At 60.1% G+C, this 57,098-nt stretch carries 56 protein-coding genes and 1 pseudogene (1 of these 57 running past the window's edge); 38 read left to right on the forward strand and 19 right to left on the reverse strand.

Features of this window, described 5'->3' with window-relative positions:
* From PW947_RS07810 to PW947_RS07845, 8 genes and pseudogenes are all read left to right on the forward strand, one after another.
* Positions 1 to 407, forward strand: a pseudogene (locus PW947_RS07810) (hypothetical protein); the annotation flags it as partial.
* Between the two features lie 42 nt (positions 408 to 449).
* Positions 450 to 869, forward strand: a complete 420-nt coding sequence (locus tag PW947_RS07815) for a VOC family protein (RefSeq protein WP_299630633.1) — start codon at positions 450 to 452, stop codon at positions 867 to 869.
* Positions 870 to 948: 79 nt separating this feature from the next.
* On the forward strand, positions 949 to 1,764 hold the full coding sequence (locus PW947_RS07820) for an SDR family NAD(P)-dependent oxidoreductase (protein ID WP_299630635.1): 816 nt from the start codon (positions 949 to 951) through the stop codon (positions 1,762 to 1,764).
* Between the two features lie 50 nt (positions 1,765 to 1,814).
* Positions 1,815 to 2,846, forward strand: coding sequence for an aromatic ring-hydroxylating dioxygenase subunit alpha (locus PW947_RS07825; RefSeq protein ID WP_299630637.1), 1,032 nt, complete (start codon positions 1,815 to 1,817; stop codon positions 2,844 to 2,846).
* The gene (locus PW947_RS07830) at positions 2,843 to 3,802 is read left to right on the forward strand and encodes a PDR/VanB family oxidoreductase (RefSeq protein ID WP_299630638.1); all 960 of its coding nucleotides are present in this window, start codon (positions 2,843 to 2,845) and stop codon (positions 3,800 to 3,802) included. Before PW947_RS07825 ends, PW947_RS07830 begins: the two co-directional genes overlap by 4 nt.
* 71 nt (positions 3,803 to 3,873) lie before the next feature.
* A complete protein-coding gene (locus PW947_RS07835) occupies positions 3,874 to 4,680 on the forward strand; it encodes a gamma-glutamyl-gamma-aminobutyrate hydrolase family protein (RefSeq protein ID WP_299630640.1) in 807 nt (268 codons plus the stop codon).
* 69 nt (positions 4,681 to 4,749) lie between these two features.
* Positions 4,750 to 6,249 carry an aldehyde dehydrogenase gene (locus PW947_RS07840; RefSeq protein WP_299630641.1) on the forward strand — a complete coding sequence of 500 codons (1,500 nt, stop codon included), beginning with the start codon at positions 4,750 to 4,752 and terminating at the stop codon, positions 6,247 to 6,249.
* 21 nt (positions 6,250 to 6,270) lie between these two features.
* On the forward strand, positions 6,271 to 7,407 hold the full coding sequence (locus PW947_RS07845) for a porin (RefSeq protein ID WP_299630643.1): 1,137 nt from the start codon (positions 6,271 to 6,273) through the stop codon (positions 7,405 to 7,407).
* Between the two features lie 27 nt (positions 7,408 to 7,434).
* Here the strand turns inward: PW947_RS07845 and PW947_RS07850 are convergent, their stop codons facing one another.
* The 5 genes from PW947_RS07850 to PW947_RS07870 form a co-directional block, all read right to left on the reverse strand.
* Positions 7,435 to 9,087, reverse strand: a complete 1,653-nt coding sequence (locus PW947_RS07850; RefSeq protein ID WP_299630644.1) for a cyclic nucleotide-binding domain-containing thioredoxin-disulfide reductase — start codon at positions 9,085 to 9,087, stop codon at positions 7,435 to 7,437.
* Positions 9,088 to 9,259: 172 nt separating this feature from the next.
* Complete coding sequence (locus tag PW947_RS07855; RefSeq protein WP_299630916.1) at positions 9,260 to 10,156, reverse strand: oxidoreductase; 897 nt, start codon at positions 10,154 to 10,156, stop codon at positions 9,260 to 9,262.
* A 111-nt stretch (positions 10,157 to 10,267) separates the two neighbouring features.
* Positions 10,268 to 11,095 carry a DMT family transporter gene (locus tag PW947_RS07860; RefSeq protein WP_299630646.1) on the reverse strand — a complete coding sequence of 276 codons (828 nt, stop codon included), beginning with the start codon at positions 11,093 to 11,095 and terminating at the stop codon, positions 10,268 to 10,270.
* 74 nt (positions 11,096 to 11,169) lie between these two features.
* Positions 11,170 to 12,075 (reverse strand): transcriptional regulator GcvA, encoded by a 906-nt coding sequence (gene gcvA / locus PW947_RS07865; protein WP_299630647.1) that lies wholly within the window; start codon positions 12,073 to 12,075, stop codon positions 11,170 to 11,172.
* A gap of 49 nt (positions 12,076 to 12,124) precedes the next feature.
* Positions 12,125 to 13,021, reverse strand: a complete 897-nt coding sequence (locus PW947_RS07870) for a LysR substrate-binding domain-containing protein (protein ID WP_299630648.1) — start codon at positions 13,019 to 13,021, stop codon at positions 12,125 to 12,127.
* Between the two features lie 165 nt (positions 13,022 to 13,186).
* Between PW947_RS07870 and PW947_RS07875 the strand changes: the two genes are divergently transcribed.
* Genes PW947_RS07875 through PW947_RS07885 form a run of 3 tightly spaced genes read left to right on the forward strand, consistent with a single transcriptional unit; the run spans position 13,187 to position 14,951 of the window.
* Positions 13,187 to 13,732, forward strand: a complete 546-nt coding sequence (locus PW947_RS07875) for a sugar ABC transporter (protein WP_299630649.1) — start codon at positions 13,187 to 13,189, stop codon at positions 13,730 to 13,732.
* A 7-nt stretch (positions 13,733 to 13,739) separates the two neighbouring features.
* Positions 13,740 to 14,066: a hypothetical protein gene (locus PW947_RS07880; RefSeq protein ID WP_299630651.1), complete on the forward strand. Its 327-nt coding sequence runs from the start codon at positions 13,740 to 13,742 to the stop codon at positions 14,064 to 14,066.
* 21 nt (positions 14,067 to 14,087) lie between these two features.
* Positions 14,088 to 14,951 (forward strand): MBL fold metallo-hydrolase, encoded by an 864-nt coding sequence (locus PW947_RS07885; protein ID WP_299630652.1) that lies wholly within the window; start codon positions 14,088 to 14,090, stop codon positions 14,949 to 14,951.
* Between the two features lie 51 nt (positions 14,952 to 15,002).
* On the opposite strand, the gene PW947_RS07890 is transcribed toward PW947_RS07885, so the two are convergent.
* On the reverse strand, positions 15,003 to 15,758 hold the full coding sequence (locus PW947_RS07890; protein WP_299630654.1) for a DeoR/GlpR family DNA-binding transcription regulator: 756 nt from the start codon (positions 15,756 to 15,758) through the stop codon (positions 15,003 to 15,005).
* A gap of 79 nt (positions 15,759 to 15,837) precedes the next feature.
* Between PW947_RS07890 and PW947_RS07895 the strand changes: the two genes are divergently transcribed.
* The 4 genes from PW947_RS07895 to dld all read left to right on the forward strand — a co-directional run bounded on the left by PW947_RS07895 (position 15,838) and on the right by dld (position 20,623).
* Entirely contained in the window at positions 15,838 to 16,416 is a 579-nt protein-coding gene (locus PW947_RS07895; protein ID WP_299630656.1) for an NUDIX domain-containing protein, read from the forward strand.
* 93 nt (positions 16,417 to 16,509) lie between these two features.
* Positions 16,510 to 17,277, forward strand: coding sequence for a transcriptional regulator GlcC (glcC, locus tag PW947_RS07900; protein ID WP_299630658.1), 768 nt, complete (start codon positions 16,510 to 16,512; stop codon positions 17,275 to 17,277).
* Between the two features lie 207 nt (positions 17,278 to 17,484).
* The gene (locus tag PW947_RS07905) at positions 17,485 to 18,852 is read left to right on the forward strand and encodes an MFS transporter (RefSeq protein WP_299630659.1); all 1,368 of its coding nucleotides are present in this window, start codon (positions 17,485 to 17,487) and stop codon (positions 18,850 to 18,852) included.
* A gap of 34 nt (positions 18,853 to 18,886) precedes the next feature.
* Positions 18,887 to 20,623, forward strand: a complete 1,737-nt coding sequence (gene dld / locus PW947_RS07910; protein ID WP_299630660.1) for a D-lactate dehydrogenase — start codon at positions 18,887 to 18,889, stop codon at positions 20,621 to 20,623.
* A gap of 10 nt (positions 20,624 to 20,633) precedes the next feature.
* On the opposite strand, the gene PW947_RS07915 is transcribed toward dld, so the two are convergent.
* The 3 genes from PW947_RS07915 to PW947_RS07925 form a co-directional block, all read right to left on the reverse strand.
* Positions 20,634 to 21,107, reverse strand: coding sequence for a VOC family protein (locus PW947_RS07915; protein ID WP_299630662.1), 474 nt, complete (start codon positions 21,105 to 21,107; stop codon positions 20,634 to 20,636).
* 106 nt (positions 21,108 to 21,213) lie between these two features.
* A complete protein-coding gene (locus tag PW947_RS07920; protein ID WP_299630664.1) occupies positions 21,214 to 21,393 on the reverse strand; it encodes a hypothetical protein in 180 nt (59 codons plus the stop codon).
* Between the two features lie 24 nt (positions 21,394 to 21,417).
* Entirely contained in the window at positions 21,418 to 22,200 is a 783-nt protein-coding gene (locus PW947_RS07925) for an SDR family oxidoreductase (RefSeq protein ID WP_299630666.1), read from the reverse strand.
* Between the two features lie 162 nt (positions 22,201 to 22,362).
* On the opposite strand from PW947_RS07925, the gene PW947_RS07930 reads away from it, so the two are divergent.
* The gene (locus tag PW947_RS07930) at positions 22,363 to 23,262 is read left to right on the forward strand and encodes a LysR family transcriptional regulator (protein ID WP_299630668.1); all 900 of its coding nucleotides are present in this window, start codon (positions 22,363 to 22,365) and stop codon (positions 23,260 to 23,262) included.
* 33 nt (positions 23,263 to 23,295) lie between these two features.
* Here PW947_RS07930 and PW947_RS07935 read toward each other — a convergent pair whose 3' ends face one another.
* From PW947_RS07935 to PW947_RS07950, 4 genes are all read right to left on the reverse strand, one after another.
* Entirely contained in the window at positions 23,296 to 24,525 is a 1,230-nt protein-coding gene (locus tag PW947_RS07935) for a hypothetical protein (RefSeq protein WP_299630669.1), read from the reverse strand.
* Positions 24,526 to 24,767: 242 nt separating this feature from the next.
* Positions 24,768 to 25,433, reverse strand: a complete 666-nt coding sequence (locus PW947_RS07940; protein WP_299630671.1) for a hypothetical protein — start codon at positions 25,431 to 25,433, stop codon at positions 24,768 to 24,770.
* A gap of 76 nt (positions 25,434 to 25,509) precedes the next feature.
* Complete coding sequence (locus PW947_RS07945; RefSeq protein ID WP_299630672.1) at positions 25,510 to 26,874, reverse strand: MFS transporter; 1,365 nt, start codon at positions 26,872 to 26,874, stop codon at positions 25,510 to 25,512.
* Between the two features lie 164 nt (positions 26,875 to 27,038).
* Positions 27,039 to 27,854, reverse strand: a complete 816-nt coding sequence (locus PW947_RS07950) for an IclR family transcriptional regulator (protein WP_299630673.1) — start codon at positions 27,852 to 27,854, stop codon at positions 27,039 to 27,041.
* A gap of 245 nt (positions 27,855 to 28,099) precedes the next feature.
* Between PW947_RS07950 and PW947_RS07955 the strand changes: the two genes are divergently transcribed.
* The 4 genes from PW947_RS07955 (at position 28,100) to PW947_RS07970 (ending at position 32,204) form a co-directional block, all read left to right on the forward strand.
* Entirely contained in the window at positions 28,100 to 28,747 is a 648-nt protein-coding gene (locus PW947_RS07955; RefSeq protein WP_299630917.1) for a helix-turn-helix transcriptional regulator, read from the forward strand.
* 101 nt (positions 28,748 to 28,848) lie between these two features.
* The gene (locus PW947_RS07960; RefSeq protein ID WP_299630674.1) at positions 28,849 to 29,832 is read left to right on the forward strand and encodes a threo-3-hydroxy-L-aspartate ammonia-lyase; all 984 of its coding nucleotides are present in this window, start codon (positions 28,849 to 28,851) and stop codon (positions 29,830 to 29,832) included.
* 214 nt (positions 29,833 to 30,046) lie between these two features.
* Positions 30,047 to 31,159 (forward strand): porin, encoded by a 1,113-nt coding sequence (locus tag PW947_RS07965; protein ID WP_299630675.1) that lies wholly within the window; start codon positions 30,047 to 30,049, stop codon positions 31,157 to 31,159.
* A gap of 1 nt (position 31,160) precedes the next feature.
* Positions 31,161 to 32,204, forward strand: a complete 1,044-nt coding sequence (locus PW947_RS07970) for a nucleoside hydrolase (RefSeq protein ID WP_299630676.1) — start codon at positions 31,161 to 31,163, stop codon at positions 32,202 to 32,204.
* A gap of 45 nt (positions 32,205 to 32,249) precedes the next feature.
* Here PW947_RS07970 and PW947_RS07975 read toward each other — a convergent pair whose 3' ends face one another.
* Entirely contained in the window at positions 32,250 to 33,161 is a 912-nt protein-coding gene (locus PW947_RS07975; RefSeq protein ID WP_299630677.1) for a LysR family transcriptional regulator, read from the reverse strand.
* A 108-nt stretch (positions 33,162 to 33,269) separates the two neighbouring features.
* Between PW947_RS07975 and PW947_RS07980 the strand changes: the two genes are divergently transcribed.
* Positions 33,270 to 34,619, forward strand: coding sequence for an NCS2 family permease (locus tag PW947_RS07980; protein WP_299630679.1), 1,350 nt, complete (start codon positions 33,270 to 33,272; stop codon positions 34,617 to 34,619).
* A gap of 61 nt (positions 34,620 to 34,680) precedes the next feature.
* Positions 34,681 to 35,781 (forward strand): adenosine deaminase, encoded by a 1,101-nt coding sequence (add, locus tag PW947_RS07985; RefSeq protein ID WP_299630680.1) that lies wholly within the window; start codon positions 34,681 to 34,683, stop codon positions 35,779 to 35,781.
* 57 nt (positions 35,782 to 35,838) lie between these two features.
* Here add and PW947_RS07990 read toward each other — a convergent pair whose 3' ends face one another.
* Entirely contained in the window at positions 35,839 to 36,744 is a 906-nt protein-coding gene (locus PW947_RS07990; protein WP_299630681.1) for a LysR family transcriptional regulator, read from the reverse strand.
* A 588-nt stretch (positions 36,745 to 37,332) separates the two neighbouring features.
* Here PW947_RS07990 and PW947_RS07995 point away from each other — a divergent pair.
* The 14 genes from PW947_RS07995 to PW947_RS08060 all read left to right on the forward strand — a co-directional run bounded on the left by PW947_RS07995 (position 37,333) and on the right by PW947_RS08060 (position 51,817).
* Entirely contained in the window at positions 37,333 to 38,343 is a 1,011-nt protein-coding gene (locus tag PW947_RS07995; RefSeq protein WP_299630683.1) for a helix-turn-helix domain-containing protein, read from the forward strand.
* A 199-nt stretch (positions 38,344 to 38,542) separates the two neighbouring features.
* Entirely contained in the window at positions 38,543 to 39,622 is a 1,080-nt protein-coding gene (locus tag PW947_RS08000) for a sugar transferase (protein WP_299630685.1), read from the forward strand.
* Positions 39,623 to 39,714: 92 nt separating this feature from the next.
* Positions 39,715 to 40,890 carry a polysaccharide biosynthesis/export family protein gene (locus tag PW947_RS08005; RefSeq protein WP_299630686.1) on the forward strand — a complete coding sequence of 392 codons (1,176 nt, stop codon included), beginning with the start codon at positions 39,715 to 39,717 and terminating at the stop codon, positions 40,888 to 40,890.
* On the forward strand, positions 40,887 to 41,321 hold the full coding sequence (locus PW947_RS08010; protein WP_299630688.1) for a low molecular weight protein-tyrosine-phosphatase: 435 nt from the start codon (positions 40,887 to 40,889) through the stop codon (positions 41,319 to 41,321). Before PW947_RS08005 ends, PW947_RS08010 begins: the two co-directional genes overlap by 4 nt.
* Before the next feature lie 50 nt (positions 41,322 to 41,371).
* The gene (locus tag PW947_RS08015; protein ID WP_299630690.1) at positions 41,372 to 43,612 is read left to right on the forward strand and encodes a polysaccharide biosynthesis tyrosine autokinase; all 2,241 of its coding nucleotides are present in this window, start codon (positions 41,372 to 41,374) and stop codon (positions 43,610 to 43,612) included.
* Positions 43,613 to 43,629: 17 nt separating this feature from the next.
* Entirely contained in the window at positions 43,630 to 44,862 is a 1,233-nt protein-coding gene (locus PW947_RS08020; protein WP_299630692.1) for an oligosaccharide flippase family protein, read from the forward strand.
* Positions 44,863 to 44,893: 31 nt separating this feature from the next.
* Complete coding sequence (locus PW947_RS08025) at positions 44,894 to 46,093, forward strand: capsular biosynthesis protein (protein WP_299630919.1); 1,200 nt, start codon at positions 44,894 to 44,896, stop codon at positions 46,091 to 46,093.
* 3 nt (positions 46,094 to 46,096) lie between these two features.
* The gene (locus PW947_RS08030; protein ID WP_299630693.1) at positions 46,097 to 46,618 is read left to right on the forward strand and encodes a serine acetyltransferase; all 522 of its coding nucleotides are present in this window, start codon (positions 46,097 to 46,099) and stop codon (positions 46,616 to 46,618) included.
* A 4-nt stretch (positions 46,619 to 46,622) separates the two neighbouring features.
* Positions 46,623 to 47,567, forward strand: a complete 945-nt coding sequence (locus tag PW947_RS08035) for a glycosyltransferase (RefSeq protein WP_299630694.1) — start codon at positions 46,623 to 46,625, stop codon at positions 47,565 to 47,567.
* 19 nt (positions 47,568 to 47,586) lie between these two features.
* The gene (locus tag PW947_RS08040; RefSeq protein WP_299630695.1) at positions 47,587 to 48,702 is read left to right on the forward strand and encodes a glycosyltransferase; all 1,116 of its coding nucleotides are present in this window, start codon (positions 47,587 to 47,589) and stop codon (positions 48,700 to 48,702) included.
* 27 nt (positions 48,703 to 48,729) lie between these two features.
* Complete coding sequence (gene kdsA, locus PW947_RS08045; protein WP_299630696.1) at positions 48,730 to 49,575, forward strand: 3-deoxy-8-phosphooctulonate synthase; 846 nt, start codon at positions 48,730 to 48,732, stop codon at positions 49,573 to 49,575.
* The gene (locus PW947_RS08050) at positions 49,572 to 50,123 is read left to right on the forward strand and encodes an HAD hydrolase family protein (RefSeq protein ID WP_299630698.1); all 552 of its coding nucleotides are present in this window, start codon (positions 49,572 to 49,574) and stop codon (positions 50,121 to 50,123) included. The genes kdsA and PW947_RS08050 overlap by 4 nt, the downstream gene beginning before the upstream one ends.
* Complete coding sequence (gene kdsB, locus PW947_RS08055) at positions 50,110 to 50,895, forward strand: 3-deoxy-manno-octulosonate cytidylyltransferase (RefSeq protein ID WP_299630700.1); 786 nt, start codon at positions 50,110 to 50,112, stop codon at positions 50,893 to 50,895. The genes PW947_RS08050 and kdsB overlap by 14 nt, the downstream gene beginning before the upstream one ends.
* A complete protein-coding gene (locus PW947_RS08060) occupies positions 50,882 to 51,817 on the forward strand; it encodes a KpsF/GutQ family sugar-phosphate isomerase (protein WP_299630702.1) in 936 nt (311 codons plus the stop codon). Before kdsB ends, PW947_RS08060 begins: the two co-directional genes overlap by 14 nt.
* A gap of 66 nt (positions 51,818 to 51,883) precedes the next feature.
* On the opposite strand, the gene PW947_RS08065 is transcribed toward PW947_RS08060, so the two are convergent.
* Complete coding sequence (locus tag PW947_RS08065; protein WP_299630703.1) at positions 51,884 to 52,462, reverse strand: phosphatase PAP2 family protein; 579 nt, start codon at positions 52,460 to 52,462, stop codon at positions 51,884 to 51,886.
* A 45-nt stretch (positions 52,463 to 52,507) separates the two neighbouring features.
* A complete protein-coding gene (gene galU, locus PW947_RS08070; RefSeq protein ID WP_299630704.1) occupies positions 52,508 to 53,389 on the reverse strand; it encodes a UTP--glucose-1-phosphate uridylyltransferase GalU in 882 nt (293 codons plus the stop codon).
* A 450-nt stretch (positions 53,390 to 53,839) separates the two neighbouring features.
* Between galU and PW947_RS08075 the strand changes: the two genes are divergently transcribed.
* A complete protein-coding gene (locus tag PW947_RS08075) occupies positions 53,840 to 54,073 on the forward strand; it encodes a flagellar transcriptional regulator FlhD (protein WP_299630705.1) in 234 nt (77 codons plus the stop codon).
* Between the two features lie 52 nt (positions 54,074 to 54,125).
* Complete coding sequence (gene galE, locus PW947_RS08080) at positions 54,126 to 55,151, forward strand: UDP-glucose 4-epimerase GalE (protein ID WP_299630707.1); 1,026 nt, start codon at positions 54,126 to 54,128, stop codon at positions 55,149 to 55,151.
* A gap of 92 nt (positions 55,152 to 55,243) precedes the next feature.
* Here the strand turns inward: galE and PW947_RS08085 are convergent, their stop codons facing one another.
* Together PW947_RS08085 and araD1 are read right to left on the reverse strand one after the other, a co-directional pair.
* Positions 55,244 to 56,239, reverse strand: coding sequence for a helix-turn-helix domain-containing protein (locus PW947_RS08085; protein WP_299630709.1), 996 nt, complete (start codon positions 56,237 to 56,239; stop codon positions 55,244 to 55,246).
* Between the two features lie 823 nt (positions 56,240 to 57,062).
* Positions 57,063 to 57,098, reverse strand: partial view of an AraD1 family protein gene (araD1, locus tag PW947_RS08090; RefSeq protein ID WP_299630710.1) — the 3' portion only. The gene runs 957 nt beyond the window's last position; only the last 36 of its 993 coding nucleotides appear in the window; its start codon lies beyond the right edge, outside the window; it ends in the stop codon at positions 57,063 to 57,065.

Raw genomic sequence — 57,098 nt, forward strand, 5'->3', positions numbered from 1 at the left:
ACAGCAGCACGGCGGTGTCCGTCGAACTGCATCCGGGCGGCCCGGGTCTCGTGTTTCCGAATGCGGACGGTCTGCTCGTTCACACCAATCACTTCGTGTCGTCTCCCGCGCGCGACGGCGATACCGAGCCGCGCCAGTACCCGGACACGCTGGTGCGCTACGACCTGCTGACGCGGCGGCTGTCGAATCGCGCGGATCTCAGCGCCGCTCACGTGCTTGGCGCGATGAACTCTCACCTCGGCACGACCGCCGCCGTGTGTTGCCACCCGGACCGCACGCAGCCCGAAAGCGGCCAGTACGCGACGCTTGCAACCATTGTGATCGACGTGGCGCACGGCACGCTCGACGCGTTGCGCGGCGGTCCGTGCGCGCATCTCCATTCGCAGCTTATGGCCGCCGCCGCATAACTCGCGCGGATTACTCAACTACATCGTTAAAGGACTCAAACAATGCTCAAGCTCAAACGCGTCGACAACATGGACATCCTGACGCCGAACGTCCAGCGTCTGGTCGATTTCTATCACGGCACGCTTGGCCTCGGCTTCTTCCTGCCGTATCAGGCGGACGAGCACTGGGCGGCGATCGAAATGGGCAACGTCACGCTCTACATTTTCCGTACGGAAGATGCCACCCCCGTCGAACGTCGTACCGCCGTGAACCTGAAGGACAAGCCGGGTTTCGACTCGTTCGCGTTCGAAGTCGAGAACCTCGACGACGCGATGGCGTTCCTCGACGGCAAGGTGCAATGGGTCACGGAAGAACCGATCGAATGGCAGCACCCGAACGGCACGCATTACCGCTATCGGCCGATGTTCGACCCGGACGGCAACATGTTCTACGTCACCGAGCCGCATAAGGTCGCTGCCTGATTTCGCGTTGACATCGCGCCGAATCCACGCTGAATCCGCAATTCGCTGCACCCGTATCAGGTACTACTGGAGTTTAGTCATGACCCAAACAATCCCTCGCAACGCTGCATGCCGCGCACCGGAAACGGTGCTCGACCTGTCGCCGGATGCGCGACGTTTGAGCGGGCGCGTCGCGCTCGTGACGGGCGGCGCACGCGGCGCGGGTCGTGCCCATGCGCGCCTGCTCGCGGCGCGTGGCGCGGCTGTGGCGATCGTCGATCTCGACGACGCCGTCGCACAGGAAACCGCCGCCGAGATCGAGCGGTCAGGCGGACGCGCGATCGCGTTCGCGGCCGATATCACGCAGCGCCCGCTTGCGGAGCGCGTGATTCACGACGTCGCCGAATGCCTCGGCGGTCTGGACATCGTCGTGCATAACGCGGGAATGATGTATTCGCTGACCGGCCTCGAAGCCACCGACGACGCCGATTTCGACCGTCTGCTGTCGATTAACGTGCATGCGCCGCTGTTTCTCACACGCGCTGCATTGCCGTATCTGCGCAAGAGCCGCGCGCCGCGCGTCATCTTTATCAATTCGCAGTGGGGGCAGGTGCCCGACGGGCATTCCTACGGCTACATGGTCGGCAAAGCCGCGCAACTGGGCCTGATGAAAACGATGGCGAAGGAGTTCGTTAGCGAAGGCATTCTCGTCAACGCAGTGACGCCGGGCGCGATTCTCACGCGGATGGTGCCCGACGCGTACATCGCGGGCGAGCAGAAGGCGATTCCGCTGGGACGTCTCGCGCATCCGGAAGAGATCGCGAGCACGGTGGGCTTTCTCGCGTCCGACGAAGCCGCGTTTATCGCCGGTCAGTCGATTCCGGTCAACGGCGGCGCACTGGTCGTCGGCATCTGACGGCTTTTACGCAGACCGCATCGAACAACACACAAGCATTCGAGGTATCTATGTCCACGCAACTTCCTCTTCGTAATCTGGCTGAACAGGCGATGCGTCGCCAGTGGTTTCCGGTCGCGCGCTCGATCGATCTGGACACGCCGCAAAGCGCGACGCTGCTCGGCCAGCGGCTCGTCGTCTATCGCACCGAATCCGGCAAGGCGGTCGTGCAGGATGCGCGCTGTCCGCATCGCGGCGCGGATTTCTCACTCGGCAAGGTGCACGGCGAGAACATCGCGTGTCCGTATCACGGCTGGCAGTTCTCGGCGGAAAACGGCAAATGCTCGCATGTTCCTTCGCTGGAGGATCAATGCAAGATTCCGCCGCAAGCCAAAATCCGCACGTATCCGGTGATCGAGCGCTTTGCGCATGTGTGGACCGCGCTCGAAACGCCGGTGAACGGAATGTACGACCCGGCGCAATGGCGCGATCTCGAACTCGACTGGCTGGCCGCGACGCCGCTTGAATCGCCGACCGGGGTAGCTGTCGCAATCGAAAACTTCCGCGACGTCGCGCATTTTCCGTTCGTGCACGAAGTCTCGATGGGCCCGACGAAGCATATCGTCGAGCCGCTGAGCGTGCGTCGCGAAGGGCTGGACGTGTGGATGGAGCGCCCGCTCGATGCCGGTGACGGCGACTGGGCCAACGACGGCGATTGCATGATGTTCTATCACTGCGCCGCGCCGGGTCTCGCTTCGATCACCTACAACTACGAGAAGCTCGGCAAGCGGATTGTCGTGGGCTTTCCGTCGCCGGTTGCTTACGACCACGTCCGCATTTTCTGGGGCGTTGCGAACGAACGCAGTTATCGCGGCGCCGATCTCGAAGAATGTCTGCGCATCGAAGAACTGGTGTACCGCGAAGACATGCCCATCGCCGCAGGCATCCAGCCGCGCGAAATCGACTGGGACGGTACGTATATCGAGCATTCGGTGCCTGCCGATCTGTTCACGCTGAACTATCGTCGCGCGTTCCGGGAATTCATGGAGCGCGCGAAGACCACTGCGCCCGCGTTTCCGGTCGACGTAGTGGCGGTCGTATGAGCGCCGGCGGTGCGGAACGCGACGTGCAGATCACGGGAATGCGGCTCGAAGCCGCGGGGGTGATCTCGCTGGAGTTGCAGGCGCCGGATCGTTCGGCGTTGCCGCGCTGGCACGCCGGCGCGCATATCGACCTGGTCTTGCCGTCGGGTTTGACGCGCCAGTACTCGTTGTGCGGCGATATCGACGACACGCTGCGCCTGCGGATTGCCGTGCTGCTCGAATCGAACGGGCGAGGCGGTTCGCGTGAAGTGCATGGCGGTCTGCGTCTCGGTCAGAGCGTGACGATTCGTGGGCCGCGCAATGCGTTCGAACTGCAACCCGCGGACTCGTTCGTATTCGTTGCGGGCGGCATCGGCATTACGCCGATTCTGCCGATGATCCGCACCGCGCAGCGCGCGAACGCAACGTGGACGCTGATCTACGGCGGACGTTCGCGGGCATCGATGGCGTTTATTCCGGAACTGGAACGCATCGGTGGCGACAACGTGCGGATCATGCCCGCGGACGAGACCGGTCTCATCGATCTGGACGACGTGGTGACGCGCGCCAAAGCGGGCGCGCAGGTCTATAGCTGCGGCCCGGCCGCATTGCTCGATGCGCTGACCGAACGGTTCGCTGCAAACGATCTCACCGACAGCCTGCATATCGAACGATTCAGCGCAGCCTCGCCGAAGACGGCGCAGCAAGCGGGTGCATTCCGCGTGATGCTCGCGCGCAGTGGCGGCGCGGTGGACGTCGCCGCCGATGTGTCGGTGATGACGGCGCTGCGCGAAGCGGGGCATTGCGTGCCGTCGTCGTGCGAACAGGGTATCTGCGGAATGTGCGAGACGCGGGTGATCGACGGCGTGCCGGATCATCGCGACATGCTGCTGACCGAAGGTGAACGTCAGCGCGGCGACGTGATGATGGTCTGCGTATCGCGCGCATTGACACCCACGATCACGCTCGATCTCTAGCGTCTTTTAACGAAGGCGGCGCGCACGATGCCGTCGTCTTCTCGACATTGAATACGGATGAATAGTCAGCGATGCGAACACAAATCGTCGTAGGCGTCAGCGCGGACCGGATGAAGATCGGGCTTCACGCGTCGCATGCAGTGGGTGAGAAGTATCTCGATCCGGTCGTGGACGGCGCGCATGCGCTTGCCGTTGTCGTGCCTGCGCTTGGCGACCGTCAATCGGCGGACGCGATCTTTCAGTGTGTGGATGGCCTGCTGTTCACGGGCAGCTATTCGAATGTCGAGCCGCATCGATACGGCGGCGCTGCGAGCGCGCCCGGCACGCTGCACGACCCGTATCGCGATGCGACGACCTTGCCGCTGATGCGCGCCGCGATCGAACGGGGCGTGCCGATGCTCGCGATCTGCCGCGGATTCCAGGAGATGAACGTGGTGTTCGGCGGAACGCTGCATCAGGCGGTGCACGACGTCGAAGGCTATGCGGATCATCGCGAAAACAAGGTGGATCCGATCGACGTTCAATACGCGCCCGCGCATGCATTGCGTATCGAGCGCGATGGCGTGCTGCATCGATGCAGCGGTGTGCTCGAAGCGATGGTGAATTCGTTGCATGGGCAAGGCATCGACCGTCTCGGTGACGGCTTGCAGATCGAAGCACGCGCGCCCGATGGCCTGATCGAAGCGATCAGTGTGAAGGGCGGCCGCAGCTTCGCGCTCGGCCTGCAATGGCACCCGGAATGGCGGCACGCGGATAACCCGCTGTCTACGGCGATTTTCCGCGCGTTCGGCGATGCGTGCCGCGAACGGCGACGTCTGAAAGACGAACGGCTGGGCAGCGCGGCGCTCGATGCCGCGTCACTCGTCACGGGCGCCTGACGCGATGGAACTGCGCGTCTTGCTGCGATTCAACACGGAACTGCTGGGCCCGTTCTGGGCATGGACATCATGGAAGCGAAAAGCAAAGACCTGAACGACTGGCTGCAACGACGCGCGACCTTGCGCATCGAAGGCCGCGCATTTATCGACGGTGCATATCGTGACGCGGCAAGCGGAAAACGTTTCGATTGCATCAGCCCGATCGACGGCGCGTCGCTCGCGCAAATCGCCGAATGCGGCGAAGCCGATGTGAACGCGGCAGTGGCCTGCGCGCGCCGCGCATTCGATCGGGGCGTATGGCGCGGCTTGAATCCACGTCAACGCAAAGCGGTAATGCTGCGCTGGGGCGCGCTGATGCGTGCGCATCAGGACGAACTCGCGTTGCTCGAAACACTCGACGCGGGCAAGCCGATTGCCGATACGACGACCGTGGATGTGCCCGGCGCCGCGTATTGCGTCGAATGGTTTGCCGAAGCGATCGACAAGGCCGGAGGGGAAGTCGCTGCGGCAGATCATCATCTGGTGGGACTCGTCACGCGTGAAGCAATTGGTATCGTCGCGGCAGTCGTGCCGTGGAATTTCCCGCTACTGATGGCGGCATGGAAGTTTGCCCCGGCGCTCGCGGCAGGCAACAGCGTCGTGCTGAAGCCGTCGGAGAAGTCGCCGCTGACGGCAATACGCATCGCGCAACTCGCGCTCGAATCGGGTATTCCAGCGGGCGTGTTCAACGTGCTGCCAGGCGCAGGCGAGGCGGGCAAGCTGCTCGCATTGCATCACGATGTGGACTGTCTGGCCTTTACCGGCTCGACCAACGTCGGCAAGCAAATCATGCAGTACGCGGGTCAGTCGAACCTGAAGCGCGTGTGGCTGGAACTCGGCGGTAAATCGCCGAATATCGTGCTGGCCGATTGTGCCGATCTGGGCCGCGCGGCGCAGGCCGCCGCAAGCGCGATCTTCTACAACATGGGCGAGATGTGCACCGCCGGTTCGCGTCTGCTCGTGCATCGCGACATCAAGGATGCGTTTCTCGACAAACTGCTCGTCGCCGCGCGCAAATACTCCCCAGGCAATCCGCTCGACCCGACAACGTCGATGGGTGCGATCGTCGATCAGGCGCAGATGGAACGCGTGCTCGGCTATATCGACGCCGGTCGCGACGAAGCGAGATTACTGACCGGCGGTGCACGCGTGAAGCGCGAATCGGGCGGCTTTTATATCGAGCCGACCATCTTCGATGTTCCCGACGCACAGGCGCGCATTGCGCGCGAAGAGATCTTCGGCCCGGTGCTGTCCGTGATCACGTTCGACACCATCGATGAAGCGATCCGCATCGCCAACGACAGCGAATACGGGCTGGCCGCAGCGGTGTGGACGTCGAACCTGACGACCGCGCACGAGGTCTCGCGCGCGCTGCGAGCGGGCACCGTCTGGGTCAATTGCTACGACGAAGGCGGCGACATGAACTTTCCATTCGGCGGCTACAAGCAGTCCGGCAATGGCCGCGACAAGTCGCTGCACGCGCTCGAGAAATACACGGAGCTGAAATCCACCTTGATTCGCTTGCGGTAATTCAAAACCTGGAGAAGCAACATGAATATGAAGATTGGCGTTGCAGTGGCCCTGTTGTTCGCGTCGGCCGGTGCGTATGCGCAAAGTAGCGTGACGCTGTTTGGCCTGCTGGACGAAGGCTTGAACTTCACCAGCAATGCGGGCGGCAAGAAGGCCTACCAGCTTACGAGTGTCGATCTCGTGACGAGTCGCTGGGGACTGAAAGGCACCGAAGACCTCGGCGGAGGGCTGCATGCCATCTTCGACCTCGAAAGCGGCTTCAATATTGAAAGCGGCAAGGCGGCATACGACGGACGACTGTTCGGCTACCAGTCCTACGTCGGACTGCAATCGGATACGCTGGGGACGTTGACGTTCGGACGCCAGTTCGATTCGATCACCGATGTGATCGGTCTGATGACGGCAAACGGCAATTGGGGCGGATGGTTGTTCTCGCATCCATTCGATAACGACAACACGGACGCGACCTTTCACGCGAGCAACGCGGTCAAGTTCACGAGCAACGACTACGCAGGCGTGTCGGGCACGGCACTCTATGGCTTCAGCAATCAGGCGGGCGGCTTCGCGCAGAACCGTGTTTTCAGCGCCGGACTGAAGTACACATATTCGACGCTGTCGGTGGGCGCGGTCTATGAGAACCTGTCCGCGCCGGGCAGCAATTCGGGCGGCGCGATCGCGTCCGGCGATGCGGGCTTCGTCGCAGCAAACCAGAAGACGTACGGGCTCGCGGCAAGCTATGGAATCGGCGCGGCGACCTTCGGTGCGGTCTACACGCGCGTGAATATCGAACGGCCCACCTCGTCCGCGTATCTGGGTGAGCTGGGCTTAAGCGATGCCGCGCTGAAATTCGACAACTTCGAACTGAATGTGAAGTACGACATCGCGCCGGACTTTTTCGTTGGCGGCATGTATACGTACACGCGCGCACATCTGGATCAAAACGGTGGACGCGCTTCGTTGCACTGGAATCAGGCCGGTCTGATGGCCGAATACCTGTTGTCGAAACGAACCGCGTTGTACACGCAGTTCGTCTACCAGAAACTATCCGGTGGCACGACGGGCACGGTGTTCGATACCGCCTACATCACCGGATCGGCGGACGTGTCGTCGAACTCGCACCAGATGGTCGCGCGGGTCGGGATTTCGCATTCGTTCTGATTCGATCGCACGCCGTGTCGCGCGGCGTTATCGGGCGTCCTGCTGAAGATATTTGTGCGCGAACGCGATCGCCATGCTGCCCTCACCGACAGCGGAAGCGACGCGTTTGACCGGGCTCAATCGCACGTCCCCGCACGCAAACACGCCAGGAACACTCGATTCGAGAAGGTAAGGATCGCGGCTATGGGACCAGCGTCCGGCCTTCACGACGTCGTCGCCGGTGAGCACGTAGCCGCGTGCATCGCGGGCGATTTCAGGCGGTAACCACGCGGTCTCCGCGTCGGCGCCAATGAACACGAACAGTGCGCCGCAGTCGTGCCGCTGCACTTCTCCACTGATGTCGTCGCGCACGTCGATTGCGGTCAGATGGGTGTCGCCGTATGCGCCGGTGACTTCCGAGCGCAGTTGCAACGCGACGTTCGACTTGCCGCGAAGCTGCTCGACGAGATAGCGCGACATGCTTTTCTCAAGCGAGTCGCCGCGCAGGACAAGCGTGACCCTGCGCGCATGATTCGCGAAGTACAGAGCGGCCTGGCCGGCCGAATTTCCCCCGCCAATCAGAAAAACGTCGAGTCCATGCGTACCGCTCGCTTCGCTGCGTGACGCGCCGTAGTAGATGCCTTTGCCGATAAACCGGTCGAAGCCGTCGATCGACAGGCGGCGCCACGTGACGCCCGTCGCGAGAATGATCGTTCGTGTCCGGATGATGCCGCCGCCGTCGAGGTGGATGCTTCGTCCTTCGACGTCGATCCGGTCCACCGACCGTGTCACCAGAATCTCCGCGCCGAGCCGCCTCGCCTGCTGCAGTGCACGGCTCGCGAGTTCATCGCCGGAGACGCCGTTGGGGAAGCCGAGGTAGTTCTCGATACGCGAAGAGGTTCCGGCCTGTCCGCCTGGCGCTTCGCGCTCCAGCACGACAGTACGCAAGCCTTCCGACGCACCGTACACGGCGGCGGCAAGACCGGCCGGTCCGCCGCCGATGATCATCGTGTCGTACTCTTCGAGGCGCGGCTGAGTCTGCAGACCGAGCAAGCCGGCGAGTTCGCGTGTCGCGGGGCGGCTCAGCACGGTACCGTCCGCGAGCCGCAATGCCGGGCAATCCTGCTCAGGCGGACTCGCACCGGGCCAGCGCGCCGGGAGTTCGGGCGCATCTGGCGTCATCCAGTCATAGCTGATCTGGTTACGGGCGAGAAACTGCCGTAGCGCAGTACACGCGTCGTCCCAGCGACTGCCGATCATGGTCACGCGCGGCTTGGGCGGCTCGGCGGAAAGCCCTTGCAAACCGCCGATACGCTCACGCGCGAGCGTGCCCATCTTGAACGCAATGTCCGGCGATGCGGCGGCCAGCTGATAGTAGTGTTGAGCGTCCACCCGCATCACACGCGACGGCTCGGACGCCCGATACGCGCCCGGAAACGGTGAGCTTAGCGCGAGCGGGACTTCGCCGAAAATGGTGCCAGGCAGACGCCAGCCCAGCGTGCGCTCGACGCCGTCGAATGTCTTGATGACTTCCATCTTGCCGGTCAGAACGGCATACAACGCGCGTTCTCCACCTTCATGAACGGCGAACTCGCCTGCGCACAGATGGAGGTCTGCGGACGAGTGCGCGAGGTGCGCCAGGTCGTCGTCCGGAAGTGACGCAAACAGTGGAAACGCGCGGATGTCGTCGATTGTCAGCATGGTTTGTCCAGACAGCCAATAGAGGTCAGACGCGGTCCTCGAATTGCCGCTCGCCCGCGTCGCGAAGAAGACGGGCAAGCCGATGGCTCAGCCCTCGAAGCATGCGACTGTCCGGCACATCGCGGACAGTCCGGGGCAGTATAGGGCTTTCGGACGTGAAAAGTGATCCGTGCTAGCCTGGTCCGTCGCTGGCAGCGGCTAAAAGCGGCACGACCAGATCGCTAATCGGCGTAGCCAGGCCGTGAGAGCGACCGCAGCGCTGCACCACGCCGTTGCGGAGGTCCCATTCGAGCGGGCGGCCCGCTTGCCGGTCGGCGAGAATCGACGTGCCCAAGTCGGGCGGGGCACGACGCAATCCGTCGATGATCTCTTGCGGGACGTCGTCGCCCAGCGTCGCGCCTTCCGCACGCGCCACTGCGAGACATTCCCGAAGATAGGCGAGCGACAGCGTGGCAACGTCGTCGCGAGAGAACATCCCGGCACGGCGACCTGCCAGAACCATCAAACCCGCGACGGCGTTCTGGAGGAGTTTGCGCCACGCGACGGAGGTGAAATCCGCTGCGACGTCGACCGTACATCGCGTGCCATGCAGAACCGAAAGCACCAGGCTGGTTTCCGGTGTGTCGGGCAACGTGAGACGCGGTTTGGCGCGCAGCCACACCGACGCGTCGGGTTCGCGTTGAGCGGGAAACCACACAACCGACGGCAACACGGGACTGCCGGGCAGGTACGGCGCGAAGTGCGCTTTCTGCTCGACGCCGTTTTGCAGCACGCAGACAACCGTGCTCGCACTACACAAAGCAGAAAGCCAGGGTGCAATCGCGTCGATTTGCGTCGATTTGACTGCGACGAAAACCAGATCGTACGTGTTCTTGATCTGGGCCGGATCGGTCTGTACGGGGCCGGGCAGCACGACACGACCGCCGTCGAAGCGCAGTTCCAGACGCTCGTGCGCCGTGCGGCCGCAAATGGTCGGCGTGCGCCCGACTTCATGCAGTGCTGCGGCCACGGTCGTACCGATTGCGCCCGGGCCGATGAGGGCAACGGTTGGATTTTCAGCCATCGTTATCGTCCTTTCCTGATTGTCACTTGCTGGCACGACAGCCACGCGCATCGTGCCAGCGCTCGTCATTCGATACAGCTTCGCACGATCGATCAACCCGGCGCGCCCACAGGGCGCTCAGCCGATAATGATCGTGCCGATAGCGATCACTGCGCCCGCTAGCATCTTTTGCATAGTGAGGGTTTCGCCAAGGAACAGATAACCGATCAATACCGCAAACAGCACGCTGGTTTCGCGTAGTGCCGATACCGCGCCCATCGGCGCATGGCACATTGCGAAGATGACGATGCCGTAAGCCAGCAACGAAACGAGTCCACCGACGAACGCCGTGACGAAACCCGGTCGGAAAGTAAACAGGCTGCTCGCGTCGCGCAGGCCGATATATGCCAAAGGCATCATGACGCCCCACAACGCGCACATCCACACTGTATAGGCCAGCGGTGCATTGGACAGCCGCACGCCGACGCCGTCGGCGACGCTATAAGCGGCAATAAAGCACCCGGTTCCCAGCGCATACGGCAGGCTTGCCACCGCAAGCCGACGCCCTTTGAAAGCGAGGGCAATAATGCCACCCGACACCAGTGCAATGCCGAGCAGAGAGCTCAGCCCTATTTTCTCTCCCGCAAAAACCGACGCCGCGAAGGTGATCAGGATTGGAGAGGAGCCACGCGCAATCGGATAGGTTTCGCCGAGGTCTCCCGACCGATAGCTCCTGACAAGAAACAGGTTATAGCCAACATGCAGCCCGGCTGAAAGCACCGCGTACATCCAGCTGGCTTTGGCGGGAGGATCGAGGAACACGGCGATGACGATGCTGGTGATCGCGACCGCGACGCACATGACCGTCATCGACCACAGTCTGTCGGTCCCGCCGCGCAGCAGCGCGTTCCAGCTTGCGTGCAGCACAGCGGCTGCAAGCACTAGCAAAATGATAGAAATAGGCATGCGTCATACTAAGCAACTCCGTGCTTTTAGTTAAGCGAAGTCTGCTCATCTCCGGATGAGTAAATCCTCATGGGCTATCGATACGCTTGTTGGGCGTTGCTCGATTCCGTCAGCAGCCAGTTACGAAAGCTGATGATGTGCGGCTGCGATTCGATTCCCTTTGGACAGACAAAGTAGTAGGCGACCGGAGACGGAAACTGCACGTCGAACAGCCTGATGAGACGGCCATCTTTGAGTTCGGCTTCGACATGTCCGCTTCGAGCCAACGCAATTCCTTGACCCAGCAGAGCCGCCTCGATAGTCATGTTGGTGTCAGCGAACCTCACGCTCTCGTTGAGCGAGGAAATGGCGACACCGACCTGTTGAAACCAGAACTCCCATTTCGGCACGAGATCCGCGCCGTCCCGTGTCAGCAGCGGGTAACGCAGTAATTCAGAAGGTTCGTGCGGCGCACCAAAGCGATTCAAAAGCTCAGGACTGGCAACCGGAAATATCTGTTCCCTGAACATGAATTCCGAATGCAGCGCGGGATAATTTCCGGTGCCTAAACGGATGGCGACGTCTGGCTCGTTGTTAGAAAAATGGATGGCTTTGTCGGTTGTATCGAGCGTGACCAGAATTTCCGGATGCTGCCGGGACAAGCTCGGCAGCTTGGGAAGCAACCATTTCAGTGCAAACGAGTAGGTCGTGCTGACCCGGAGTCGGGTCCGGCCATTTTGCTCTCGCAGGTCGGATAGCGTTGCATCCAGATTCATGAAGAACTCACGCACGATCGGTGCGAGCGCCGCGCCGGCAGGCGTCAGGCTGAGTGATTTGCCCCGCTGAAATAGCTGCAATCCCCAGAGCGCTTCGAGGCTCTTCAACTGATGGCTGACTGCGCTTTGGGTGACGTGCAGTTCTTCCGACGCGGAAGTAAATGTCGTGTGTCGCGTCGCAACTTCAAACGCGCGCAATGTGGCGGTGGGGGGTAAATCTCGCATAGTGCTTTTCCACGGTGAGTATTGGGCCAATCACATGGTGTGAAAAATCTCAGGATAGCGTCGTCGTCCGCGCTTCATGAACGATCCATTTCGCAAAAGCCTGTACGGGCGCTTCACTCAATTCGATCGGCTCAGGAAGCACGAGGCAGAAGTTTTTGGTAATCGCTTTGCCGTCCGGCCAGGGCGCAACCAGACGGCCTTGTTCAAGCTCGCGGCCGATATAAAGACGCGGCACCAACGCGACACCCAGGCCCGCTATTGCCGCCTCGATCAGCATCGAATGGAGATCGTAACGTGCGCCCACCGCCGAATTGGTCAGCACGATGCCGGTCTCTTGTGCGTAAAGCTGCCATGCGTCCGGATTTTGCCGCCTGTGAAGGCGCGGTAGCGCGTCTAGCGAGCGGCTCGCGCCGGCATCCGCGAGGAGCGCCGGACTACAGACGGGTACCAGCACCTCTTCCAGCAGTGGATGTCGATGCATACCCGCCCACGCGGGATGCTCGAAATGGATTGCTGCATCGAAACCGCTACTGGCAAGAATGAACGGCTCCATGCGCTCGGCGATATGGACGGTAACGTTCGGATGCAGATGTTGAAAGCGTTTCAGGCGAGGGATAAGCCAACGTGTGGCGAAGGTCGGAATGGCGGCGATATCGATGCTCGCGCCCTCGATGGGCTGTCCCATCAGATAGAGGCTGTCCCGTTCCAGTCTATCCAGCGTCTCGCGAACCTGCACCGCGTATCGCGTGCCGCTGGGCGCGAGCCTCACCCGATTGCCGACGCGCTCGAATAGCGCGACACCCAAAAACACCTCCAGGCGTCCGATCTGACGACTGACGGCGCCTTCGGTCAACGCCAGTTCCTCGGCCGCGCGGGCGAAGCTGCCGTGGCGGGCTGCGGCCTCGAAAGCCAATAGCGCGGAATTGCTTGGGATCTTACGTCGCATGAAGTCTCGCCGGTAGCTATGCGTTCAACGCCAGCTTGAGTAAATGTCACTGAAGGCTGACTTTATATCGTTATACACGCGGAAAACATCAGATTAGCATTACGTTACTGCACCGAACAGGGTTCGTTCGCTGCGGTAAGCCCAGCCGTCACGAAGGATAATCCGATGATCTACACCGTGGAATGCAGCTTCGCCGATCCCGACAGCGAAGCCGAATGGAACGACTTCTACAGCCTTGAAAAGCTGCCAGCCCTTATCTCGGTGACGGGCTTTCACACGTCGCAGCGCTTCAAGGCGATAAGCGACGGTTGCCCCGTCTATCTGGCCGTCCACACGATCGACGGTTTCGATGTTTTGACGGGAGACGAATATCGCGAGAAAGGCGGCGGCAATTTCGCAAGGTGGCAGCAACACATCACCGACTGGCACCGGAACCTCTACAGCGATATCGGCCTTGCGCCAGCGGTCAATGCCGACGAATGCCTGGTACTAAGCGCAAGCGGCCCCGACGCGCTGATCGAGATGGGCGTCACACCGTTGAGCATGCAAGCAATCGCGCTAGAGAAGTTTCCGGAGCACCGTTGGCTCGCAGTCATGTCACGGCGAAGTGCTCATCGTGTCGAGCGTCTGTCTGAAAGTATGCATATCTATGCGCCGATGACGGCGCAACTGACACGTTCCCGCTCCGTCTCGAACGGGCAGGAAAAATAGCTCGGCGATGCCCAACCTCACTTTCTATATTTCCGCGGGGCACATGCCGTCGGATGAGCGGCTCGCCGAGCTTTCCCGCGACTGCGTCGAGCTGTGTACGCGTGTCCTTGAGGCGTCACTCGACAACGTTCATGTCATTTACGTTGAAGCACGGCATGGCCACGGACATCCCGTTTTCGCGGAAGTCCAGTATCGGCTTGATACGCATCGGACGGCTCCGGTCATGAACCGGTTCATCGACGCGCTGGGCGATGCCATTGGATGCCGCACGGGTCTCACCGCGCGCATCCGGTGTTTTGGACATGCCGCGTCGAACATTCACGCCCGCAATTAGGGTGTCTTCTGGAGAAGCGTTGTGTCTACCTTCACGTTTCCGAGTCAGCAAGCCGGCGATTTCACGATCACCGCAATCAGCGATGGCTACCTCACCGCCAGCCTCGACTTCCTGTCCAATATCGATGCATCCGACGCCTGCAGAATGCAACGCGACGCAGGGCAGAAGGAGCCGTCCGCCGTGCATATCAACTGCTACGTGGTGCGCGGAGCGGGGCGCACCATACTCATCGACAGTGGAGCTGGCGGCATCAGGCAATGGGGTGGCCGCCTGAGCGCCAACTTGTCGCTTGCTGGCGTCGAACCGTCCGACATCGACACGGTCCTGCTTACCCACGCCCATCCTGACCACGTCGGAGGGTTAATGGACGCGATGGACGCGATGGACCCGAGTGGACAGCGTGTCTTTCCGAATGCGGAGCTTGTCGTTCATCAGCGAGAGGTCGCATTCTGGCAGGACGACGGAAATCTCAGTCGTGCAAGCGATCGTGCGCGCGGTAACTTCGTGATTGCGCGGCGCGTGTTCGACGGCTACCGCGACACGCTGCGCACCTTCGATCAAGAAGACGTGCTCCCCGGTATCAAGGCGATGCCGTTACCGGGACACACAGACGGACACACAGGATTTCTGTTCGAATCACGCGAGCGGAGCGTGCTGGTTTGGGGCGATGTCGTTCATTTTCCGCACATCCAGATTGAACGGCCGGACGTATCGATCGCATTCGACCAGGACCCGTCGCGGGCGGCCACGACCCGATCACGGCTTCTGGATATGGTCAGTTCAGAGGGACTGGTGATCGCAGGGATGCATTTTGGGGAGCCTGGTTTTGCGCGAATCAGGCGAACGGGTGCGCGCTATGGTTTGCTTTACGAGAGTGAAGCATGAGGTCGCTTAGGCCGACAACGCGGCCTTTCACAACGCGGCCTTTCACACCGCTCACGCCCGCACGATCTCCACCCCGCGTTTCGCAATTCCATCCGTCAACGCCGCATCGGCCGATCGCTCGACGATTACCGTCTGCGCCAGCGTCACGTCGCCGATCGCATACGCGGACGCCGCGTTCAGTTTCTCGTTCGTGGCAAGCACGACCGTTTCAGCCGATCGTGCCGCCAGTGCTCGCTTGACGTAAGCCTCTTCGAGATCGCCTGTGCTGAGTCCGGCCGTTGCGTGCACGCCCGTGACGCCCATGAAATACAGGTCGGCGTTGATATGCGACAACGCCTCGATGGCGGCCGCGCCGACGGTCACGATGGAGTGCTTGTACAGCTTGCCGCCGATCACGATTACGTCGATCGACGGGTGATCGACCAGGGCCACCGCCACGCTCGGACTGTGCGTGACGACCGTAGCCGACAGCGAATGCGGAATATGCCGCACCAGTTCCGCCGACGTCGTTCCGCCATCGATCATCACGATCTGTCCGGGCGCGATCATCGCCGCCGCAGCTTTACCGATTGCACGCTTGCCGGCTGTCTCCAGCACACGCCGCTCGGCAAACGGCGCGACCGCCTGCGATGCGGGCAGTGCGCCGCCATGAACCCGTTGCAGCAAACCTTCCGCCGCCAGTTCGCGCAGGTCGCGCCGGATCGTATCTTCGGATACGCCGAACGCGTCCGCGAGCGCGGTGGCCTGAACCTCGCCGTCCCGCGTCAGCCAGTCGAGGATGGTTCGTTTGCGTTGGGTCGTCAGCATGGTTTGCACGTTTCTTCTTGATGTTACACGAATATGCACGATACCATGAACGTATTCCCAACACCACGGAGTACAGGCAATGACGGCAACGAAAGAGCGGGTACGGATCGTCGAGACGCAGGTTCTGTCCGATGACTGGTACGTGCTGAAAAAGACCACGTTCGACTTTTTGCGCTCCGATGGCGTGTGGCAACGCCAAAGCCGTGAGACTTACGACCGCGGTAACGGCGCCACTGTGCTGCTGTTCAATCGTGCGCGGCAAACGGTCGTGCTGACGCGTCAGTTCCGTTTGCCCGCATTCGTCAACGGACACGACGGCATGCTGATCGAGGCGGCTGCGGGGCTGCTCGACAATGCGTCGCCGGAAGAACGCATTCGCGCCGAGGTCGAGGAGGAAACCGGCTATCGCGTCCAGGACGTCACGAAGGTCTTCGAAGCCTTTATGAGTCCGGGTTCGGTCACGGAGAAGCTCCATTTCTTTATCGCCGAATACGACCCGTCGATACGGGTCGGTCACGGCGGTGGTGTCGCGGCGGAGGGCGAGGATATCGAAGTGATCGAGTGGTCGCTTGCCGACGCGCTCGACGCGATCCGTCGCGGCGAGATCGTCGACGGCAAGACCATCCTGCTGTTGCAGCACGTGGCATTGCTAAGGTAGCGCCATCTGCAAACGGCGCGCGCCGGTGCCGGAGTGCTAGCATCCTCGAATGGAAGACTGGATGGCAAAGTGGTCGGACCAGTGAGGAAGACGATGCAGGAAGACAATCCGGAAGGCGCGCAGCAGATCGCCGATGTGGTGGCGCGACGTATCGAACGCTTGATCGTCGATGGCGTATTGAGGGCGGGGCAGGCACTGCCGTCCGAGCGACGCCTCACGGTCAAGCTGGGCGTGTCGCGCTCCGCGCTGCGGGAAGGGCTGAAGCTGCTGCGGGCGCGCGGCATTATCGAAACCGCGCACGGTCGCGGCTCGTTCGTCGCCGGTCTGACTGCGCAACCCGCACTCACGCCGATGATGCATCTGCTCGGCTCGCAACCCAGAACCCTGTACGACCTGTTCGAAGTGCGCGAGCTGCTGGAGGCCGAATCGGCGCGTCTGGCGGCGTTGCGTGGCACGCAGGCGGATTTCGCGCTAATTACGCGGCGCTACGACGAAATGATCGCCGCGAACACAACCGACGCCAGCGCATCGACTCGCGCGCGGCTCGACTACGCGTTCCATCTCGCGATCTGCGAGGCTTCGCATAATCCCGTGCTGGTGCACACACTGAGTTCGCTCACCGACCTGCTTTTGAGTTCGGTGCTGGCGTCCGTCAACAACCTGTATCACCGCGCCGAACAGAAGCGCGTGATCGACCAGCAGCATGCGCGTCTGTACAAGGCCGTGATCGGCAAACAGCCCGAGCAGGCGCGCAAGGTGGCGAGCGCGCATCTCGCCACCGCGTGCGCCGGCATGCGGGAAATCGAGGCGGAAGAGCAGCGTCTGGTGCGCGCAACCCTGCGTCTCGAAGGTTGGGAATGACGCACACGGCGACGCCGGACCGGTTCGTTCGGGCACGCGCGCGACCGCGCCACGATTGACTCTCGCGAAAAATCGCGGCCGGCACGGCAACAAGAACTGGTATGACCAGTGCCACGGCGTCTCGACAGCCGCGTACTGGCGCGGAACAATGCGGGCTAGCAAAACGCAACTGCGGCGAGAAGCCGCAGACGAATCAGGAGACCCGCGATGAAGCAGCACAACCCGACAGGTGCGGCCAACCGGCCCGCGACCCACGCTCCCACAGCCACGACCCAGTTCGAAACCGCGATCTACGCGAAGGTGACCTGGCGTCTGCTGCCGTTTCTGTTTATCTGCTATGTCGCGGCGTATCTGGATCGCGTCAACGTGGGTTTCGCGAAGCTGCAAATGCTCAGCGATCTGAAGTTCAGCGAGTCGGTGTATGGGCTCGGTGCGGGGATTTTCTTTATCGGTTATTTCGTGTTCGAAGTGCCGAGCAATATCCTGCTGCATCGCGTGGGTGCGCGCGTGTGGATCAGCCGCATCATGGTGACGTGGGCGCTCGTGTCGGCGGCATCGCTGTTCGTCACGACGCCCGCCGCGTTTTACACGATGCGCTTTCTGCTCGGCGTCGCGGAAGCGGGCTTCTTTCCAGGCATCGTGCTGTATCTGACGTACTGGTATCCGTCGACGCGCCGTGGCCGGATTAACGCGCTGTTCATGATCGGTATTCCGATCGCGGGCGTGCTCGGCGGTCCGCTGTCGGGCTGGATCATGCAGGCGTTCAACGGCGTGCACGGACTGTCGAACTGGCAATGGCTGTTTCTGCTCGAAGCGGTTCCGTCGGCGGTGCTCGGTATCGTCACGCTGTTCGTGCTGCCGAACGGCATTCGCGCCGCCTCCTGGCTCGACGAGCAGCAAAAGCGCCTGCTCGAAGACAACATCGCGCGCGACGAACATGCGGGTGCGGAGGCATCGCTGAAAAGCATCGTGTCGAACGGCCGGGTGTGGCGTCTCGCGGCAATCTACTTCTGCTGCATGATGGGCCTCTACGGCGTGAGCTTCTATCTGCCCACGCTGATCAAGACGACCGGCGTGAAGAACGCACTCGACATCGGTTTGCTGACGGCAATTCCTTATGCGGTCGCGATCGTGTCGATGATCCTGGTCGCTCGCAGTTCCGACCGTCGCAACGAACGCCGGTGGCATCTCGCGATGGCGAGCGTCGCCGCGGCCGCAGGGCTCTACGCGAGCACGTTCTACACGGGCAATCTGCTGCTCGTGATGATTACGCTGTCGGTCGGCACGGCAGGCGTGCTGTCGATGATGCCGGTGTTCTGGACCTATCCGAGCAGCGTGCTGACCGGCACGGCCGCCGCTGCGGGCATCGCGATGATCAACTCGATCGGCAATCTCGCCGGTTTCGTCAGCCCGTCGATCATCGGCTGGATGAAGGACGTGACGCACAGCACCAACGCAGGCCTGATCGTCGTCGCGGCCGCATTGTGCGTGGGGGCGGTTCTGGCACTGACGCAGCGCGCGTCGTCGGCTTCGGCGTCGCCTTCGTTGCCGGCATCGGGGCAGCGTCGCGCCTGACGCTGTCTTCTGTTCACACGCGTTCAAGGCTGTCATGTCCGATACTGCCCATTCCACCCTGCCGCCCGGTGACGCAGGCCACACGCTGGTCGCGTCGCTCGGCGACATCGTCGGTGCCCGCAACGTCCTTACCGGCGACGCGCAAACGCGTCGCTATCGCACCGGCTACCGGTTCGGATCAGGTCGCGTGCTGGCCGTCGTGCGTCCCGGCACACTGCTCGAACAATGGCATGCGCTGGCCGCATGCGTGGCCGCGCGCGCGATCGTCATCACGCAGGCATCCAATACCGGACTGACCGGCGGATCGACACCCGATGGCGACGACTACGACCGCGATATCGTGATCGTCAGCACGACGCGTATCCGGCGCGTCCATCTGCTCGACGGTGGACGTCAGGTGGTGTGCATCGGCGGGACCACGCTCGATCAACTCGAACGCACGCTAAAGCCGCTCGGCCGCGAACCGCATTCGGTGATCGGCTCGTCGTGTATCGGCGCGTCGGTGCTGGGCGGTATCAGTAACAACTCGGGCGGCTCGCTCGTGCATCGCGGGCCCGCGTATACGGAAATGGCGGTCTTTGCGGCCGTCGATGCGTCGGGCAAACTGCGCCTGGTGAATCATCTGGGTATCGAACTCGGCAGCACGCCCGAAGAGATTCTGTCGCACATCGAAAACGGTACGTTCACCGACGCGGATGTTCGCGGCGGCGCGGCGGCGTCGGATCACGACTATGCGAGCCACGTTCGCGACGTCGATGCGCAGACGCCCGCGCGCTACAACGCCGATCCGCGACGCCTGTTCGAAGCGTCCGGCTCAGCCGGCAAGCTGATGGTGTTCGCGGTGCGCCTCGACACTTTCGCGGCGGAGCAGGGCGCGAAAGTGTTCTATATCGGCACGAACGATACGGACGTGCTGACCGGTATCCGCCGTCACGCGCTGGCCAACTTCACGCACTTGCCGATTGCCGGCGAATACATTCATCGCGACGCATTCGATGTCGCGCAGAAGTACGGCAAAGATCTGTTCGTCATCATCGACCGGTTCGGCACGGGCCGACTTCCCGCGTTTTTCAATCTGAAGACACGCTGCGATGCGTTGTTCGATCGCTTGGGGTTTTTGCCCAGGCATCTGACCGATCGCATGCTGCAGTGGTTCAGCGAGCGTTTGCCGGAGCATCTGCCCGCGCGTCTGACGGCCTATCGTGAACGCTACGCGCATCATCTGATGCTGAAAGTGCCGGCGGCGGGCGTGGACGAAGCGCGCGCTTTTTTATCGACGCGTTTTGCGGATGCGGAAGGCGCGTATTTCGAATGCACCGACGAAGAGGGACGCAAGGCGTTTCTGCACCGCTTTGCTGCGGCGAGTGCGGCGGTCAGGTATCGCGCGGTTCATCATCGCGATGTCGAAGATATCGTTGCGCTGGATATCGCGCTACGCCGCAACGACCGCGACTGGTACGAGCGCTTGCCGCAGAAGATCGAAAGCGCCATTTCGCTGAAGCTGTATTACGGGCATTTTTTGTGTCACGTGTTTCACCAGGACTATATCGTCATCAAGGGCAATGACTGCATGGCGCTGGAACACGAGATGCTCGAACTGCTCGACGTTCGCGGCGCGGAGTATCCGGCCGAACACAACGTCGGGCATCTCTACGATGCGAAGCCGCAACTCGCGGATTTCTACCGCACGCTCGATCCGTGCAACTGCTTCAATCCCGGTATCGGCAAGACGTCGAAGTTCGCAGCCTATCGGGAACAGGCCGAAGTCTGAGCGGAGTCGCCTAGCCGCGCACAGCGGCTTCGATTGCGGCGACGTCGATCTTTCTCATTGGCATCATCGCCGCGAATGCGCGTCTAGCGGCGTCGCCGCCTTTGGCGAGTGCATCGGTCAGCACGCGCGGGGTAATCTGCCAGCTGATCCCCCATTTGTCCTTGCACCAGCCGCACTGACTTTCCTGTCCGCCATTGCCGACGATCGCGTTCCAGTAGCGGTCGGTTTCTTCCTGATCGGCGGTGGCGATCTGGAAGGAAAAGGCTTCACTGTGCTTGAACTGCGCACCGCCGTTCAGACCGATACACGGTATGCCGACGACCGTAAACTCGACGACCAGCGCGTCGCCGGTCTTGCCGTCGGGATAGTCGCCCGGCGCAGGAATCACCGCGCCGATGCTGCTTTGCGGAAAGGTCTTTGCGTAGAAGCGCGCGGCTTCTTCGGCATCGTGTTCGTACCAGACGCAGATCGTGTTCGTGGTCATCGTGAACGACTCCGTTGTGCCAGTCGGATGTCATCAGTATGGCTGACCGTGCGCCGCGCCTCAAGTTGCGCGTGATGTCCGGCGCGACGGTCAGACCCTGCGACGGTCAGAACTTGTGCCGCAATCCAGGCCGCCCGACGAATTGCCGCTGGCTCGACGCGCTGTCGTCGGCGCCGCCGGTATAAGCCATGTCCAGCGCGGTTCCGCTGTCGCTGCCGATGGTCCGTTGATAGCTCGCCACCACGTAGACGTCGGTGGGTTTGCTGGAACGATCCCGTCCACGCATCGCATGCGCTGCACACGCGTCACGTCAAACCTGCGCGAGTCCACCATCGACGAACAGTTCGGTGCCGGTGATATAGCTGGCATCGTCCGACGCGAGGAACGACACGGCTTTGGCGATTTCGTCCGGCGTGCCGACGCGTCCTAACGGCGTCGTTTTCGACACTTCGTTGCTGTATGCGTCGATCTGCTCGTCGGTCATCTTGAGTTCCGACTTGTACGCGGGTGTCACCACGACGCCGGGCGCAACCACGTTCACGCGGATATCACGGCCTTTGAGGTCCGATGCCCAGGTGCGTGTGAACGAACGCAGCGCCGCCTTGGTCGCCGCGTAGACGCCGAATGCGGGCGTGCCCTGAATCGCGGTGATCGAGCCGGTAATCACGATCGCGCTGCCTGCGGCCATCAAGGGCAACGCCGCTTGCACCGTGAACAACGTGCCCTTCATATTGATACCGACGTACTTGTCGAATTGCGCTTCCGTGATGCTGCCGAGCGGCGCGAACTCGCCGCCGCCCGCGTTGGCGAACAGAATGTCGATCTTCCTGTCGGTCGCCGACACGGTGTCGATCACATTCTGAAGATCGGCCGACGACGAAATATCGCTACGGATCGCGCGTGCGCCATGTCCAATTTCCTCGACCGCGGCGTCCAGTTCGGCCTGACGCCGTCCGGTGATAAACACCGTTGCGCCTTCGCGGGCAAGCCGTTTGGCGGTGGCAAGGCCGATCCCCGTGCTGCCGCCGGTGATCAGCGCAAGCTTGCCGGCGTGTTTGGTGGCGTGAATGTTCGAGTAGAGAGAGGAAGTCATCGCTGTGTCCTTTAAGGTGGTGTGTCAGTTCCACAAGCGTAGATAAATTCGCCTCAGAGATAAATATGGTATTCGTGGTTTCTTTATCCGCCGTTGTGGATAATGTCGATGGACGACCCGTTCGTCGATCGGGACCAACTGGAACAGGAACGAACTCATCTCATGGACCATTTGCAGGCCATCCGAATTTTTGCGCGCGTCGTCGAGACAGGTGGCTTCGGGCGGGCGGCGCTGTCGCTGCAGATGCCGAATGCCACCGTGAGCAAGTGGGTGAAGTCGCTGGAAGACCATCTCGGCGTGAAGTTGCTGGAGCGCAGCACGCGGCGGGTCAGCGTGACGACGGATGGCGCTGCGTACTATGAGCGCACCCGCCATCTACTTAGCGAACTGGACGATATCGAAGCCACGATCGGGCGCGGCCAGACCAATCCGCGCGGGGCGTTGCGGATCGATACCGGCGGATCGACTGCGAGCGGCATCATCATTCCCGCGTTGCCGGCGTTCTGCGAGCGCTATCCGGACATTCAGCTGCAGCTCAGCGTGACTGACCGCACCGTCGATCTGATCGCGGAAAATATCGACTGCGCGATCCGGAGTTCGGCCGACGATCCCGCGCTGGTGGCACGTTGCATCGGCACGCTCGCGTGGACCACCTGCGCCACGCCTGCGTATCTGGACAGGTTCGGCACGCCCGCGCACCCGAACGAGATCGTCGACAAGAACATGCCTGTGGTCGGGTATTTTTCCGCGAGCACCGGGCTCACGCATCCGCTCGTGTTTTGCCGGGGCGACGAGACGATCACGCTCGACCGCGTGCGCAACGACGTGCTCGTCAGCGAAAGCAATGCGCACCTCGCGACGGCGCTCAGCGGTCTGGGACTCGTGCACACGCTGGATTTCATGGTGCGTCCATCTATCCGGCAGAAAAAGCTCGTGCCGGTTCTCGCCGCGTGGCGGCGCGCGCCGCTCGATGTGTACGTCGCCTATCCGCCAAGCCGGCGCTACAGCACGAAGGTCAGCGTGTTCGTCGAATGGGTGAGCACGTTGTTCGCGTCGGCCTGAGTCTGAGTCGGGGCCGGCAGGCCCGCGCAATGCTCAAACCAGCGCTTTCATCACCGTTTTGAGAATGCCGATGATCGGCACCTGCATCGCTGCGACGATCAGAAACGGCAAGACGGCGGGCAGCGCGATACTTGCGATCCCCAGCTTGCCGATCACGCTGCGCCTCATCTGCTGGACTGCCTGATAGACCGCCTGAACGTCGGCGACGGGTCCAAGCTCGGGCGCGTCGAGCAGTGCCTCGTCGCCGATCTCCTCGCCGAGAATCCAGCGCCGGTGAACCAGGCGTCCATGACGCCCGCAGAGGCTTCCGTAGTCGAACAATGCGTCGCGCTTCACGCGTCCCAGCAGCTTGCCGAGCGGAAAAAAGGGTGCAAGGAAAACGACGCAGACCAGCACGACGACCACGAGCATCTCGCCCTTGATGTCGTTGATGCTGACGCCGTGATACGCGATGTCGTGCGCGAACGACGCAGCGACGACCGCGGAAACCGCGAGCGCGACCGGGCTGAACATGAACGTTATACGCTCGACGAAACCCAGGCCGCCCGCCCGGTCCGGATGCGTGGGCACGATCGAAAGTGGAAACTTCGCAATCCGGTAGAACAGGATGAACGCGACGACGACACGCCACAACCACCCGAGCAGCAGCGCGGTGAAGAGCGGGCGCACCACCAGCACCAGCCACCATCCGCCGAAGGTCATCGCGTCGTCGGATGTGCCGGGATCGGGCAGCCGCGATGTATCGCCGAGTTCGTGCCATATCGCGCCCGCAGTCGCCCACGCAATCGCGACGCTGAAAATGAAAACCCACGGCAATACCTTGTCGCGCAGGTTCGCGACGCCCGCGATCAAGGAGGCGAAGCGGGGAATGTCGTCGGGACGCACGAGCCCGGCGCTGACGAAATAGCGGAGAAACCGGGGGAGGGTTTGTTGCGCAACGGCTTCCGCGACCACCAGCAACGGAATTGCGATCAGGCAGCGGACATGCACGGCGAAATGTCCGAGCAGCGCCTGTTCGTCGGCGGTGTCCATGGCGCGATGGGTGAGCAACGCCCAGACGGCGAGCGGCAGCCACGTCACCATCGCGAACAGGATCGCCCGGCGCATCGTGCCCATGCCGGTGGCGGGAATCAGGCCGACACGGCGCTGGATGTGAAACGGGACGTCGTCGCGCACCAGTGACATTTCGATGCGTGCAAGCGGGTCGCTCGCGGCGTCCGTGTGGTTCGGCGACGTGTCGGCCTGCTGTCCGGATTCGCTCATGGTCGTCCTGTTCGGTCGGTGTCAAGGCGTGCCGTGATTCGGGAACTGCAGCGGCCGCTTCCGGTGCCGCGTCGCGTTTGAAACGCGGTGTCGTGTGAACAATACTTCGCCGGGTCAGACAATGACAAGCGATTTGACTGGCATCGGTCGCTTTACAAAAGGCGACAAGAGCGGTGGGGGCCTGCCGTTGGATGTTGGCGGCCATACGGCAGGTAACGCATCAGACGCCCGGATGCTGTCGCCTAGCTGGATTGGCAGACGAAGACGAGGTCGTATGAATCGAACAGATCGGGACTGGCGCCGGTCGCCTTGCTTGCCTGCGCGATCGCCCGGTCGAGCGCGCGATTATCGAGCGATTCCACGAGAAGCAGTCCTGCGAATTCACCTTCCGAACTTCTCCGCATCGACTTTTCCTGCGTGGCAATCGCTGTCGCGTCGTTTTTCACCGCCATGATCTGCGCGTTCACAACCCAGTCTTCTTTCGCGAGCGCATCGACGATCGCCTGCCCTTGCAGGGCCGTCAGGCATTCCGGTAATGCGTCTTCAAATCGTGCGATGGCGAGGTGACCGCCGTGTCCGTCCGGGTTCGCACCTTGGGCGAGGATGGTTCCGCCGCCTCGGCGAAACTGCTCGAGCGTCGGCATGATCCGGCGTGTCCATGCTGTCGGGTTATTCAACCGCTCCAGATAGCCAGAACTCGCCATCACGTCCGCGCTGTCGAGTTCGTACAGAATCATGTACTCAGAGGGGCGACTGTTGCGTCGCTTGAAGACTCGCCCTGACCGAAAACCCGGTACGCCGACACGTTCAAAAATGTGCTCCCGGGTGAGCCAATGCATGTAGTCGGTTTCCGATTCGGCAGCGATCGTGCTCCAGATCGCGAGTAGGCCCGTATTTTCGTTGTTCATGCGTGTTCGCTCCATCTACTGTCGAGTGCTTTGAGGCCGTGCTTCTTCCAGTGCAATGCGAAGGCACGGCGCGAGGTCAGTAAGTCGCCTGCCCGGAGACAGGGTGATGCTCACCGGTGATCTCGGCCGCCGAGTCGAGGCGGTTCATGTCGATGCCGGCGGTCTCCGGTCCGATGGCAATCATGCAGAACGACAGAATGTTTAGCGCGCCGACCAGTGCGACGAGTGGCCACGGGGAGCCGTTGGCAAGGTGCAACAACCACGCAGCGACCACCGGAATCGGCCCGCCAGCAAACAGGCTTGCGCCGGTGAATGCAAGGGCCGAACCGGAATAGCGAACATTGGTTGGGAACGCCTCAGCGAACGCTACCGGTTGAATCCCCGTCTGGACCTGCGTGAATGCCATGAAAAGCCCCATGGCTATCGCCATCGGTACGAAGCTTCGAGTCGCCAGGATCTGAAAATAGAACAGCATGATCACAAAGGTCGCGGCGGACGCGAACAGCAATGCGCGCTTACGGCCAATCCGGTCACTCAGCAGACCACCGAAGATCGAACCTGCGATGGCACACGCATTGGCGATCATCAGCAACATGAAGCCAGTCTGCTTCGGCACGCCGAGCGTATTGGTCAGATAGCTCAACGTGAACACGACTGCAAGATAGAAAAGGGCGGTCGGTCCGCAGAAGAACAGCATCATGCGAATGATCGTCTTGTAGTGAAGACGGAACGCATCCCTTAAGGGGCTTCCAACCTTGGCAACAGCGGACTGCTGCATCTTGACGAAGGCCGGCGTCTCGGCCACGCGCAGCCGGATGTATATGCCGACGAACACCAGCACGAAGCTCAGCACAAACGGAATTCGCCAGCCATAGCTGATGAAAGCGCTCGCGCTCATCGTTGAAGACAGTAGCAGAAGCACCGCGTTAGCCACTATCTGGCTTAGCGGCGCGCACATGCCGATCAGCCCGGAGTATTTGCCTCGGCGGTCTGCTGGAGCATGCTCTAGTGCCATCAGTTGGCCACCCGTCGATTCGCCGCCAAGTGCGAAGCCCTGAATGATACGGAGAATAACCAGCAGCAGAGGCGCATAAACACCAATCTGCGCATACGTCGGCATCAAACCCATCAGCACCGACGTCAGACCCATCACCGACACCGTGCCGAGCATGAGATTGCGGCGTCCAATCTTGTCGCCGAAGTATCCGCAGATGATCGCACCGAGTGGACGCGCGGCCAGTCCGACGCTGAATGTGGCCAACGAGGCAAGCATGGCGGAACTCGAATCCATCGCCGGGAAGAACAACTTTGGTAACACAGTGGCTGCGACTGATCCGTAAAGCGTGAAGTCAAACCATTCAAGCGCAGTGCCAAGCGTGGCAGCGCTTACTGCCCGGTTCGCCATCGACTGTGACGAAGGTTGCTCTGAAACATGGTTCATGCGTGTCTCCTGCTGTCTAAAAAGAGTCTGTGCCGCTCTTGCGTCAATCGCTTATTTTGATTTCTATTACTAACTATATGGTGTGAAGCATGGGCGAAATTTCAATTCGCCATGTCACTACATCAGGTCACGAACGGATAACATCCCGCATTGGACGCTTCGCCCTAGCGCTCAGCGCGTGCTGTGCGGTGGGTGCCTTGCAGCGCTTGCTTAAGCATGGGTGACACACCGCTTGCATCGGACAATTCAGTCGCCGTCGCCATGAGCGCCGGAGCAAGCTCTTTCATTCTTTCTTCTGTCAACCGTGACATCGGTCCTGCGATGATGAGGATTGCGCGCACGTCGCCATTGCTCATATGCACAGGCGAAGCCATAGAACTCATGGCCGGTAGAAACATATCTTGCGTCGTTGCGTACCCGTTCTTGCACGCAAGCTCGATCATAGGAAGTAGCGCTTTGAACGTGGTCGGAGCAAGCGGACCAAAGTCTGATGGCATGCCAAAGCCCTGTTTCGACACAAGCCGGATCGCATCTTCTTCGCTCTTGCCAGCGAGCCAGATCATTCCCGCTGCGCTGCATGAAAGCGTTACCGCCCGGCCCATCTCAGGGTCGTAGCGGATACCTTGTCGCGCGCCTTGCGCCTTGGCGACATAGATCAGTTGCTCGCCGTCGACGATTGCAAGCCGGACCAATTCCCCCGAGGTAGTCGCAAGTCGTTCCAGAATGGGTTGGGCGACGTCGACGACCCCGCCTGCGCTGAGAAATCGCAGTCCCAGCGATGGAAGTTTCATCGTCAGCGAAAATTCGCCGCGCCGCTCGTCTTTGCGCACGTAACCCTGCTCGACCAGATCCGCAAGAAGGCGATGCGTCGCGCTGACCGGCATTTCGAGCTTGGCGGAAAGTTCGGAAAGCGTTTTGCCTTCTGGCGCACTGGCGAGTTCTTCCAGTACACGGAGGATGCGATCAGCTACAGCGCTCATGATGATTCCCGACTTGAGTCATTCGACGTTCGAGTCATGATATTGGAAAGTCTTTCCAAAAAGCAAACACTTTTCGAAATGCTCGATGGGGCTCAATTCTTCCCGGGAAAAATGGGGAAATCGTTACGAAAGATCGCCAGATTGGAGACAGGCCCGAACAGTCCACCAAATCGCCCGAAACGAACGAGCACCGTGGATCGTCACTCCGCCCAACCGGTTATACAATGATCGCAAACTTGGATAAAATGTCTAGCATGCGGAAAAAGTCATTGAAGCCGAACCCGGAACACGAAAACCTGATCGATCAGGTCCGGCAGATCGCACAAGGCCTCGGCGAAACCTTCGCGCCCTTCTGCGAGGTCGTGGTGCACGACCTGCGCACGCCGACGCACGCGATTCTCGAGATTCACAACAGCCTGTCCGGACGAGCGGTCGGCGATCCGACGACGGAACTCGGCCTTGCGCGCATCGCGGACAACGCCTATCCGCAAGTGCTCGCCAACTACGCGAACCAGTTTCCCGATGGACGGCGCGCGAAAAGCACGTCGGTCGGCATCAAGGATTCGGCGGGCAACTACGTCGCGGCGCTGTGCCTGAACGTGGATGTAACGCTGTTTCGCGGCATCCAGAATATGCTCGACCAGTTCTGCACGGCCGGCGGCCCGGCGATGAAGGAGACGCTCGACCCGACCCACGCGGAAGCGATCCGCGAGCGCATCGACCGTTATGCGACCGGCCTCGCCACGACGCCGCAAGCACTCAAAACCGAGCAGCGCCGCGCGCTGATGCAAAGCCTGAAAGACGCCGGTTATCTGGAAGTGCGTCGATCGATGGAAGTCATCGCGCAGCATCTGGGCGTGTCCCGCGCCACCGTCTACAACGACACGAAGTAAGCCGGATCGACTCGTTCGCCGTCTATTTCCGCTGATTTGACATTTTGTCTCGATATATACAAAATGTCTTAAAACGCACTCATACTGGGGTCAATCGTCCAATGAATACACTGACACTTCCCACTTTCGACGACGTCGTCGCCGCTGCGGCGCGTATCGAAGGACACGCGCATCGCACGCCCGTGATGACGTCGCGAACCGTCAACGAGGCCTTCGGCGCCGAGGTTTTCTTCAAATGCGAGAACCTGCAACGGATCGGCGCATTCAAGTTTCGCGGCGCGTTCAACGCATTGTCGAAGTTCGATGCGGCGCAGCGACGGGCCGGCGTGGTGGCGTTCTCGTCCGGCAATCACGCGCAGGCCATTGCGCTGTCGGCAAAGCTGCTGGAGATGCCCGCAACCATCGTGATGCCGCACGACGCACCGGCGGCGAAGGTCGCAGCGACGTGCGGTTATGGCGCGAACGTGGTGATCTACGACCGTTATAAGGACGATCGCGAGCAGATCGGACGCGATCTCGCCGACAAGCACGGCTTGACCCTGATCCCGCCTTACGACCATCCCGATGTGATCGCCGGGCAGGGCACGGCCGCGAAAGAACTGTTCGACGAAGTCGGGCCGCTGGATGCGTTCTTCGTGCAACTGGGCGGGGGCGGTTTGCTGTCCGGCTCGGCGTTGTCCACGCGCGCGCTGTCGCCGGATTGCCGCTTGTACGGCGTCGAGCCGGAAGCGGGCAACGACGGCCAGCAATCGTTCCGCACGGGAGCCATCGTGCATATCGACACGCCTAAAACGATCGCTGACGGCGCGCAGACACAGCATCTCGGCCATTACACGTTTCCGGTCATCCGTCGTGACGTCGACGATGTGCTGACCGCCAGCGACGCGGAACTGGTCGATTGCATGGGCTTTTTTGCGTCGCGGATGAAACTGCTGGTCGAACCGACCGGTTGCCTCGCGTTCGCGGCCGCGCGCCAGATGAAAGCGCAACTCCAGGGCAAGCGGATCGGCGTGATGATCAGCGGCGGCAACGTCGATCTCGCGCGCTTCAGCGAGTTGCTGGCAAACGCGGCGACCGCTGGGTGAGCGGATCGGTGCTGCGGGTGCTGCGGGTGCGGCACGCGCGCCGGTTGCGTGTCGCGCGGCGATTCGCGCGGGCGTGCCGGAGTGCGTCCGCTTGAATAGATAAAATTTATACTTCCATAAAAATACCAAACTTTTTTTATTTGTCACGGGTTCGTATAGTCACGGTCATCTCGCAGAAGAACAAAGCGTCCGATAACCTTCGACCACGACCCGAATGAAAACCTTCCACAAGCTTATCCCCCTTGCGCTGCTCGGCGCATTCGCGACCCACGCATCCGCGCAAAGCAGCGTCACGCTGTACGGCCTGATCTCCGCCGGTGTCGGCTACGCGACCAATCAGAGCGGCAAGAATGCATGGCAGGCGCTGTCGGGAACCAACCAGAATCCGCGTTGGGGTTTGAAGGGCAAGGAAGATCTCGGCGGTGGCCTGAGCGCCATTTTCCAGCTGGAAAATGGCTTCAACGTGATGACCGGCACCGCGTCGCAAAACGGCCGCGAATTCGGGCGTCAGGCGTATGTCGGTTTGTCGGACAAGCATTACGGCACGTTGACGATGGGTCGTCAGTACGACGCGATTCACGACTATCTCGGCCCGGTGATTATCGCCAGCAACGGCGTGAATATCGGCGACAACGACAACGGCTATAACGACATCCGGGTGCAGAACTCGGTCAAGTACGTGAGCCCCGATTACCGCGGCCTCAAGGCAACCGCGCAATACGGCTTCAGCAACGCGACCGGTTTCAACGACAACAACGCGTATAGCTTCGGCGTGGGTTACGAACACGGCCCATTGCGCTGGAGCGCGGTGTATGCGCAATACAACCACCCGTATAGCAGCACCAATCAGGACGGCGCGATCTCGAACGACTACGCTTCGTCGCTGCTGATTTTCGACAAGAGCGCGACCAGCGCAGCCGCTTATGCGAAGAAGCAGCGCATTGCCGGCACGGGCGGTTTCTATACGGTCGGACACGCACAATTCGCTGCGCTGTTTACCGACGTCCACTACGACTACCTCGACAATTCGCATCTGCACTTGCAGAACTACGGCATCAACGTCGTCTATACGGTGACGCCGTCGTTCCTGCTCGGTGCCGCATACGGCTACACCAGCGGCAAGTACGACGTGATCAACAAAGACCCGAAGTGGCATCAGGTCAACTTGCAGGCCGACTACTTCCTGTCGAAACGCACCGACGTCGCGCTGACGGTGATCGTCCAGCAGGCCGCCGGCGATGCCGACCACGCGCAGATCTTTGCGTACAGCCGTTCGACGAGCAATCGTCAGATGATCGCCACGCTTGGCATGCGCCACCTCTTCTAATATGAACAAGAACAGCACTCAGACGCGCCGCACGTTTCTCAAGACCTCGGCGGCGCTTGCCACCGGCACGCTGTTTCCACTCAGGAGCTTTGCGATGAACGAACGCCGTACCGTCATCATCGATTGCGATCCGGGTCAGGACGACGCCATCGCCATTCTGTTCGCGCTCGGCGCGAAAGACCGGCTCGACGTGCGCGCGATTACCGCCGTGGCGGGCAACGTGCCGCTCAGCCTGACCGAACGCAACGCCCGGATCATTCGTGACTGGGCGGGTCGCACCAAAACGCTGCCGGTCTATGCAGGCTGTCCGCGTCCGTTGATGCGCGAACTGATTACCGCCGCGAACGTGCACGGCAATACAGGCCTCGAAGGCGTGCAATTGCACGATCCGCTCGCACCTGTCGCGCCTCAGCATGCAGTCGCGTATCTGATCGACACGCTCAGCGCGGCAGCGCCGAAGAGTGTGACGATCTGCGCACTCGGCCCGTTGACCAACCTCGCGACTGCGTTGACCGAAGCGCCGCAGATTCGCGACCGTTTGCGCGAAATCGTGATGATGGGCGGCGCGTTTTTCGAGCGCGGCAATATCACGCCCGCTGCGGAATTCAATATCTACGTCGATCCGCAAGCTGCGCAGATCGTGTTTTCGAGCGGCGTGCCGATCGTCGTGTTGCCGCGCGACGTCGCGGTGAAAGCACCGATCACGCCCGCGCGCATCGAGCCTTTCCGCGCGATCGGCAACCGGTGCGGCGCGGTCGTCGCCGACATCATGGCTGCGGAAGTGGCCTATAACAAAGGCCGTCGCGGTGTCGAGGACGCGCCGATGTACGACCCGTCGGCAGCGGGTTATCTGGTCGATCCGTCGATGTTCAAGGGGCGTCTGGTGAATGTCGTCGTCGAGACGACGGGACAATGGACGCTCGGCGAAACCGTGGTGGACTGGAACGGCCGCAGCGGACGCGCGCCGAATGCGACGTGGATCACCGAAGTGGATGCGGACGCGTTTTACGCCGCACTTCACGCGAGTATTTCGACGCTGCCTTAAGCGTGATTTAAAGCGTCGCTTTAAGCGGCTCGCGCGTCGGATTGTTCAGATATGGGTCGTAATCCAGTCTCGACAGGTTCGCACGTGCGGGCCGCGATCGTCGCCGGCGAGCGAAATCAGCGCGACCGAGCGCGTGACGCGCGGCTTCTCCAGACGTAGCGCGATCAGTTCCGGGTCGTGCAGATGCATCGTGTAGAGACTCGGCAGCACGGCGATGGCGAGTCCGTTACGCGCGAGCGCGTAGAGCGGTTCGGTGTATTCCATCCGGTAGGTCACGTTGAGCCGCAGGTTCTCCGCGCCACCGGTGCGCTGCAAGGTGTCGCTGACACTGCCGCGCACGAACACACCGAGTTCGCGTCCGACGAGCTTCGCCCACGGCACGGACTTGCGTGTCGCGAGCGGATCGTCGCGCCGCAATACGACGACGATTTCGTCTTCGAACAGCGCGTCGTAGCGCAGCAGTCCGTCGTTCTCGTCCGGTTCATGCACGCCGACGCCGAGATCCGCGACGCCTTCGCGTACCGCATCGATCAACGCGCTGTTCGGCAGATCGGTCAGCGTGAAGCGCAACGCGGGATGCCGCTCGCGCAACGTGCTGAGCGCGGGCAGCAGGCGTCCCGCGGCGGACGGGATGAACGAGATACGCACGGTTTGCACGCGCTCGCTGAAGGTGCGGGTCATGTCGTCGAACGTGCCGCGTGCCTGGTTCAGCAGACGCTCGGCGAGCGGCAGGATGCTGGCGCCCGCAGCCGTCAGCGTCAACCGATGCGCGGAGCGCGCGAACAGCGGGCCGCCCAGCAGAAACTCGATCTGCCGGATCGACGCCGTCAGCGCCGGTTGCGTCAGCGACAGCGACTGTGCGGCCTGCGTGAAGCTGCGCGCATGGGCGAGCACGACGAAGTACTGGACTTGCCGCAAGGTGAGCGCGGGCAACAGGGACGATCGATCGGTCGACATGGTGCGTGGCGAGTGGAATTGGACGCAATGCGCCGCAGTATAAAGCGGTGCGGCACACCGGATACAGGGATTAAATAAATCATGGCAAGCATGGACAAGGGAAGCGCGATGTCATCTTCAGAACCCGCTCTCGCTCAGGCGAACGGTGGCTGGCTCGAACGGCGCTTCGCGTTGAGCGCACGCAAAACCACGGTGCGCATCGAAGCGCTCGCGGGTATCACGTCGTTTCTGGCCGCAGCGTATCTGCTGGTCGTGATTCCGTCGTTGCTCGCGACGGGCGGCATGGATCGCGGCGCAGCGACCACCGCAACCATCGTCGTGTTCGTATTGAGCACGGTGTTGATGGGCTTGTATGCAAACCTGCCGTTTATCGTCGGACCGGGAATCGGCGGTTCGGTGATTCTCGGCGTGACGCTGGCCGCTACCGAACACGTCGCGTGGCAGACCGGACTCGGCATTGCCTTTATCTCCGGCGTGCTGTTCCTGATTCTCACGCTGATCGGCGCGCGCAGTCTCGTCGTACAGTTGATCCCCGCACAGATCAAGCTCGGACTCGGCGCGTCGATCGGCCTGTTTATCGCGGTACTGGGTTTTCGCAATGCGGGCATGGTCATCGCCAATGCAAAGACCAACGCGCTTGCGCTGGGCGATTTCTCACGACCGGGCACGCTGGTCGCGCTGATCGGACTGGGCGCCGCCGTCGCGTTGCAAGGGCGAAAAGTGCCGGGCGCGATCCTGTGGGCGATCCTGATCGCAGCGGGCGCAGGCGTGCCGCTGGGCGTTACGCATCTGCCCGCTTCGTTCATGACGTGGCCGCATAGCATCGCACCGATCGCATTCAAACTCGATATCGGCAGCGCGCTGACCGTCGCGGCCGTGCCGTATCTGTTCGTGTTTTTCGCCGCCGAATTCTTCTCGACCCTCGGTACGACGCTCGCGGTCGGCGCCAAAGCGAATCTGCTCGACGAAAACGCGAATCTGCCGAATATCAACCGGCCGTTCCTGGTCGATTCGATCGCAGCGACGCTCGGGCCGGTGTTCGGTATTCCGGCACTGACCGCGCTGGTCGAGTCGGCTGCGGGCGTGGAAGCAGGCGGCCGCAGCGGCCTGTCGTCGCTCGCGGCGGCGGCGATGTTCGCACTGATGCTGCTGTTCGTGCCGGTTGCGTTGGCCATTCCGAAAGAAGCGACTGCGCCCGCGTTGATCCTGATCGGACTGTCGATGTTCAGCACGATCCGTCACACGCATTTCGACGATTTCACCGATTCACTGCCGGTGTTGTCGATGGTATTGCTGACGCTGATGTCGAACAGTTTCGGCACCGGTATCGCGGGTGGTCTGCTGTGTTACGTGCTGGTCAAACTGCTGGCCGGCCGGATTCGCGAAGTGCCGTGGGGTTTGATCGTGCTGGCGATTCCGCTTGGCTACTACTTCTGGACCGTGGTGAAACCGCACTGAGCGTGCGCATTCGAACTGTATTCCCTGCATCTGCTTTGGCACTGCCCATAACGAGACTGACATGAACGAGACACCCGGCAACGTTCCCGCATCGCGCACGGGCGTAGTGATTACGCCCGCACATCGCGCCTTTTTCCAAGGCATTCCGAAGGTGGAACTGCATTGCCATCTGCTTGGCGCCGTGCGTCGCGAGACCTTTATCGCGCTTGCCGAGCGCACGCGCGCGCCGATCGAACGCGACGAAATCGAGGCGTTCTACACGCGCGGCGAAAAGCCGGTTGGCGTATTGCGGATTCTGCGCGCACTCGACCAATACCTGCTCACCGATGCCGCCGATCTGCATCGGCTCACGTACGAATATCTCGAAGACGCGGCCGCGCATAACGTGCGGCATAGCGAGTTCTTCTGGAATCCGACCGGCACGGTGCGCGTATCGAAGATCGCCTATCCGGATGCGCAAGCGGCGATCGTCGCGGCGATTCGCGATGCGTCGCATGACTTCGGGATTAGCGCACGACTGATTCCGAGTATCGACCGCGAAGCCGACCCGGACGAGGCGGTTGAAATGGTGGAGTGGATGAAGGCTCATCGCGCGGACGAAGTCGCGGGTATCGGCATCGATTACCGCGAGAACGATCGTCCGCCCGAGTTGTTCTGGAAGGCCTATCGTAACGCCCGCAATGCCGGCTTCCGGACGACCGCGCATGCGGGTGAGTTCGGTATGCCGTGGCGCAACGTCGAGACCGCTGTGGACCTGCTACAGGTGGATCGCGTGGATCACGGTTATACGATCGTCGACAACCCGGAACTCGCAGCGCGCTATGCGGAACGCGGCATTGTCTTTACCGTCGTGCCGACTAACTCGTATTACTTGCGCACACTGCCGCCGGAACAATGGGCCGAGCTTCATCCGATGCGACGGATGCCGTCGCTGGGCTTGCGCATTCATCCGAATACCGACGATCCGACGCTGCACAAAGTGAATCCGAGCGAGGCGTGGGCGCTGATGTTCGATCACTTCGGGTTCGGCGTGGACGACTTGCGACAGTTCATGCTGAACGGTGTCGAGGGTGCGTGGGTCGATGATGCGACTAAAGCGGAGTGGCGCGCGAATTGGGTTGGGGCGTTTGATGCGTTGGCTGGGGGGATTGCGGAGAAGTAACGTAGTACCGCGATAAAGCGGCGTCGTGATACGCGCGACGCCGCCGCTCGACTTCAGCTACTGCAAATCCGGATGCTGCCGCGCAAGATCCGCAAACCATTCCGAAAATGCACGCACGCGCGAACTCAGTCCGCGACGATGCGGATAGATCAACGACAGCGACGTCGTTGGAATCGTGTATTGCGTCAATATCTCGACAAGCTCGCCTCGTTCGATCAATTCCGACACCATGAAACGCGACGGCTGGATGATGCCGTGGCCGAGTGCGCCTGCGGTGATGTAGGTCGCACCGTCGTTGACTGACAGCACGCCGGTCAGCGGGAGTCGCTGCGTCTCGCCATCCGCGATGAACTCGAACGGAAACGTCTTTCCCGTGCGCGACGATACATAGTTAACCGTATTGTGTTCGCGCAGATCGTCTATCGTGGCAGGCGTGCCGTGCGTGTCCAGATACGCGGGCGACGCGCACGTCGTGAGCCGCGCATTGCCGATCGCGCGCGCCACCATGCTCGATTCTTCAACCGGTCCCATCCGGATCACGCAATCGACGCCATCCTGAATCAGATCGATATTTCTATCCGCGAGACCGAGGCGAACCTGTATGTGCGGATACTTCTGATAGAAGTCCGCAAGCGCGGGCAGAAGAAGTGCGCGCGCTAAAGTGCCCGACGTATCGATCCGGATCGTTCCCGTCGGGTTCTGCAACTTGTTCGATAACGATGCATCGGCGTCTGCGATCTCCCCGAGAATCTGCACGCAACGCTCATAGTAAAGCGCACCGTCTTCCGTCACACTCACCTGGCGCGTCGTGCGATTGAGCAACCGCACGCCCACATGCAACTCCAGCGCCTGCACGAGATTACTCACCGAGCCACGCGGCAAATCCATCAGCTCGGCAGCTTTCGAGAAGCTGTTCGTCTCCACGACGCGCGTGAAGACTTCCATCGCCTGTAGGCGGTCCATACGAAGTTCCGTTATCTGTGGTTGATGTCGCGCCGGGACGCACTGCGCGCACGCGTGCACTCAGTCGGGTCCTGTCGCGCATTTCGCCACTATTCTAACCGCACCCATTTCCGCCCCTTACGCACTTCGCTCGCCGCCTGGCATCGACCGGCAGCGCGCCGTCACGTCCGCGCGTTCACGCAAAGTGTTATCGCCGCGATTGCAAATGACTTGATAAATGCTATATACGCGTCGACGGAATTGGAAATAAAAAGCGTTTGGAAATAAATTCGTCATCGGTTATATCGCACGCGCGTGATTGGCCACTAAACCAATGACTTACAGTTTGCTAACCGTCAATTGTTCCGCCACGTATGGCGTATTCCGCCATTTCTAACGCATGACACGCGCGCTCAAGCGCGTCGGCGCTAGCGCGGCATGCTTCCTTGATCGATTCCGCCAATAGCATGGTCAAATCGGACGACTAATAATAAGAATGAGATTCCGGCGAATATGATGCACCGCAGAAAAGCCAATTTCGCATTAACGCCGGGGGCCAGCGGTATGGAATATGCAGCCGATTTAACAAGGAAAGCAATTCACTTAATCATGGGCGGAAGCATCGGGGTGACGCGCCGCCGACGACAAGTCGTCGTTCTTCTTATCGAAGGCTTTTCGCTGATTCATATGGGGCGTCTAGCTGAAATCTTCAATCTCGCGAATCGGGCGAACCGTCAGGATGCGGGCGTCCGCGAGTACTACGATCTGTTGTTGGTGTCTGCAAAAGGCGGTGCTATGCGCTCGTCGTCAGGTGTGCTGATCTGGACCGATGCGGTCGAGGCGCACTACGCCAAGGACGTGCATGCACTGTTCGTGCTCGGCGGCGCGGGAATGCCGGCAGAGCGCGATGAGCGTTTGCTTGCGTGGCTGCGCCATGCGCATCCGCACACCAAAGTCGTGCAGGGCGTAGGCGGTGGACACAAGATTCTTGAGCTGGCAGGTCTGGCCCGTAAAGACGTTTCGAGTGTCGAAATGCCTGCGGGTATTGCGCTTTCGCGTTCGGCTGCGCGTGCGTCGTCCTCGGAGGCGGGTGAAGACGATGCGCTAGCGAGTGCCTTGTCAGTGGTCAAGCGCGATTGCGGCTATGAAACGGCACGTGAAGTCGCAGAAGATTTGCTGCCGACATCGTCGCATCAGTTTGCGCGTTCGGTATTCGATTCGCGTGAAGCGCGCGCCAGCGATCTGATTCGTGCCGCAGCGCATCAACTGCGCATCGGTAGCGAGAACCGTATTTCGATTGCGGACGCTGCGCAATCCGCGGCAATGAGCGAGCGCAATTTTCTGCGTCGCTTCAAGCAGGAAATTGGCGTGACGCCGACTGAATTCGTATTGCGCGTTCGGCTTGAGAAAGCGTGCTACATGCTGGTCGATACCGATCTTCCCGCGGACAAGATTGCGCGTCGTACCGGCTTGGGGAGTGGCGATCGTCTGGCAAAACTGTTCCGTCAGCATCTGTCGATGTCGCCGACCGAATACCGCAATCTCGAACGCGGCCGACTCGCCGATAACGGTACGCCGGGTAGCGATGTCGTCAAGCGTGTGCGCCGTTCCGTCTCGTAACGCATAGCAATACTGACTGCTGGACCCGCGTAGTTTCGCGATTCAACTGCTAGTCACCCTGTCAATAGCTTGAGCATCGACGCCTGTTCGGGGCTGGTCGATAGATCTAGTTTTGTTTCGTTGATGACCCGCATTACAAACCGCTGGATTGGGTCAATCGAGCGAAATGTCTTGTGTGTATCGGGCTGAGGAATCCTAAATGGAAAAGATACTGCCAAGAATTGTCGATATCGGATTGATTGTGTCCGGTGCATTTATTCCCTTTTTAATTCATTCGTCCGGCGAGGTTCATTCGCATATTTTCGACGGATCGCTTGTCGCATTCGCGGCGGCGCTTGCTTTATCGGTATTTCCTGCTTGCGGCATTTATGAAACGGCGAGGAAGCGATCGCCGTTTTATCAGATCGGTCGAACCGCGATTGCATGGATCGTGGTTCAGGGCGGCAGCACGTTGCTTCTTTACGCACTTCGGCGCGGCGAAATCCTGTCGAGTCTGTGGTTTGTCTACTGGACCATTACCAGTGGGATCGGTTTGCTGATTTTCCGTGCGGTCACGCTGGCGATTTTCGAACTGATCGAACGGGCCGGTCGTCAGGTTCAGGCCGCGACGATCGACCAGGTCAATCAATACGGACGCTCGGTCGCGCGCTCGATGACGGCGTCGGGTTGGGCCCGCAACGTCGTCAAGCGTGGTTTCGACCTGTTCGCTGCGTCGTGTCTGATCCTGATGCTCTCGCCAGTACTGATCGCGCTCGCGGTTCTCGTCAAACGCGATGGCGGTCCGGCGATGTTCGGTCACACGCGCATCGGCCGTAACGGCGAGAAGTTCAAGTGCCTGAAGTTCCGCTCGATGGTGATGAATGCGGACGTGGTGCTAAAGGCATTGCTCGAAAGTGATCCCGAAGCACGTGCGGAGTGGGAACGCGAATTCAAGCTGAAGGACGACGTTCGCATCACGCCGATCGGACGCATCTTGCGACGCACGAGTCTCGACGAGTTGCCGCAACTCTTCAACGTGGTCAAGGGCGAGATGAGCCTGGTCGGACCGCGACCGATCGTGCAGCAAGAGCTGGAGCGCTACGGCGACAACGTCAGCTACTACCTGATGGCGAAACCGGGCATGACGGGCTTGTGGCAGGTGAGCGGCCGCAACGATACGGACTACGCGACCCGCGTGTCGCTCGACGTCTCGTACGTGAAGGAATGGTCGCTGCGCCGCGACATGAGCATTCTGCTGAAGACAGTGAGCGTGGTTTTTCGCGGTTCCGGCGCGTATTGAGCGCGGGTGCCGAGCGGCGTTCGCATGCGGAATGCGAACGCCGGAGCAGGCGATGTGAGCAGGTCAAACAAAAACATATAACGAGGTTTTGAATGAATACGTTGGAACAATACAGTCGGGCCGATTTTCTTCGGCCCTTCCGGAAGAGTCGTTTGCGGCGGTTGATCGCCGTTGCACCGCTTTGTGCGGCGCTAGGCGCCTGCGGCGTCGCGCCGGGGATGCGGATGCACCAACCGGCAACCATCCCGCTGGAGAGCGGTAAAACGCCCGACAGCAACGTTCAGCTGCAAGTACCGATCACGGATATCAACCTTGCGCTGATCGCACGACTGAACCAGAGTGAACGCGACGCGCAACCGAGCTGGTCGGATCTGACGGCGACGCCCGGCGCCTATTCGGTCGGACCGGGCGACGTGCTGCAGGTTACCGTGTGGGATCACCCGGAACTGGCGGCGGCGCTCGGCGCGCAGTCGATGACGGGCACCCGTACCGCCGACGCACCGGCAGGCTTCGTCGTCGATCAGGACGGCACGTTGCAATTCCCGTACGTGGGGCGCATGCATGTCGCCGGGCTTCAAACCCAGCAGATTCAGGCGCAACTGACGAAAGTGCTGGCTAAAACGTTTCAGGACCCGCAGGTCACGGTTCGCATGGCGTCGTTTCGCGCCAAACAGGTGTTTATCGAAGGCGAGGTGCATACGCCCGGATCGCAACCGATCAACGATATTCCGATGACCTTGTACGACGCGGTCAGTCGCGCGGGCGGTTTCGATTCGAGCGCGGACCAGAGTCGCGTCGTACTGGTACGCGGCGGCGTTCAACGGGAACTCGACCTCACCGAGATGACCGCGAAAGGCATGAGCCCGTCGCGCATCATTCTTAAAGACGGCGATTTGCTGCGCGTTCCCGCGCGCGACGAAAGCGGTGTGTTCGTAATGGGCGAGGTGAACAAGCCCGTGACAGCGCTACCGATGCGCAGCGGCAAGCTGACCCTGAGCGATGCACTGTCGCAAGCGGGCAGCCTCAGCAACACCACCGCAGATGCCGCGCAACTCTATGTGATTCGCGGCAATACGACTTCGGTTCCAGAAGTTTTTCATCTAGACGCAAGCTCGCCGGTTGCCATGGTGCTTGCCAATCAATTCGATCTCCAACCTAAAGACATCGTCTATGTAGACGGCAATGGTCTTGTGCGCTTTAGCCGCGTGCTTAGCCTGTTGCTTCCCGCGATCAATGCAGGCCTGACCGCAGCCATCGTCACCAAATGATCGGGAACATTCTCGTCGTGTGCGAAGGCAACGTCTGTCGTAGTCCGATGGCGGCGGCCTTGCTTGCCGTTGCGCTGCCGGGACGGTCGGTGGCGTCGGCTGGCTTTAATGCGCTGGTGGGCGTGCCCGCAATGCAGTTCGCGCAGGAAGTGATGCGCACGCGCGGCTTGCAACTCGACGCGCATCGTGGCCGCCAGCTGAGCCGGGCTGCCTGCGTGGAAGCGGACCTGATTCTGGTGATGGACCGGATTCAACGAACGCTTCTCGAAGAACAGTATCCGTTCGCACGCGGGAAGATTTTTCGTCTTGGTGAATACAAGAACTTCGACATTCACGACCCTTATCGTCAACCGCGGTTCGTATTCGAGCGCTGTGCGCGGCTCATCGAACTTGGCGTAGGTGACTGGCTTGAGCGGTTACGGCGTGTTTAAGCCGGTCCGCACTCAGTGTCGTGTCGACAACATGGAACCGAATTGCATTCATGAACCTAAAGAACCCCAACGTGCAGCAGCCTGATGAAGCTGCGGGAGATGGCGATTTCGTCGCCATTCTGGATATCCTGATGGAAAGCAGGTGGACGATCGTCGCTATCGTCTTCGTCTTTCTCTTACTCGGCACCGCTTATGCAATTCTAGCTAAGCCAGTGTACGAAGCGGACATCATGGTTCAGGTCGAAGACAGCCCTGACACGTCCGCGGCGAAGAGCCTGCTCGGTGACGTGTCATCGTTGTTCGACGTGAAGTCGTCGGCTGCCGCGGAGTCGCAGATTCTTGCGTCGCGGCTGGTCGTTTCGCGTGCGGTGGACCAGCTCAATCTGTTTATCGACGCGAAGCCGAAGCGGTTCCCGTTGATTGGAAACTGGATCGCCGCGAGAAGCGACGGTCTGTCGGCGCCCGGCTTTCTGGGCTTTGGCGGCTATACGTGGGGCACCGAAACGATCGATGTGCCGCAGTTCGACGTGCCGGTCGCTTACGAAGGCGACGCTTTCAAGCTGACGATGCTAAATGGCAATCGCTATAGCGTGAGCGGCGGCGATTTCGACACGCCGGTAGAAGGCACGATCGGAACCGTCGAGCATTTCCATAGCGCAAAAGGGCTCATCGAGTTGCGCGTCGCGGCGATTTCCGCACGCCCGGGCGCGGTGTTTCGTCTGATACGCAATTCGCGTCTGCAAACCATCGAAGCACTGCAAGACCATCTGAACGTTCAGGAGAAGATCAAGCAGTCCGACGTCGTGGTGGCAAGCCTGCGCGATACCGATCCGCAACTGGTCGCTGCTGCGTTGAATGAAGTCGGTGCGCAGTACATCCGCCAGAACATCGAACGCAAATCGGCGGAGGCTGCGCAATCGCTCGATTTTCTCAATGGCCAGTTGCCCAAGCTGAAAGATCAATTGACCGATGCCGAGGCGCGTCTGACGAAGATGCGCGACGAGCATGGAACCGTGGATCTGACTGAAGAGGCCAAGCTCGCGCTCGCGCAAACCGCCGATGCGAAGACCCGTTTGCTCGAATTGCAAGAGAAGCGCCAGGAGTTGCTGACGCACTTCACCGGCAAGCATCCGAGCATCGCCGCAATCGATCAGCAGATTGCAGCGCTTGGCAGCTATCGCGAGTCGGCCGAGGCGCAGATTCATCGCTTGCCGGATCTTCAGCAGGATGCCGTGAGAATGATGCTGGACGTCAAGGTCAGTACCGATCTCTATACCGCGTTGCTCGACAACATGCAGCAATTGCAACTCGTGCGTGCGGGCAAGGTCGGCAATGTGCGACTCGTCGATACGGCGGCTGTGCCGGAGATTCCGGTTCGTCCGAAGAAGCCGCTGGTGGTGTTTGCCTCGTTGCTATTGGGTGTGCTGGTGGGTTGCGGTGCGGTGATCGCACGTTCGATCCTGTTCAAGGGCATTTCCGATCCCGCCGACATCGAACGCCGTCTGGGTCTGAGCGTCTACGCGACTGTACCGTTGAGTGAGCAACAAAAAGCACTCGCGGAGAAAGCGGCGCGCAAGGAGCACGCACTGTCGCTGCTTGCGGTGTCGTCGCCGGGTGAGCCTGCGGTCGAAAGTCTGCGCAGCTTGCGTACCGCATTGCAGTTCGCGATGCTCGAAGCGAAGAACAACGTGGTGGTCATCGCGGGTCCGGCGCCGGGCGTGGGCAAGACCTTTGTGTCGGCCAACCTTGCTGCCGTGCTGGCGATGGCGGGCAAGCGCGTGCTGCTGCTGGACGGCGACATTCGAAAGGGCCGTTTGAACGAGTACCTCGGTTTTTCGCGGACGGGCGGCTTCTCCGAACTGATTGCGGGGACGTCGGAGTTGCGTGACGTGATCCATCGCGACGTGATCGAAGGGTTGGACTTTATCTCGACAGGCGCGATCCCGAAGAATCCTTCGGAGCTTTTGCTCAATTCGCGCGTACCGATGTTGATCGAGCAACTATCGCGAGACTACGACATCGTGATCATCGACTCGTCGCCGGTTCTGGCCGTCACCGACACCGGCATTCTCGCGACGCTGGCCGGCACGGCATTTCTCGTCGCGTTCGCGGGCATCACCAAACTCGGCGAGATCAGCGAGTCCGTCAAACGACTCACGCAAAACGGCATTCGTTTGAATGGTGTGGTGTTCAACGGCGTGAATCCGCGTCTGGGTCAGTACGGTTACGGCTCGAAGTACGGCGGGTACCGCTACGTTGCCTACGAATACGGCGACAACCATGAAGCGTAGTGATAGCGAGGCTTGAGATGATTCGCGTCAAGGATTCGGTGGTGTCGATGGCTGGTGTGGTGACGGGTCAGATTGCGCTGTTTCTCTGCATCTCGTTGATCGGCCGTTTGCGAGGCCCGGAAGCGCTCGGGCAGTTCAACTATCTGCTCGCGCTGGGCACGTTCGCCGGAACCTTGCTCGCGTTTCGTTTCGAACTCGCGTGCGTGACCGACAGTCCACGCCAGTCGTTCAGCGCGTTGGCGAATGTGATGGCGCTGAGTTCGGCGGTGATGATCGTAGCGGTGGTGGCGACATCGGCGAGCGGCCACGCCGATCTCTACGCTGTCGAAGCGTATGCATTTGCGTGCTTTATCCAGCAGGCAACGGGTTCGTATCTGAACAGTCTTCGACGCTATGGATGGATCGCGGCAAGTCGCGTCGTGGTGAACGGATCGTTTCTCGTGAGTCTCGTGGTCGCAAATCTGAATCATGCAATCGGTCTGGTCGATGTATTCGAAACCTACACGATCGTGAATTGTGCGGTGTCGGCGGTAATGCTGGTTGCGGTGGTCGTGCACGGACGGCGACATGACTATCCGTTCAACCTGTCGCGACACTTCTTCTTCGAGAACGCACGGTTTGCAAAGTACATCTTGCCTTCGACGTTATGCGGATCGGTTCTTACGTATTCGCTCGCGATCATCATTCCGCGCTGGTTCGACGCAGAAAGTGCCGGGTATTTCGCGGCCGCTTACCGGCTCGGATTCTTTCCGGTATCACTGATCGGTCAAAGCCTCGGCGGTGTATTTCGTCGCGATGCGATTGGTGCAATTGCGCGAGACGACGCGGATACGGCTTTGCCTAAAGTATTTGTCGCGTATGCGAAATCGCTGGCAATTCTCGGCCTGTTCTACGCGGTATGCGGCGGATTGCTATTCGCGCCTCTCGTTCAGATTTTCTTTGGCGGTCGCTGGCATGGTGCAAGCACGTTTTTCTACGACCTGATTCCGCTCTTTGCATTCCAGATGATTTACGTACCGTTGTCGCAGATTTTCCTGGCAACCCGCGAGCAGCGCATCGATTTCGCTTTCCAGTTGACGTGCGGCGTGGTGTTGATCGGTGTGTTGTCGGCCGCGAAAGCAATGAATCTCAGCGTTCAGTCGAGCGTGCAGATGTTTTCGCTTGCAGGTGCGGCTTTGATGATTTTGGGTGTCACGCTGACGTACAGAGTGATGAGTGTCAACGCAATCCGCCTGCGTGCGGTCGCGTGAAAGGCTTAGATTGCTTGAGGGAGCGCTTGCAATGATTGTGATCGTAATTGATTCGATGGAACGCTATTACTTTGTCAAACGGCTTGTGAGAGCCGTGCGATCGGAGTTCAGGTTCTTGTTCCTGACAAGTGAGCCTGTTGCACATCTGGGCCTTAAAGCGATGGGCTATAAGTCCATCTATCTGAATCGCAACACACCGTATCGGGCGGCTTTCGACGGACTCGCCGACACGACACCTTACGACTCGGCCATTGAAGTCCTGAACGGGCAGATTAGCGTCGAGCGTGCAAAGCTCGATTCGGCGGCGGTATTCGGCATGGTGTCGGCCATCTTCCGGCGCCATAAGGTGTCGCGCTGTCTGATGTGGAACGGCCAGCAACTGATTTGCCGAACGATCAGCCATGTGTGCGCGATCTTCGGCGTGCCGACCCGTTTTGTCGAACTGTCGAATTTGCCGGACAAGCTGTTCGTCGACAGCATGGGTGTGAACGCGTTGTCTTCGATCAGCCGCGAGCCGGCCTTGATCGACCGCTTGCCGATGCCGAGCGAAGACGACCATAAAAAATGGTTGCGTCAGTACGAGCAGTACAAGTTGCGGCCCTTGCCGCAGTCGCAAACCTCGTACAAGCGCAAGTTCGTTTCGGCGATCAACTACGGATTGAAGTTTTCGACGCGCGGTGTTGGACGCAAGGCGATCGATACGGTCAAGGCGACCAATGGCGCGACGGTGCCTCGCGAGGCGAAGGCGCTGACAGCGGATGACCTCGCGTACCGGCAGTTCGTCTTTCTGCCATTGCAAGTGTCGGGCGATACGCAGATCAAGCTGCATTCGGATGTGGGAAATATTGAAGCGATCCAGATTGCGTTCGAGTATGCGTCGAATGCGAGCTCCGAATTGATCGTGAAAATTCATCCAGCCGAAAATGATACGAGCGTGATCGAGGAAATCGTCCGGCTTCGCGAGGTTTACCACTTCGACATTGCGACGTCGCCCACCGTCGAACTGATCAAGTATGCGGACTCGGTGGTGACGATCAATTCGACCGTCGGCCTGGAAGCACTGCTTTACGGAAAGAAGGTGGTCTCGCTTGGCCGGTGCTTCTACAAAGAGTTCGACCGTAATCGCTTGATGAAATACATCCACGGTTTTCTGGTGGACGGCATCGACTACTTCGGTGCGGGCGATATTCCCGCCAAAGCAGCGAGAAAGGTTCTCGCGGTACAGAGCTAGACGATGACTGTGACGTTGAAAGAAACCGCACGGGCGATTGCGGAAGATTATCGCTGCAATGCATTTCTCAAGCCGCGTTGCGTGGTGATCTTCTACCGTATCGCGAACTATCTTGCGTGCCGAAGCCGTTTGACCTTGCTGCTTGGGGCGCCGGTGATCCTGCTCTATATCTTCGTTAGCGAATGGATCATGGGCATCGAAATACCGGTTAAGACACGCATTGGAAAGGGGCTCACGGTGTATCACGGCATGGGTCTGGTGATTAACGGCTTTTGCACGATCGGCGACTACTGCGTCTTCCGTCATGGCGTGACGATCGGAAATACGATCCGCTCGGATGGCACGAATAGCGGCGTTCCCGTGATCGGTGATCGCGTCGAGTTCGGCGCGCACAGTGTCGCGCTGGGCGATATCCATATTGGTGATGGCGCGCGCATTGGTGCCGGCGCTGTTCTGTTGAGCGATGTTCCCGAAGGCGGTGTCGCGGTCGGTGTTCCAGCTCGCGTTCTAGAACGAGGTCGTTAAGACGATGAAAGTGTTCATTCTCCATCCGGGTAAAGCAAACTACCCGGAGATATCCGCCTATTCGGGCTTTCTGACCGCGCATGGTTTCGAAGTGTTCGACGGCGATAGCGCGGTGTACGCGAACTTCCAGTACAAACGCGAGTGCGTACTGTGGTGCATCATGGGTTTCTACCCGTCGCATGCAGGTGAGCGTCTGGTCATCCACGACTACCGCTCGCTCTCGCTGGGCAAGCTGGCATTCGTGAAGGATGGCATCAAGCGCGTACTCAATGCGCGCTCGAACGTACGCATTTTCCAGAATGAACGGATGCGCGAGGCAATGGGCTTTCGCGACAGCATTCCTTCGCTATTGCTGCCTATGGGCGTGCCCGACTGGATCTTCAATATCCGCGACGACGACACGAAAGCGACGCCATCCGGAAAGTTTTGCTATATCGGCGAGATGAGTCGCGAGCGCGGCTTCGACAAAGTACTGGCGGCCTATCGTGACGCAGCCAAAAAGCCGACTGACACATTGGTGCTGGTCGGCAATCCGGAGCGCGAGATCTATGACGCATTCAAGAATACGCCCGGCATTCAGTTCGTCGGACGCGTGCCGCAGATCGATGCACTGAGAATCGTCCGGCGTTCGGAATATGCGGTCTGCTACTTCCCCTATCACCGGCCGCATTGCTTTCAGACGCCGACCAAGCTGCTGGAATATGCGGCTTTGGGCAAGAAGATCATCTGCAACGACGCACCTTCCAACGTGCATGCATCTGAAGAACTGGGCATTCAGTCGTTCATCACCGGCAAGACGATTTTCGACGACTTGCCGGCAGTTGCGAGAAGCACGGTCTCGGGTAACGATCCCGACAAGCTGAGAGGTCTCGAATGGACGTCCGTGATTGCGCAGTCGGGCGTGATGTCGCATATCCAGGCGGCAATCTCGATGCGCGCCTACGGTTGAACGAATCGGAGCGAAGAACATGAAGATTGTTCAGGTAATGGAGTCGAGCGCGACGGGCACGCTTTCAATGGTGTGTCTGATCGCGAATCGATTTGCGCAGGAAGGGCATGACGTCCACGTCATTTATTCGATTCGCGAGGAAACTCCGCCCGAACTCGGCGCGCTGTTCGACAAGCGGGTGAATCTGCAGCACATCCAGATGAAGGACGTCCCGCTGTTGCCGGCGCTTGGACGCTTGCGAGCGGCGCTCAAAGACATCGAGCCGGACGTCGTTCATTTGCATTCATCGGTAGCGGGATTTTTAGGGCGCATCGCCGTGCTCTTTTCACTGCGTCGCTCGACTGTGCTCTATAGCCCGCACTGCATTTCGTTTATGCGCAAAGACATCTCGTCGCTGAAGAGAGCGGTCTTCGTCGCCCTGGAATGGATGGCAACAGTACGAAAATGTCTCTATGTTGCGTGCTCGGAAAGCGAGGGAAGGGCTGTCCGGGCGTATCTCCGGCAACCGGTGGTGGTGGTCGAAAACGCCGTGGGCGATATGCGGCCCGCAGAAGAAACGCCGGCATGTACCACGGCGAGCGGCTCCCGCTGCGTAGTCACCGTCGGCGGCATTCGTCCGCAAAAGAATCCGCAACTCTTTGCGCAGATCGCGCGTGGCGTACGTGCAGCCGGCGTGCGCTTCATCTGGATTGGCGATGGCGATCCCGCGCTAAAAGATGAATTGACGCGTGCGGGTGTCGAAGTGACCGGATGGCTGGCGCGCGACGAGGTCAGCCGGCGGCTCGCGCAGGCTCACGTCTACCTGTCCACGTCGTCGTGGGAAGGCATGCCGGTGTCGGTTATCGAGGCGATGCTCGCCGATCTGCCCGTGGTCGTGTCGGCGTGTGCGGGCAATGTGGATATCGTGCGAAACGCGCAGACCGGATCGCTATTCACGACTTCCGGCGAGGCGATCGACGCGATCAATTCGCTGCTGGCCGACAACGGATTGCGTGCGGCATTCGCGTCCGAGGCGCGCAGAGAGGCGCAAGAGCGTTTCTGCGAAGCCCGTTTCTTTGAGCAACTGACACCGTTTTACCAACAGAATGCCGCGGACTTACGCGGTGCGATAAGCGCGCATCGCGCGCCGAACTGAATACGACTAGAAGATCAGGAGAATCCCATGAACATTACTATCGCGCCGAAGGTCACCGTCGGCAACACGCTCCCGTTCGTGCTGTTCGGCGGGCTGAATGTACTCGAAAGCCTCGACTTCACGCTGGATGTCTGCGCGACGTATGTATCGGTAACGGAGAAGCTGAATATTCCGTTCGTGTTCAAGGCATCGTTCGACAAGGCGAATCGCTCGTCGGTGAGTTCGTATCGTGGTGTGGGACTCGATGACGGTCTCGAGATCCTTCAAGCGGTGAAGTCGCGTTTTGGCGTTCCGGTGATTACCGACGTGCACGAGATCGAGCAGGCGGCACCGGTCGCCGAAGTTGCGGACGTGCTTCAGATTCCGGCGTTTCTCGCGCGCCAGACGGACCTCGTGGTCGCGATCGCGAAGACGGGTAAGGTCGTGAACGTGAAGAAGCCGCAGTTTATGAGCCCGGGGCAAATGAAGCATGTAGTCAAGAAGTGCAACGAGGTTGGTAACACACAAGTGATTCTGTGCGAGCGCGGCAGCTCGTTCGGATACGACAACCTGGTTGTCGATATGTTGGGATTTCGCCAGATGAGCGAAGTCAGCGATGGATGTCCGGTGATTTTCGACGTGACGCATAGCTTGCAATGCCGCGATCCGCTTGGCGAAGCATCGGGCGGGCGCCGCAAGCAGGTACTCGATCTTGCGCGATGCGGGATGGCAGCAGGCCTGGCCGGTCTGTTCCTCGAAGCGCATCCGGACCCGGACAACGCACGCTGCGATGGTCCGAGCGCGTTGCCGTTGCGGATGCTGGAGAGCTTTCTTGCACAGGTCAAGGCAATCGACGACCTGGTCAAAAGCATGCCGGTACTCGACATCCGATGAGCACGGCCGACACGAAACCGGGGATTCAACTCGTGCTCTTCGACGTCGATGGCGTGCTGACCGACGGCCGTTTGCATATGACGGGCCACGGCGAATTCATGAAGAGCTTTCACGCGAAAGACGGTGTCGCGATTGCATTGCTGCGAGCGCATGGCGTTCGAAGCGGGATTCTGTCCGGCAAGCATAGCGATGCGTTGCAGTATCGGGCGGAGTCGCTGGGCATGGATGTGCTCTCCACCGGCCGCCACGACAAACGCGTCGCATACGAGCAGATCAAGGCGGATCAAGGTCTGCTCGATTGCCAGATCGCCTATGTGGGCGACGACATCAACGATCTTCCCGTGATCGACGTGGTGGGACTGTCGTATGCGCCGGCCGATGCGCATGCACTGGTCCGTCAGCAGGTCGATCACGTGGTCGGTTGCGTCGGCGGCGCGGGGGTGGCGCGAGCGGTTGTCGAGCATCTGTTGCTGCGGTCAGGCTTGTCGATCGACGATATTTACGCGCCTCTGCTTGCGCAATGGAGTCATCACCATGTCGTCCAGTAACCGTTCGCCAGTGCGGGTAGTCATTCCGGCCCGGTACGGATCGACGCGCCTGCCTGGGAAGCCTTTAATCGATCTGGGCGGCCGTCCTATGATCGTTCGGGTCTACGACCGCGTGACGCATGCGCTTCCCGAATCGAGCGTGATCGTCGCCACCGACGATCAACGTATCGTCGATGTGCTTGCCGCACGAGATATTCGGTGCGTGATGACCGATCCTGCGCACGCGTCGGGTACCGATCGGGCCGCGGAAGTCGCACGGCGTTGCGGCTGGCGGGAAGACGATGTCGTGTTGAACGTGCAGGGCGATGAGCCGCTCGTACCCGACGCGTTATTACGGAGTTTCGCGGACTATTGCGCGTCGGCGCAAGCACTGTCCGTCGCGACGGTCGCGAGTCCGGTGTCCGACGTCGCGCTGGTTCGCGATGTGAATATCGTTAAGGTCGTGACGGACCAGATGAATCGCGCGCTCTATTTTTCGCGCGCCGCGATTCCCGTCTGTCGCGACACACGCCAGGACGATCAGGAATTGCCGGTGTTTATGCGACATATCGGCATGTACGCCTATCGCAATGCCGTGCTGCAGACGTTGACGGCAAGCGGGCCTTGCGAAATCGAACGCAGGGAGCAACTCGAACAGTTGCGCGCCCTTTGGCTCGGCGTGCCGATTCTGGTGATGCCCTGGGCGGAAGCGCCGCCGGCAGGCGTCGATACACCCGAGGACGTGGCGCGGGTTTCAAATTTATTCAGGCAGGCAAGCAATGAACGCTCTTAACTATATCGACTCGGCCAGAGAAGTATTCCGTATCGAGTCTCGCGCGCTATCCAATCTGTCCGAACGGCTCGACGACAATTTTGCGGAATCGATCGACTGGATACTGAAATCGACCGGACGTGTGGTTGTCTGCGGAATGGGGAAGTCCGGCATCATTGGACGAAAGATTGCGGCGACCCTGGCGAGCACGGGCACCCCGAGCTTCTTTATGCATCCGGGAGAGGCGTATCACGGCGACCTCGGCATGGTGACGCCAGCGGATACGTTTCTTGCTATTTCGAATTCCGGCGAAACCGATGAAGTCGTCAAGCTGATTCCGTTTCTGCGGAGTAATCGCAACTATCTCGTCGCATTGACGGGTAACGCGAAATCGACGCTTGCCAAAGCCGCGCATCGACACCTCGATATCAGTGTCGAACAGGAAGCGTGTCCGCTGCAACTCGCGCCTACGTCGTCTACGACTGCCGCGTTGGCGATGGGCGATGCACTCGCGATCACGTTGATGAAGGCACGCGGCTTTCAACCGGAGAACTTCGCGCGCTTCCATCCGGGCGGCTCGCTGGGACGTCGGCTGCTGTGCAAGGTCGAAGATGAAATGGTGCGCGTGAAGCTGCCGTTTCTAGCGGAAGACGCGCCGATGATCGAGGTATTGCAGACGATGACGCGTGGCCGCCTTGGCCTCGCGATCGTACGACGCGAAGCGGGCTGGGGATTGATTACCGATGGCGATATCCGTCGCGCAATCGAGACGCACGGCGACACGCTATTTCAAAAGGCGGCGCTGGAGTTGATGTCGAACGATCCGGCGATGGTGCCGGTTGGGACGCGCGTGGAAGACGCGTTGATCCTGATGGCGGATAGACGGATCAATGCGCTGCTGGTGTTCGATGGTGAGGATGTGGTGGGGGTGTTGAAGAAGTAATGCTTTAGCGATTCGCTCGCTGTGATTTCACGGCGAGCGAATCTGAGTGCTTAGACTTTGCTTGCGTTATACGCCCCGCCCACACAGAAACGGCGAATACATCTCGATCGCAGCCTGAATCGGCGCATGGTGCCCATACGCGAGCGTCGATACCGTCAGCAGCGACGCAACCGCCAAAGGCCTGAGTTTAGCTGGCAAAACAGGTGCGTTTTTCCACCGTACATAGAAAAGCGTCACCAGCGATCCGACGCCCCAGCCGGCAATAACTTCCGATACCGTATGCGCATCGTCGAAGACCCGTGCGGTGCCGATCACGGCCGCCAGCGCGAGTCCCATTGCGAGGGCAACGCGCGGTTGCCGGTTAGCATTCGCGGGCAAGCACAACATCAGTGCCATCGGCCAAACGGCTGACGCGAGCATGGTATGTCCGCTGATCACGCGAAAGTCGATTGCACGAATCTGCACGCCGCAGCCGGCGTACAGAATTTTCGTGACGCCGACCATCAATGCACCGGCGGCAAGCAGCATCAGCCACGAGGTGGCCGAACGCCAGCCAAGCAACGACATGGCAAGCCAGACAGCGCAGGTCACGGCGAGCGGCATGGTGAGAGCCGCGTCGCCCAGGTTGCTAAGCGCAGACCACATCTGAAATCCTCTTTCTCTGCAAGACGTGGCCCCCGTTGGCCAATCTTATAGGTGTGTTTCGGCAACCCGCGACTGAAGATACTGCTCGAAGTCAGCCGCAACCTCAGGATGACGTAATGCGAACTCGACGGTCGCCTTCAGATAACCGAGTTTGCTGCCGCAATCGAAACGCGTACCGTCGTACCGGTATGCGAGCACCTGCTCATCGGTCAGCAAGGCCTGCAACGCGTCGGTCAGTTGCAACTCGCCGCCGCTGCCAGGTCGCAACGCGCGAAGGTGCTTGAAAATGCGCGGCTTGAGCACGTAACGACCCACGACGCCGAAATGGGACGGCGCGTTTGCGGGTTCTGGCTTTTCAATGATACCGGACAGCTTGAAAATATTATCTTCCCACTGCTTGCCGTCGATCACGCCATACGACTTCGAGTCTTCCGGCGCGATCTCTTCTACGCCGAGCACCGACGTGTGGTAGTGATCGAATACGTCGATCATCTGACGCAGAACGGGCGGCTTTCCATAAAGCAGGTCGTCGGCAAGAATGACGGCGAACGGGCTGTCGCCAACCAGTTTTTCCGCGCACAGCACGGCATGACCCAAGCCTAACGCCTCTGCCTGGCGGACATAAAAACAATCGACATGGCTCGGCTTGATGTTGCGGACCAGCGACAGCAGCTTTTCTTTTCCGCGCGCTTCGAGTTCGGCTTCGATCTCATACGACTTGTCGAAATGATCTTCGATCGCACGCTTGCTGCGTCCCGTGACGAAAATCATTTCTGTGATGCCCGCTGCAATGGCTTCTTCCACTGCATATTGAATCAGCGGTTTATCCACGACCGGAAGCATTTCCTTTGGACTCGCTTTGGTCGCAGGCAGAAAACGGGTGCCGAGGCCGGCAACGGGAAATACGGCTTTCGTCACTTTAAGCATGGGAGGTCAGTACCATAGCGGGATTGTCTTGCGCTGATCGGAATGAAAAAGGACCTGCCCGCACAACGTAACCGACGGGCAGGCTAAACCGAGGTTTCAAAGGGTCCGCCGTTGGGGACGGCCCAAGGACAGTATCGACGTCAATGCATCAGGCTGGTGAATATGTGTCGGATCACGCTTAGCTATTGACCGAACGGTACAACAATGCGCTTTTACGGATCACACCGGCTGTTCAAATGCGATGTTTCGTCGTCGGGCAAGCACTAAAAAATAAATGCGAGCGCATCGATTTGGCGGAATTAATCAAGAGTTTGTCACGGATTGGCAGTCGCTAAAGACTACGCTTCAGGGGTTGGTCGAAGAACCAGCTCAAACCACGCGCAAAAAAGGTAGCAGATGCGGATATCGCTTCCGGACAAGAAAGACATTGACCTCCGATCGGGAACCATCATGGCAGAGAAGAAAGACATCCTCGATGCGATCTTCGAATTCAATAAGTCCTATCTGCTGCTTGCCCAGCGAATGCTCAAGAACGACCGCGAGCAGGGCAAGCGGATGCTGGGTGTGTCCGACTCGATGGCAAATCGCATTATGTCGCTGACGGTGGCGGAGATCGAGGCGCTGTCGGACAGCTCGGATCTGGTTTGCCAGTTGCGCGCGGAGAACGCCCCGGGCCGCGCGTGACGCGGCCGGGTTGCCTACTGTGGATCTAATCACGTTTTTGACGGAATCATGCATGACCAGCAAAGGCACGATACTGGTGACCGGCGGTGCGGGCTTTATCGGCTCGCACACGTGTGTTGAATTGCTCGATGGTGGCTACGACGTAGTGGTTGTCGACAATCTGATCAATAGCAATCGCGAATCGCTGAAGCGCGTCGAACGGATCACCGGCAAGACCGTGCCGTTTTATCAGGCCGACGCAACGGATGCGAACGCGTTGCAACGCATTTTCGACGCGCATCCGATTACAGGCGCCATTCACTTCGCGGCGCTCAAGGCCGTGGGCGAATCGGTGCAAAAACCGGTCGAGTACTATCGGAACAACGTCGGTAGTCTGCTTGCACTGCTCGACGTGATGCGCTCACGCAACGTCAGGCAATTCGTGTTCAGTTCGTCGGCGACGGTGTATGGCGTGCCCGAAAGCTCGCCGATCGACGAATCGTTCCCGTTGTCCGCAACCAATCCGTACGGTCAGTCGAAGCTGATTGCCGAGCAGATTTTGCGCGACGTCGAAATAGCGGACCCGTCGTGGCGCATCGCGACGCTACGCTACTTCAATCCGGTCGGCGCACATGAGAGCGGCTTGATTGGCGAGGATCCGACAGGCGTGCCGAACAACCTGATGCCGTACGTCGCACAGGTTGCAGTGGGAAAACTCGAAAAGTTGCGGGTGTTCGGCGACGACTATCCGACGCCGGACGGCACGGGTGTACGCGACTACATTCACGTCGTCGATCTGGCGCGCGGCCATCTGCTTGCACTGAACGCACTCGCGAAACACGACGCGAGTTTCGTCGTGAATCTGGGCACCGGACAAGGGTATAGCGTGCTGGACGTGGTGCGGTCTTTCGAACGTGCATCGGGCAAGGCGATTCCATATGAATTCGCACCGCCGCGGCCGGGCGATATCGCGCAATGTTTTGCGAATCCGGCTGCGGCTGAACGTGTGCTTGGATGGCGCGCTGCATTCGGCATCGAGCGGATGTGTGCGGACCACTGGCGCTGGCAGTCGATGAATCCGCGTGGTTTCGAAGCGTAGAAAACACGACTCAACGCCGCTCTATCGTGGAGCGCGCGTTGAGTTGCAGAACAGCAGGTGCAGAACAACAGGATTGATGCAGCGCCTCTCGCTTAAGCGTTGCTTTGTGGACCGTGCTGGCGCGTGCGGTACTCGGTCGGCGTGGTGGAAAGATGCTTGCGAAACAGTTTCGAGAGACGACCGCCACTGCCGATGCCGCAACGCCGTGCGATCTTGTCGACGGGCAGGTTGGTCTCGATCAGCAGGCGGCAGCTCATGTCGAGCCGCATATAAAGTAGATAGTCCGACGGCGTAACGCCCATTTCGCTTTTGAAGCGACGCAAGAAATTACGCTCGCTCATGGTCGCGACTTGTGCGGCTTCATCGATCGACACGGTGCGGTCCACATTCGCTTCCAGCCACTTTGCCGAGGCCAGAATCTTCTCGCTGACATGCGCGGTGGAACTGGTGCGAACCAGTGCGCTGAATTGCGTTTCCTCTTGCGGCACGATGGAGTCGGCCAACTGTTGCGCGAGATCCGGTCCGAGATCTTCTTCGACGATACGCAGTGCAGTCCGCAACGGGCTTAGCGAATCACCATACGGTTTGGGCGGGAACGCCTGGCGTGCTGCACCATCGTGTTGCATGAAGCTATTGTTCGCTTGCGAAAAGCCCGCGGCCTCAAGCAACAGTCGGCCCTCAGCGATGGGATGAACGATCTCGCTAAGCGGATATGCACCACGCAGCCATACCAGCAGACGGTCGTCGCGAAACGCTTGATGCGCGCCCGCACCGCCCGCAATAAACAGCGCGTGCGGGTTATGGATATGTCGACGCGACTCGACGCTCTCTGTCCACACGAACACTGACGACGAACTCGCAATGCGTCCGCCCGATGCCGACAGCAGAGACACCTCGTAGTGCGTACTGCTGATGTGACCGGCGTCGTTCAACGCATTCGCCGATTGAAAGATCTCGATGATGGACGCGGCGTCGGGTAACGCAAAGCCGTTGAACAGCGCGATATCGATATGTTTGACGTTGCCGATTTGTGGCAAAACGACTGATTGACGTGCATTTTGTTGCTGCACACTGCAAAGAAACGTCATCGTACTTCCCCGGTAATAGTGTGACTCGCTTAGGCTCTCTCCTAGCCGTTTATTGTTTTGACTTGATGCTACATGCGTATCTCGCGCGTCATTAACTGGTGTCTGAATACGCCAACATGTTGGCCGAAGCGGTCTAAATTCTTGGGCTAAGCCGACGGGCTGGCATGTCCTCGTTTTAGCAGGATTGAAACATCGCGTAAGTGCTCGGGATGACTAAAAGATGCTAGGTATGTGAGACGTTGACAAAGAAAATGCATAAAGACGTGGTTGCGTCTTGATCTAAGCCTTAGCCGGCTACGTGGTTCATGTCCGCAAGGGCGGCGATCTTATAGCCGCTTTACCAGAAGCGCCAATGTTATTTAAGATTAATTGGCGCAAACGTTTTACGAAGACAAAGTGCAAGTGCAGAGACCGGGCAATTAAAAATTCAAGCGTGTTCCCGATCGACGGCTAATGCCGAGAGCCGAAGTGTGCTAGAACTTTCGCAAGCCTTTAACGCTGCCGGATCGGTCCGATCTGTTTTGATGGTAGGGTCGTGCTGTGACGTTCAGCTTGGGCGCTGAAGTGCATAACGGGCGGAGAAAACACGCCGTCGTGTGCCAGGCATTCAGTCCTGGACTCTAACCGGAATCATGCATCACCGACGGATATTAAGCATATCGCGTTGCGCGACGATGACTATACCGTCAGTCTCACACTCCAATATTAATCGTGGGGAGTGCTTTTTCGGTGTGCGGAGCAGGAGTTCCGAAAGCCTCGCAGCGCTGCTGCAAACGCACGCGCGCCCGATAGGGCGCGCACGGTGCAGCGGGCACGCCCGTTTTTAGAGTGCTTTCACTACTACTGCAGATGCTTGCGA

The sequence above is a fragment of the Paraburkholderia sp. genome (genome assembly GCF_028283785.1).
Classification (GTDB): Bacteria; Pseudomonadota; Gammaproteobacteria; order Burkholderiales; family Burkholderiaceae; genus Paraburkholderia.

Coding starts and splice junctions, on each gene's coding strand:
- add (WP_299630680.1), top strand. CDS start 34,681: ATGAACGAGACACCCGGCAACGTTCCCGCATCGCGCACGGGCGTAGTG.
- PW947_RS08075 (WP_299630705.1), top strand. CDS start 53,840: ATGGCAGAGAAGAAAGACATCCTCGATGCGATCTTCGAATTCAATAAG.
- PW947_RS07970 (WP_299630676.1), top strand. CDS start 31,161: ATGAACAAGAACAGCACTCAGACGCGCCGCACGTTTCTCAAGACCTCG.
- PW947_RS08010 (WP_299630688.1), top strand. CDS start 40,887: ATGATCGGGAACATTCTCGTCGTGTGCGAAGGCAACGTCTGTCGTAGT.
- PW947_RS07935 (WP_299630669.1), bottom strand. CDS start 24,525: ATGAGCGAATCCGGACAGCAGGCCGACACGTCGCCGAACCACACGGAC.
- PW947_RS07895 (WP_299630656.1), top strand. CDS start 15,838: ATGACGGCAACGAAAGAGCGGGTACGGATCGTCGAGACGCAGGTTCTG.
- PW947_RS07950 (WP_299630673.1), bottom strand. CDS start 27,854: ATGAGCGCTGTAGCTGATCGCATCCTCCGTGTACTGGAAGAACTCGCC.
- PW947_RS07840 (WP_299630641.1), top strand. CDS start 4,750: ATGGAAGCGAAAAGCAAAGACCTGAACGACTGGCTGCAACGACGCGCG.
- PW947_RS08040 (WP_299630695.1), top strand. CDS start 47,587: ATGAAGATTGTTCAGGTAATGGAGTCGAGCGCGACGGGCACGCTTTCA.
- PW947_RS07955 (WP_299630917.1), top strand. CDS start 28,100: ATGTCTAGCATGCGGAAAAAGTCATTGAAGCCGAACCCGGAACACGAA.
- PW947_RS08030 (WP_299630693.1), top strand. CDS start 46,097: ATGACTGTGACGTTGAAAGAAACCGCACGGGCGATTGCGGAAGATTAT.
- PW947_RS07850 (WP_299630644.1), bottom strand. CDS start 9,087: ATGCTGACAATCGACGACATCCGCGCGTTTCCACTGTTTGCGTCACTT.
- PW947_RS08020 (WP_299630692.1), top strand. CDS start 43,630: ATGATTCGCGTCAAGGATTCGGTGGTGTCGATGGCTGGTGTGGTGACG.
- PW947_RS07870 (WP_299630648.1), bottom strand. CDS start 13,021: ATGCGACGTAAGATCCCAAGCAATTCCGCGCTATTGGCTTTCGAGGCC.
- PW947_RS07845 (WP_299630643.1), top strand. CDS start 6,271: ATGAATATGAAGATTGGCGTTGCAGTGGCCCTGTTGTTCGCGTCGGCC.
- PW947_RS07990 (WP_299630681.1), bottom strand. CDS start 36,744: ATGGACCGCCTACAGGCGATGGAAGTCTTCACGCGCGTCGTGGAGACG.
- PW947_RS07915 (WP_299630662.1), bottom strand. CDS start 21,107: ATGACCACGAACACGATCTGCGTCTGGTACGAACACGATGCCGAAGAA.
- PW947_RS08015 (WP_299630690.1), top strand. CDS start 41,372: ATGAACCTAAAGAACCCCAACGTGCAGCAGCCTGATGAAGCTGCGGGA.
- PW947_RS08005 (WP_299630686.1), top strand. CDS start 39,715: ATGAATACGTTGGAACAATACAGTCGGGCCGATTTTCTTCGGCCCTTC.
- PW947_RS08085 (WP_299630709.1), bottom strand. CDS start 56,239: ATGACGTTTCTTTGCAGTGTGCAGCAACAAAATGCACGTCAATCAGTC.
- PW947_RS07960 (WP_299630674.1), top strand. CDS start 28,849: ATGAATACACTGACACTTCCCACTTTCGACGACGTCGTCGCCGCTGCG.
- PW947_RS07835 (WP_299630640.1), top strand. CDS start 3,874: ATGCGAACACAAATCGTCGTAGGCGTCAGCGCGGACCGGATGAAGATC.
- kdsA (WP_299630696.1), top strand. CDS start 48,730: ATGAACATTACTATCGCGCCGAAGGTCACCGTCGGCAACACGCTCCCG.
- PW947_RS07945 (WP_299630672.1), bottom strand. CDS start 26,874: ATGAACCATGTTTCAGAGCAACCTTCGTCACAGTCGATGGCGAACCGG.
- dld (WP_299630660.1), top strand. CDS start 18,887: ATGTCCGATACTGCCCATTCCACCCTGCCGCCCGGTGACGCAGGCCAC.
- PW947_RS07920 (WP_299630664.1), bottom strand. CDS start 21,393: ATGCGTGGACGGGATCGTTCCAGCAAACCCACCGACGTCTACGTGGTG.
- PW947_RS07930 (WP_299630668.1), top strand. CDS start 22,363: ATGGACCATTTGCAGGCCATCCGAATTTTTGCGCGCGTCGTCGAGACA.
- PW947_RS07965 (WP_299630675.1), top strand. CDS start 30,047: ATGAAAACCTTCCACAAGCTTATCCCCCTTGCGCTGCTCGGCGCATTC.
- glcC (WP_299630658.1), top strand. CDS start 16,510: ATGCAGGAAGACAATCCGGAAGGCGCGCAGCAGATCGCCGATGTGGTG.
- PW947_RS07825 (WP_299630637.1), top strand. CDS start 1,815: ATGTCCACGCAACTTCCTCTTCGTAATCTGGCTGAACAGGCGATGCGT.
- gcvA (WP_299630647.1), bottom strand. CDS start 12,075: ATGCGAGATTTACCCCCCACCGCCACATTGCGCGCGTTTGAAGTTGCG.
- PW947_RS07830 (WP_299630638.1), top strand. CDS start 2,843: ATGAGCGCCGGCGGTGCGGAACGCGACGTGCAGATCACGGGAATGCGG.
- PW947_RS08060 (WP_299630702.1), top strand. CDS start 50,882: ATGAACGCTCTTAACTATATCGACTCGGCCAGAGAAGTATTCCGTATC.
- PW947_RS07925 (WP_299630666.1), bottom strand. CDS start 22,200: ATGACTTCCTCTCTCTACTCGAACATTCACGCCACCAAACACGCCGGC.
- kdsB (WP_299630700.1), top strand. CDS start 50,110: ATGTCGTCCAGTAACCGTTCGCCAGTGCGGGTAGTCATTCCGGCCCGG.
- PW947_RS08050 (WP_299630698.1), top strand. CDS start 49,572: ATGAGCACGGCCGACACGAAACCGGGGATTCAACTCGTGCTCTTCGAC.
- PW947_RS07905 (WP_299630659.1), top strand. CDS start 17,485: ATGAAGCAGCACAACCCGACAGGTGCGGCCAACCGGCCCGCGACCCAC.
- PW947_RS07890 (WP_299630654.1), bottom strand. CDS start 15,758: ATGCTGACGACCCAACGCAAACGAACCATCCTCGACTGGCTGACGCGG.
- PW947_RS07815 (WP_299630633.1), top strand. CDS start 450: ATGCTCAAGCTCAAACGCGTCGACAACATGGACATCCTGACGCCGAAC.
- galE (WP_299630707.1), top strand. CDS start 54,126: ATGACCAGCAAAGGCACGATACTGGTGACCGGCGGTGCGGGCTTTATC.
- PW947_RS08025 (WP_299630919.1), top strand. CDS start 44,894: ATGATTGTGATCGTAATTGATTCGATGGAACGCTATTACTTTGTCAAA.
- PW947_RS07875 (WP_299630649.1), top strand. CDS start 13,187: ATGATCTACACCGTGGAATGCAGCTTCGCCGATCCCGACAGCGAAGCC.
- PW947_RS07975 (WP_299630677.1), bottom strand. CDS start 33,161: ATGTCGACCGATCGATCGTCCCTGTTGCCCGCGCTCACCTTGCGGCAA.
- PW947_RS07820 (WP_299630635.1), top strand. CDS start 949: ATGACCCAAACAATCCCTCGCAACGCTGCATGCCGCGCACCGGAAACG.
- PW947_RS08065 (WP_299630703.1), bottom strand. CDS start 52,462: ATGTGGTCTGCGCTTAGCAACCTGGGCGACGCGGCTCTCACCATGCCG.
- PW947_RS07995 (WP_299630683.1), top strand. CDS start 37,333: ATGGGCGGAAGCATCGGGGTGACGCGCCGCCGACGACAAGTCGTCGTT.
- PW947_RS07980 (WP_299630679.1), top strand. CDS start 33,270: ATGTCATCTTCAGAACCCGCTCTCGCTCAGGCGAACGGTGGCTGGCTC.
- PW947_RS07860 (WP_299630646.1), bottom strand. CDS start 11,095: ATGCCTATTTCTATCATTTTGCTAGTGCTTGCAGCCGCTGTGCTGCAC.
- PW947_RS07940 (WP_299630671.1), bottom strand. CDS start 25,433: ATGAACAACGAAAATACGGGCCTACTCGCGATCTGGAGCACGATCGCT.
- PW947_RS08035 (WP_299630694.1), top strand. CDS start 46,623: ATGAAAGTGTTCATTCTCCATCCGGGTAAAGCAAACTACCCGGAGATA.
- galU (WP_299630704.1), bottom strand. CDS start 53,389: ATGCTTAAAGTGACGAAAGCCGTATTTCCCGTTGCCGGCCTCGGCACC.
- PW947_RS07880 (WP_299630651.1), top strand. CDS start 13,740: ATGCCCAACCTCACTTTCTATATTTCCGCGGGGCACATGCCGTCGGAT.
- PW947_RS08000 (WP_299630685.1), top strand. CDS start 38,543: ATGGAAAAGATACTGCCAAGAATTGTCGATATCGGATTGATTGTGTCC.